We start from the raw sequence: 57,671 nt of genomic DNA, 5'->3' as shown, positions 1-57,671 counted from the left end.
CTTAGCCAACATGATGACACTTTGGGCAGAAGAATTTAAACAAATGTACCCTAACGTCAACATTCAGATCCAAGCGGCGGGTTCTTCTACTGCGCCACCAGCGTTGACTGAAGGTACTTCACAGTTCGGTCCTATGAGCCGTAAGATGAAGCCTAATGAAGTTGAAGCGTTCGAAAAGCATTTTGGTTATAAGCCAACTGCGATTCGTGTAGCTATCGATGCTTTAGCCGTATTCGTGCACAAAGATAACCCAATCAAAGGCTTAAGCGTTGAGCAAGTTGATGGCATTTTTTCTTCAACTCACAAATGTGGTAGCAGTGACATCCAACGTTGGGGCGATTTAGGCTTAGACGGTAACTGGTCTGCCAAAGACGTTCAACTTTACGGTCGCAACTCAGTATCGGGCACTTACGGTTACTTTAAAGAGCACGCGCTTTGTAAAGGTGACTTTAAAGCTAACGTAAACGAGCAACCTGGTTCAGCTTCTGTTGTGCAATCTGTTTCTCAATCTCTGAATGCGATTGGCTACTCAGGTATCGGTTACAAAACTGCAGGTGTTAAAGCTGTTGCCATCGCTAAGAAAGGCAATGAGTTTATCGAAGCTACAGCTGAAAACGCGGCTAATGGTACTTACCCACTATCACGTTACTTATACGTTTACGTGAACAAGCAACCAAACAAAGACTTAGCACCAATGGAAAAAGAATTCCTGCGTTATGTGTTGTCTAAGCAAGGTCAGCAAGTGGTAGAAAAAGACGGTTATGTACCTGTGCCTAATAGCGTAGTTGCTAAAGATTTAGAGCAAGTAGGTATTCGCTTGTAAGCCAAACGGCTTGTTAATCAAGGACCTCTCAGGAGGTCCTTTTTGTTTTTGTGGTTTTAAATGTGTGATGATGTCAGGTTTAGACCAAATTAAAGACATAAAAAAAGCAACCTAAGTAGGTTGCTGTAAATTCCAATTCGGAATCTTGGGACGGTCGCGCTAGAAACCATCTAAAGGAGAATGATGATGAACGAAGAAACTCATTACAAAGATTCGGTTCATAATATCTGACTCAGCATCATCAAATTAGTTCAGGGAAAGTGCGAAATATTTTAAATAATTTTGCATTTTGTTTTTATAAAAAGAGACTGACTCGATTTTTGCCAAGTTTGCACGTCTCAATTTTAGCTGCTTCTACTGTGACTACCGATAAATCCAGCAAGCTAGAGATAGCTTATTGCAAACTCGGTACCTACACCCAAAGATGAACTGTTACAAAAAACTTGTTCCTAAGGAGCTCTAGAGCTCAGTTACGATTTGCCTCTGAGTAAATTTGCAGTCGATAATACCTCCCAATGATTAGTGATAAGTTATCAAGCCCGTCACCACAGCAAGGTAACTCATAACTCACTATTTAGAACATACCGCTCAAAACTTGAATATCGAGGCGACAGTGTTGCAACCAACTAAGAGTACATTAGCTGATGTAGCCCCTTGGGATTTAACCCGAGATTACCATTCTTTTGCGAATACCGAACAAGTGCAAGTGACCCATGTCTCTTTGGATGTCATGGTGGATTTTGACGCGCAGCGTCTTTTCGCTAAAGCGACGCTGTCCTTGGATTTTCTTGAGTGTGATGTAACAGAGCTTTGGCTTGATAGTCGAGATCTAACCATACTCGCTGTGACTTGTTTTAATGCTACAGAGGGGGTGAATGCATTAACAGAAATGGATGAAGAACCGCTCGACTTTGTGTTTAATGAAGCTGACCCCATACTCGGGCAAAAATTGTGTATCACTTTACCTGCATTTCTTTGCAAGCTGGTTTGTATTCACTATCAAACCTCGCCGTCCGCCCAAGGATTACAGTGGCTAGCGCCTGAGCAAACCGCGGGTAAACAGTTACCTTACCTCTTTAGTCAATCGCAACCGATCAATGCCCGCAGTTGGATCCCATTACAAGATACGCCTAAGGCGCGGATCACTTTTGATGCTAAGGTGCAAGTGCCCAAAGGCATGCGCGCCGTTATGAGCGCGATGAATCATCCCGATACGCCACTTAATGGTGTGTTTCACTTTGAGATGGAACAGCCTATTCCGACCCATTTAATGGCCTTGGCTGTGGGTGATATTGCCTTTCAAGCGATAGGTCCAAGATGCGGCGTGTATACCGAGCCGAGCATGCTAGCGGCCGCCGCAAAAGAGTTTGAAGATACTGAACACATGCTCGATGTTGCCGAGTCATTGTTAGGTCCTTACGTATGGGGCCGCTATGACATGATTATCTTGCCGCCGAGTTTCCCATTCGGTGGAATGGAAAATCCGCGTTTAGCCTTTTTAACGCCCACACTCATTGCTGGTGATAAAAGCTTAGTGTCAACCGTTGCCCATGAGTTAGCGCATTCTTGGACGGGCAATTTGGTCAGTAATGCGACTTGGCGTGATCTCTGGTTAAACGAAGGTTTCACGACCTATTTTACTAACCGTATTGTCGAGGCTGTCTACGGCAAAGAACAGGCAGAATTAGAATGGGTAATAGAGTTTGGTCGCTTAAAAGAAGAAATAGCATCTTTGCCTAAGGATAAGCAAACTTTACCCGCTAATGTGCAGCAGGACGATCCTAATCTTGCCTTTAATCGTTTTACTTATGATAAGGCTTCGATGTTTGTCCATGATTTAGAGCGTAGGCTAGGGCGAGTAGAATTTGATAAATTTTTACTCACTTATGTGAATCATTTTGCGTTTAAAGCCATTACCACCGAAGTGTTTGTCGAGTACGCAAAACAAACTTTACTGCAATTACATGCAGATAAAATCACTGAAGCTGAACTATTAACGTGGATTTATGGTGAAGGCTTACCTGAGGGCTATTGCGGACCAACATCCATGAGTTTAGATAAAGTCGATGATGCGCTGGCGTGTTTTTTACAGGGAACAGCAGCGGGCCGATTAAGCGTTAAAGATTGGCGAGTGCACCATTGGCAATATTTTCTGACCCAATTACCTGAAGTCGTTAGTCAAGTTCAATTGATGGATCTGGATGAAACCTTCCAATTAACCCAATCGACTAATGCAGAAATTGCCTGTGATTGGTTTCGAGTCGCGATTCGTAATCATTATGATCCTGTGTTGCCGGCATTAAGTGCCTATTTAGTGCGTATTGGACGCGGTAAATTTGTGCGGCCACTCTATGCTGAGTTACAAATTGCGGGATATCACTCTGAATTAAAAGACATCTATACAAAGGCTCGTGCAGGCTATCATCCTTCGATTCAAGTTCAATTGGACAAATCACTCAGCTTATAGAAATTTAGGTAAAAAAAATGGCAACCTATTGGTTGCCACAAAGAAATCAGTGTGGGATACAAATAGAATTCAATGCGCTAGCGTGTTTTCTATTGTGTCCCAAAAGGGAGATGATGATGAACGACCAACCAATTCGACTCAATGCGATAAAACAGAAACTGTGTCATTTGAGGGTATGAAACTGCGACTTCACATATTTCATTCTCAAGGTGCATTTAATCTTATCTGTTAATCCTTACCTATACTCAGAGTCACCATTTTTAATTAAGTTCACTGATATCAGAAAAAAATCCCAAAAAGTTTAAAAAAGATTTTATGGGACATTTTTCTGGGGAATACTGAGTACTCACACTTAAGTGTTACATTTTTTCTACATTAAAATCATGGTGATAAAAAATTAAACGCGTGTCAGTTTATTAATCTATAAGCTAGCGTTAGCGCTTGTTGAAATTTGAGTAAAAAAAATGGCAACCTAAGGTTGCCACAAGGAAATCAGTGCGGGATACAAATAGAATTCAGTGCGCTAGCGTGTTTTCTATTGCGTCCCAAAAGGGAGATGATGATGAACGACCAACCAATTCGACTCAATGCGATAAAACAGAAACTGTGTCATTTGAGTGCATGAAACTGCGACTTCACATATTTCATTCTCAAGGTGCATTTAATCTTATCCGTTAATCCTTACCTATACTCAGAGTCGCCATTTTTAATTAAGTTCACCGATATCAGAAAAAAGACAAAAAAAGTTTTTGAGAGATATTGCGTGCTCAAACTTGGTTGTTACATTTGTTTTACATCTAAATTGAAGGGATAAAAAAAGGCAACCTAATGGTTGCCTAATGACCTATTCCTAGGTCAAGGGGACTGCGCTAGAAGCCCCTGGGAGATGATGAACATGAAAAAGACATTCACTGTTCAATACATTTGAGGGGCCTTGTACGGTTAAAGTTCCATAAAAAAATTAAAATAAATCTAAATTTTTATAAACTGCAAGATTTCAAATAGATAGTGATTAAATTATTTTAGCAAAGCAGCAATTTTACTTTCTAATGCTTCGGGTTTGGTCGTTGATGCAAATCTTTCGATTGCTTCGCCTTGGCGATTAACTAAAAATTTAGTGAAATTCCATTTGATACCTTGAGTGCCTAATACGCCGGGAGCGGCTTTCTTAAGGTATTGATAAAGTGGATGGGTATGTTCGCCATTCACTTCTATTTTAGAAAATAGCGGAAACGTCACGCCAAAATTCAATTCACAAAAGGCTTGAATGCCTTGTTCATCGGCTTTTTCTTGGGCGCCAAATTGATTGCAAGGAAAGCCCAAAATCACTAATCCTTTATCTTTGTATTCTTGATATAGCGTTTCTAATCCCTTGTATTGCGGTGTAAATCCACATTCACTGGCGGTGTTGACGATTAAGAGTACTTTGCCTCGATACTGCTCTAAACTTACCGCGTTGCCTTGAATGTCTGTTGCTGATTGGCTGTATATATTCGTAGTCATGTTCACCTCCGTAGGATCTTAGCCAAACAGCATAAACCTTAAAATAGTTTTCAGCAATATAATTGCGCGCAATTTATTTTGTGGGTTTGCTAATTTACTTAATTATCAATATAGTTACAGCAATTTTGTGGCTAAAGAAAAGGGCATCTGTGTGATAGAAAATGACGCAGAATACGAAACAAACATGCAAGCGGATGTGGGGCAAGTAGTTCAACAACTCACTGAAGTTGAAGGCGAAGAACAGGCTGAAGTGTTTAGTGAAATTCTGAATGACTCAGAACCTGGAACCATAGCCTTAGCGCTTGAGTCCTTGCCCTTGGATGAGCGTTATGAGCGTTGGCAGCAAGTTGAATTTGCTGACAGAGTGACTGTGCTGAGCCTAATGCGTGCCGATCCACGTATGGGGATCCTGAAGCGGATGCCTGACAATGAAGTGGATCTGTTATTTGCACAATTAAGCCCAGAAGATTTAATTGAGTGGAGTGATTATCTTCCTGAAAGTTTTACCGATCGTGCCTTGGCTCAGATGGGAGAGCGTCAGCGGCAACGATTCGAACTTTATGATCAGTACTCTGAGAATGAAATCGGCCGTTATACCGATCATCAAATGTTGGTGCTCAGTGATAAGGCGACAGTTGCTCAAGCGCAGCGCTTCTTTCGCCGTATAGAGCTCGATTGTAACGACAATTTGTTTATCGTTGATGATCTGGATAAGTATCAAGGTACTGTTCGTCGTTATGATATTTTTAAACATAATCCCGATGAGTTATTGATTTCACTTTTGTCTGAGGACTGCCGTGCGTTGTCCGCCGATACGAGTCTTTTGGAAGCGGCCGAAGCGATAGAGCACAGCCGCGAAATTGAATTGCCTGTGATTGATGAGTCCGGAGAGTTAATCGGCCGAGTGACGCTACGAACCGCAACGGCATTAGTGCGTGAGCATTATGAGGCGCAGTTGATGGCAACAGCGGGTATGGATGAATCCGACGACTTGTTCGCCCCGATTATGAAAGGTGCTCAGCGCCGTGCTGTATGGCTTGGGATCAATTTACTGACGGCTTTCCTTGCCTCAGCGACCATTGGTTTATTTGAAAATGTCCTATCGCAAGTGGTTGCATTAGCGGTGTTGATGCCGATTGTCGCTTCTATGGGCGGTATCGCGGGGAGCCAGTCTCTAACGCTAATGATCCGCGGCATGGCCATGGGACAGATTTCGGCGGGTAACTTGTTTTCGCTAATGAAGAACGAACTCGGCATTGGCATAGTTAACGGATTTTTGTGGGCGATAGTGATAGGTTTAGTCTCTGGCTGGTGGTTCGGTGAAGCGACGATAGGTATAGTGATTGGCTGTGCGATATTGATTAATATGGCCGTTGCTGCCATAGCTGGGGTGATAGTGCCTATGGTGTTACAGAAGTTTAATCAAGACGCGGCGTTATCGGGTTCAGTGATCTTAACGACTGTGACCGATGTGGTGGGTTTCTTTACTTTCTTAGGTATGGCGACGTTGTTATATCTGTAGCGTGGGCTCTTGGGTGAGTTTGGAAGATGAATGCACGGCAATTTGGTGTGCATTCACCGTATGTTGGGAACATTAACGGTTTAATCTGGATATGAATAACATTCAGTTTGTTATAGGTGAAAAGCCGGAAGAATTAGCACTGGCGGCACAATTAATTGATGGGCGTGATGATAATGCTCATCCGTTGGATCATCAGGTCTTTTTCCATTCACGTGCGGTGATCTTAGCGAAAACTATCGAGGGTGAGATTGTCGGTTGCGCCGCGATAAAAGCCGGTAAAGGCACTGTCGATAAAGGCACTGTCGGTGAATTGGGTTATCTGGTGGTGTCGCCCCATTATCGGCGTCAAGGCATAGCTCAAGGTTTAACGCAAAAACGTATCGAAGTGGCTAAGGCTTTAGGGATATTGATTTTATACGCCACAATTCGCGCCGAGAACACGTCGAGTCAAGCTAATTTATTGAAGGCAGGTTTTCAGTTTTGGCGTAATTATTTGAGTATCCGTGGCACAGGAAATACTGTGGGTTGGTATTACTTGGCTTTAAGCGTTAATGTCGATGCTGAAGCGATAATGCAGTCTTTAGTTGGCGATCGTACCCCAGCGTTCTAATTGTGTTGTAAGTGAAAAGACTTAGATCTTAATGTGTTTTCATCTTGTTTTACATTTGTATATTCCTCGCAAATAATCCCTCTTTATACGCAAATAGGCTGATTTTCTTTATTTATTCGGTATGATCCGCGGCTATTACCCACAGTCATTATTGAGGTGTTTTTTTATGGCTAAGTTCAGAGTAGCAAGTGTCTTATTATTGAGTGCAGCAGCGCTGCAAGTGAATGCGTCAGAATTTAATCTTGGGTTGAACAACGATGTGGTTTCAACTGAGTTAGAACTGCAATTGAACAAAGATACTAACGCGGTTTTGGGTTATATCTATGCGGATGAAGGCGGCCATATCGCTCAAGGTGCAATGCACATGACCCATGATGCGGGTGTGCATCACTTTGAGGTCGGTGCTCAGTTAAGCCAGCTTTGGTCTGACTATTCACCCAATGGCAGTGCCGTTTCTGTTGGTGGTCGTTATGCACTATCAATGGGACCCAATATTTCACTGCACGCCGCGGCTTACTATGCACCGTCTGTATTGTCATTTGGCAATGTTGATGGTCATTATGAATTAGACTCAAAAGTGCAATACCGTATAACGCCAAACATGGCACTTTATGTTGGTTATCGCAAGATTGCCTTCGAATACGATGATGCCCGCAATTTTACTTTCGAAGATGGTATGTATATTGGCGGTAAATTCCGTTTCTAAGCACAAGGCTTATTGATTTAGCTATATTGCGATCGTGATGTCGAATTAAAGAGCCGGCGAGGTTAACTTCGCCGGCTTTTCCATTTCGCCTTTAGCTCACTGTAGCTTGGTAATATGGATGAGAAAATGACCAATCCAATCCCGATTAAAATCACTAGGCTGAGTTCTTCATCGAGTATCCACCAGCCTAACAAGGCTGCAAAAATCAATCCTGTATATTCTACTGGTGCCATTTGGCTCGCATCGGCACGTCGATAGGCATGGATGATGAGATAGGTCATGGCAATGTAAAATAGTCCCAAAGTCAGCCCCACTTGCGCCACTGGTAAACTAAATTCGGCGCCTTCGTATAAGGTCGCAGGTATCAGAAATATCATCGCAAAGGCATTAGACCAAAAGAGCATGGAAAAAGGATGTTCATGGGTCGAATAGGCCTTTAAAATCAAACTATTCAACGCTGATGTCATGGCACCGAAAAAGGCTAAACCTATGTACAGGTTAAATTCTGTTGGTTGGCTGATAAGCAAAATGCCGCTAAAGCCGATAAGACCTGCGACCGTGCGTCGATAACCAATACGTTCATTTAAAAAAATGGCCGATAGTACTAGCAGTAACAAGGGTGAGGTATAAATCACTGCTGTTACTGTTGCGAGCGGAAGATGCAGAATAGCAAGCATAAAAATGGCGTTGCCCAGTCCAATCAATAGTGCGCGGGCGAGATGCACTTTGTAAAAAGGACTCAGTTTAAGATTACCCTGTAAGTGCCACACAAAAGGCAGTACAAGCAGGGTGGCAAATAATTGCCTGTAGAGTACCAGTTGAAAAACAGGCGCATTGGTTTCAAGCAACTTAACCAATAGGTTACCGCTGGCAATCAGTAGTTGTGCGGCTAAAATCATCAATAGAGGCTGCATAGGATCCCAGCAAAAATAAGTCAGTATTAAGGTGTATCTTGAATTTCATGCCGCAGCTTGGACTTTGAGACTAAAATAGCATCATAAGGCATGGTATATCCGACTAATTTAGCCTAACTGATTGTAAAAAACTAAATGTAGCCATAAAGTTAACCTACAAATCCAACTATCGACTAAGATTGACAGCATTAGCATTTTCTTCATAGCTGTAAAAATGATCTATGGCCCTTTAACTAAATAAGCCGATGAACAAACTTAAACAAACTCTATTTGGGTGTTTTTTACTTTTCTTGTGGACATTAAGTCCCTCTGTATTAAGCGCTGAAATTGCGTTGGACTCCCCGTATTTGTTCCATGCTAAAGCGGATCAACAGCCTCCTGAGCGGTTTGAAACCGTGCCCCATTGGATGGAGCAACTCGACGAAGCTAGTTCGGTCAGCTTAACCGGTGGCGATTATTGGATGATTACACCTGTGATGGTCAATCAACGTCAATCAAACTGGGTAGTGGATGCAAGTAATTCGATTATTGAATCCGTAGATTATTGGATACTCGGCAGTGATGGCAGCGTACAACATGCCCACAGTGGCTACAGTGCTCCATACCAGTTTTTATTCGATTATGGCCGTAAGGTCACCTTGAATATGGGCACGGATTATTGGCTGGTAGTGAAGCTGAGCAGCCGTTATTACTCATCTCCCCCTGAGATAGCATTGCAAAGTGTGGCGGATCATCAACTTATGTCTGATCGTCTCGCAATGGCAGTGCTGTTGTGTTTGGGCGGCTTATTGTTTATCGCCTTATATAATATTTTGATTTATATCTCTATTCTTGATAAAGCCTTTCTCTACTATGGCCTTTACGTATTTGCCTACTTTGGTGGCTGGGCACTGACTTTCCATTTGCCCGCACACTTATTTAATTTCCATTACCTCGAGTTGCATCATCTGTTTTTTATCAGTTTGCCCATTTTTAATATCATGTTTTACAAGCACTTCCTGCAGTTGCCTAGTTACTCACCGCGGCTGTGGCGTCTTAGTCAGTATTTAATGTTTGCCTGTATTGTGGCTCTGCCGACCAGTATTTGGCTGTTGTCCTATACGGCAATTATTGCCTCTGTACTGATCATGCTATGGATTGCTTTAGCAATTACCTGCGGTAATGTGTGTTTGATGAAAGGCTTTGCTCCTGCGCGTTATTTTATTCTTGCCTTTACTTGCTTGCTGTTGCCTGCGGTGATTATTTTACCCGGAAATATGGGGCTCACTCCCGATTTCATTGAACATGCAGAGCTTGCGACTCTGATGGGCGGTACGGCTGATGCGTTATTACTGTCCTTAGCGTTAGCGAATAAGCTGAAATTACTTGCTGAGGAACGTAAGGCGCATATTGAAGAGTTAGCGATTGCATGGGAAAAGGCACGTTTAGATGGATTAACGCGAGTCGGTAATCGTTATGCCTTTGACGAATATATGAACTCACAATTAGGATTTGCCGATAAAGTCGTGCAACCGATGGCGTTAGCACTATTGAATATCGATAGTCTGAAAAGTGTCAATGAAACACTCGGCCATCAAGAAGGCGATAGATTATTGCTGTTGATAGTGCAGTTATTGCAAGCAACAGACTTAGCGCACATGAAGGTTTATCGGATTAGTGGTGACGAGTTTGTGATTGTGACGCCTTCTGCTGGTATCCCGTTATTACAGAGTGCTTTGAGTGGCTTAGGTGAAGAATTAGCAAGCCATGGTTTTAAAGATTGCCAGTGTAGTTTTGGGATGTCGTTAAACACTGAGGTCGCAGATCCCCATGAGTGGTTGCGTTCTGCTGACACTCACTTATATCAATCGCGTATGGATAAGCGTCGTCAAGAGTATGCAGATACTCGCGGTGTCGATGTGAGGCTACATTTAAGCTAGTTATTGAAAAAGTTAAAATAATCGTTTTATACCAATCACATTAAATAGCTAATCAGTTCAGAGCCTCACAGGCATCTCAATCCAAGGCGCATTGACGCAGAAATGGTTATTCCCTTTTAAGTCAATACAACACGGGAGTGGGATACCTGTGAGGCTCCCCAAGGGCTGCTGATGTTTACTACATGGCAACGCCCTTTATACTGCGTTTAAGGCTTTCGACAGAGCACCACTATGCCTTCAAGCCTTCGCCTTGTCTAAAGCGCGTTGAACTCCCGCTGAATGAACTGATATTTAATACGATTGGTATTATTAGAACATTAGAAAACATAAATGGCGCAGAATTTATCTGCGCCGTTTATGTATTTATCTTAGATTTATTAGCTTCATCTTGCTTGGACTGAGCAGTGTCCAAGTTTGCGACTTAGCTAGATTTAAGGACGAGCTTAGAAGTCTTTTTCGCCCTTAATCACCGCAGGATGACCTGATATCGCTTTTGATGTGTGCATTCCCGCCATCGTCGCCGCTTCGACGCAGCCCGCATTAAGGCCTGTCTTTATCCAATCGCCCGTCATATACAGGTTATCTATCCCTGTGCCATCTGTCGTGATGCGATACTGCGAGCTGTCTTTAACCGATAAGACATAACGCTCGGATGGGTCTACATTTGCGCGCCAATATTGGCTATCGAAGCGGGCAACTCCTTGACGGCCTTGTTCATCGTGTAACCATTCCCAAGGGAAGCTATCACCGACATTTTGCCAAAGTTTATGGATTTCGGTATTGAGTTGATGGATAGCACCCGCTTTAGCTTCTAAGGTTTTCTGTTGTTGGAAATCTACATCCGAGCTTGGTGGATAGGCTTCGACAGGCAATGCCGAGCAAAAGTAACTGGCATTTTTAGGTTCTAAGCCGCGCCAATCTTCTTTGTCTAGCAGTTGGTTCATCGATGCCCAAGTATCGAAGGGTTCGGTGAAGCCCGATAATACGGGTTCCTCGCCATCTTCAGAGTAATTAGGCCAGCCTATTCCATTCAGATCTTGGTTCATCCACAGTTGATAGGCTTGAGTGGCGACAGTTTGCACCTTATCAACGCAAAGCTTGAGGGCTGGGCTTTGTGCCATGACTTCACTCGCCACATGGGGCACAGAACCTATGGATAGACCGAAGATCACTTTGTCGAAATCTACGCCTTTGACTAAGCGCTTTTTCGGCAGGGCTTTGCCAAAGTGAGTTTCATACACGCTGTCCCAATCGCTCCAGAAGTGTTCAAGATTGATATTATGGGCTTTAAGCAGTGCCGCTTGTTCAGGCTCAAGCTGCTCATAATTGGGCGTACTCGGCCAGCAAGCGAGACCTTTCACATCGACTAAAGGATCGTAGTTTGTGACAGTCGGCGCCATGGCTACTTGCTCAGTGATCTCAATCGCTTGAATACTTTGATTGTGACATTCGAGATTATCAACTCGATTGAAGTAGTGGAAATTGACTCCGCGGCGTTTGAGCACTTCGTAAAAAGGTGTAAACACAACATCACCCATGCCCGCCTGCATTTTCCACATCACGCCACCCTGATAGCACAGGGCAATACGCAGCATAGCGCGGATAATTGTGCCCGCTTCGACATTGGGTTTGTCGAAGTTCCCTTTCTCATAGGCAAACACTAAGTCGTAAAAACCACGCACTGGCGCACTGTCGACAGTGTACTTAAGGCTGGCGCCGTGTTTGGTTAACCATTCGCGATAATCATAGCCATTAATGGCGTCAAAGCCTTTTTCAAATACATCGTCGGCAAACATGCCCTTGAGGATCGTGAGGCCCAGATCGGCGGCTATATATAAGTGGCGCAGTTCGTCATTATTATCTAAATGTCCGCTAAAACGTTTCACGAGTCTTTGATGCAGGGCATCGACGGCCGATTCTACAAAACCATCGTCACTTTCACTGTGTACATGCTCATCGCACTCGCGGCCAATCATTTGATTAAAATGGCATTCAAGCTTGTCACCGAGCGCGTCGAGTGATTCTTTGGCATCTTCGACTGAATCCTCTAGCTTATCTTTTAAACGTTCAAACCAGCTGCTATCGAGCCAGTTTTTAGGTGTTCCCATGGCTTTTTCATCTGCATCGAGCAGGTCATCCATGTCTTTGAGCCATTCTTTGATCCACGCAAAGGCGACTTTAACAACTTTCCAGAAGGTGAGGGTTTCGGTGCCATCACCTGGGATGCCTGGTAGCATTGGGAAAGTGATTGGCCAACTTACAGAACGGCCATCAACTTCTTCCTGTAAGACGATGAAGTTATGGGGTTTAAAGGCATCAAAAAAAGTCGCAAGCGGCGCGTTTGCTGGCCTATCCAATTCCTCATACGCTTTGCGCATTAAGGCAAACGCGTTTTGATAGAAACCAAACCAGATGTGTAAACCATGTTCTTCTATGCGTTGCCCCATAGCGGCATTGCGGCCACTAGCCCCTTTACCACCGATACGCCAGCCGAGTTGATAGACATCAATCTCATATTGATTCTGCCAGCCGGGTTTATCGGTTAGATAACAGGCTGCTGTCATTGCCGCGACACCGCCACCGAGAATGGCTATTTTCTGTTTTTTGATTTCGGAGTTATCGACTAATACTTCGCCGGGCGGCACTTCAAAATCGAAGTTCACATGGTAAGGGAGTAAAACGTGCTGCTCACCAATCTCGACCCCAAGCGTATCTTTTAACGGGAAGCTGGCATTATCAAAAATGGTCGCGACAAAATCATTTTTTAGCAGGGCAACACTGTGCACTTTATTCACTTGGGCTGGCGCGGCAACGATGGCTTGATAAATGGCTTTTTGCCCTGACGAGTCGGGGAACTGTTTTAGAAATACTTGATCGATAGCGGGTTTAAATAACAGATGAAATAGCTGCTCTTCGCCAAGCTGGTCAAGTTCTGGAATAAAATCGGTTTGTTCTTTAAAGAGTTGCCAAGTTTGAGCTATCGCTTCAAGGGTTGAAAGCTGTGCCTCGGGTTTGGCATCGCAATTCACTTCAATTAATGGATGCAGGGCAAGTTCGGTTTCGGGTGAGAAATGTAAAAAACTTTTGGTCTCAAAGGATAATCGCGTCAGAGGCTCGCCAACCGCTGGCATAGTGTATTCACATAAATATTTAGGATAACCAAAGAGTTCTCTGCCATTAATTAAGGCCATGGCATCGTTCACCCAAATATGTAGTGGCTGAAAATACACTTGGCTGATTTGTTTACTGTTGCTGCTATCTTGGCGCCCGACCATGACCCAAGTGATGATGTCCGTTTCTTGGATCCAGCCCTTAGCTCTGTCCTTTGGATAAGCGGAGTAGGCTTTTTCAATTTGAGTGAAGGTTGTCAGTACGTAGGGAGACAGCACCTTAAAATACATTGCGCTGCCGGCAACTTGATTCAGAGTTTTATCAATAGATCGTTGCAGGTTTTCCTGTTTCCCCTTAAGAAAAAAACCGTACATATCGGCTTTATTTAGCACTAAGGGCGAGTGCATCAACATACTGCCTTGGGGATAAATAAAGTCGGGGCGCTGTTTTTCCATGGCGTTCATCCTTAAATTTCAGTGTAAGTCCAATGATTTGGGAGTTATAGCCCAAAAAGCATAGGGCAAATAAGCAATTAAGCCCATTGATTTTACACTGGAATGATTAAGTATTTGAGAGGGGATAAGGGGGTTGAGTAGCAAGTTGGATATTATCCAACTTGCTCAGATTTGGCAGGTTTAGCACAGAACGAATTTGTAAAACAAACCCGGAGAGCAAGGGTACTTAGATTTAGTTACTTCGATTTATTTTGGTAGAAATCCACCTCTGTATTATCGTCCGAGTAACGTCGCTTAGTATCTCTGCGGCGCTGTTTCACGCGTTTATTCTTTTGCTTACCTTTGACGTTATCGCCCCATGGCGCATCATCGTCGTCAAATTCATAGGAGTGTGACATGGTCAAAATTCCAAAAATACCTGTGCCATTCGCAGCACCCGATCTTTTTACCCAAAGGAGAGATGAAGCTAAAGCGAAATATTTCATCACTGATGGTGAAAAGTTTTGTCCAAAGGCTATATCTTGCCACTGAAATGGCCGTATCTGAGATTTTAATGGGGGATGCGTGGGTTATCTTTATGATAATTAAAGGATAAGTTTGATTATCATCGGAAATTATATTATATGATTGAAACTGGCACCCAGAATGAAAGGCGCCAAGTTTTGATACAAAATAATGAGTTAGTGTTACTTGACGCGCAGCATACGCGCGACAAACATACCATCACTATTCGCTTCAAAGGGCCATACGGTCAACATTTCTGTTTGTTCACCCGTAAAAGGATGGCGTATTGGCGTGAGCGTGAACTCTGGATGTTGCTGTAAAAACGCTGTCACCACGTCTTGGTTCTCGAGCGGCGACAAGGAACACGTGGCGTAAACGAGGATGCCGCCCGCTTTAACTGCGCTGCTACTACGGCTTAAAATATCGAGCTGTAACGCGGCTTTATCGGCCACGGCTTCAACACCATCCAACCAACGCATATCGGGATTACGTCGCCAAGTGCCAGTGCAACTGCACGGGGCATCGACTAACACACCGTCGAAATGATCCGCTGGTACCGGCAGGGCATCGCTCTTCCAACGGGCAACGCTAATGCCGTTAAAGTGGGCTCTTTGGGCACGTTTAGTCAGTTCTTCTAGGGCATTGGAGCGAATATCTGACGATATAATGCTGCCCGTAGAGGGTGTTTTATTATCAGCAGCCTTGGTCAACATCAAAGACCGCAGCTGCAGGGTTTTGCCGCCTGCACCACTGCAGGCATCCCACCAATGGGCATCGGGTTCTGGCGCGCAAATTTGCCCTATGACCTGTGAAGCCAAATCTTGGATCTCAATGTTACCGTCTTTATACAGGGCGATTTCATTAAGATTCATACTCTTGCTGCCAAGATTGATGGCATCGCTAAAGTAATGACCATAACTCGCTTCTATACCGAGCGCTTGCAGTTGTGTCGCCGCATCTTGGCTAGTGATCCCCTGTGCGCGTCCCCAAATCGGCGGGCGACTGGACATAGCAGCAATTAATTGGGTTTGCTGCGCCGCATCTACAGGGCACACTTGCCAGAACCACTCGGGTAATAAGTCCTGTGGTTTAAACTCAGCCGCGGGAAATAAATGCTGCATTAGCGTGAGTTTGTCGTCGAGGCTTTTAACGGCAAGTGCTTGAGCCTGCTGATAATCGATAGGTGACTGCGATAACTCATGCCAAGCAGTGGCGATATCTTGCCAAGCATGGGCTTCTAATAACGCACTGGCACTTAGGCTGGCAAAATAAGTCGCTGATTCTTGTTGATCGCCTAATCGCTGAAACCAACCCCACCAGCGAAACAGACCAAACAAAGATTCACGAATGACTTTACGATCCTTCGAGCCGTGTTTTTTATGTTCTCTAAAGTAGTTGGCCAGAATACGGTCGGCGGGCATTTTACTGCTTTGAATTTCATCGAATAATTGCTTAATTGTACTGGCGTAACTGAGTGCACGTTTTTGCGCTGGAGTGCTCGCCTCTGCATTTAACGCTGACGATGTGTTTGAGTTGGATGCTTTACCGGAAGAGAAGCTGCTTGGATTACCCATAAATTTAGCCTAGATCATGCTTCTGTGACTGCGCCTTATGTAAGAGGTGTAGCGAACAGAGGGGAAAAATAAGTGGCGCAGAGTGTAGCAGTTTTGCCCGATAACAGGCAGAAAAAAAGCCCCAAAGTAGTATCAACTTGCAGGGCTTTTTTTGTGGTTGAGTCACTGAGACTCATAGTGCATTCAGTACCAAAGAGTTATTTGCAGGCTATCGCTCAATTACCGCTTGGAAGGTGATTATTTCGTCACCATCTTTTGGATTTGCTTAGCCCGTTCTTCATCACTTATTTCTACCGGTGGTGGCGTGATTATGCCTTTTTGGCACGCGGGTCTGAGTGTTAACTCATCTAACCAACGTTGCAAATGTGTCAGACCTTCCATATTGATGCCGCTCCACTCGTGGATCCGCACCCAAGGCCAAGTTGCGATGTCGGCAATCGTGTATTCGTCACCAGCAAGGTATTGATTTGTAGCTAGTTGAGTATTCATAACCTCGAATAAACGTCGACCTTCTTTTTGATACCTGTCAATGGCTGCGGGGATTTTTTCAGGGAAGTACCTAAAGAATACGTTTGCTTGTCCCATCATGGGGCCGACGCCGCTCATTTGGAACATTAACCATTGGATGACCTGTGAGCGCTTTTTCGGATCGGCTGGCAGGAATTTACCTGTTTTTTCGGCGAGATACAGCAGAATCGCACCCGATTCGAATACCACAAAATCCTCGTTATCGCGGTCGATAATGGCGGGAATGCGACCATTGGGATTGATGGCGATAAACTCGGGCTGTTTTTGCTCACTGGTGCTGAAATCTAATTTATGGACGCGATATTCAAGTCCCATTTCTTCCAGTGCGATGGAAATTTTAAAACCGTTAGGGGTCGCGGCTGTGTATAAATCTATCATGATGATTCCTTTAGGTTATAACGCTTATAGCTACTCACTTTAGGGCCTATTCAGGCATTCGTGCCGCTATTTTGTAGGGGTTAACAATACTATGGCAGGACGCTGCGCCATAGTGATGAACCAAGCCTTGAGATGCGGCAAGCTGTCAGTGACTTCAATATCTAAATTCTTAATAAAGCTGATAAAAACGTAAGCCGAAATATCGGCAATGCTGAATGCATCGCCTGCCACAAAGGGTGACTTGCTCAATTGTTGGTCTAAGCTTGGTAGGAAGTCAATGACCCTTTGGCGTGATTCTGCGCCCCAAGACTCGACACAATTTTCCCTGTCTTTATAGACACCGCTTAAATTACGAAAGGCTTGAAACCCGACCATTAATCCTTGTAACTCTATGATGCGTTGCCACATTTCTACTTTGGCGCGCTCAAGCGGTGTATTACCAAACAGTGAACGTTCACTCGGGTGGATTTCGTCTAAATAGCGGCAAATGGCAACAGATTCACACAGGTAGCTGCCATCATCGAGTTCGAGCAGTGGAATGCGGCCATTTGCACTTTTGGCTTTAAACTCAGCGCTTAAATTTTCTCCTCCGCGGATATCGACGTTCACTCTTGGCACTTCTATGCCTTTTTCCGCAAGAAAAATACTGACGCGGCGTGCGCTGGGAGTCGGAGCTAATTCGTAGAGTTTCATCTAAAGTCCTGTAGTTTTTATCAGTGCTTTATGCTCGATTCGGGCATATAAGGCTTTAACGGAACGATCGGTTAGGATAGAATTTACGCCATATCTAAACGAACAGTCAAGAATGATTTACCCCTCAACTTTCTGTAGTAAAGAAGAGTGTGGTGAAGAGGAATGGTGAAGCTGATCGTGAACGCGTATTCAAGAGATTAGGTCGCAGGCTATGGCACGGAGTTGTAATTTTGATCGGCAAGAAAAACTCATATTGGCGATGGAGCTTTTTTGGCAAAAGGGCTTTGCCGAAACCTCGATTTCCGATCTTGTCGGCCATTTAGGCATTAATCGATTTAGTCTCTATAACAGTTTTGGCGACAAGCAGAATCTTTACCGCGAGTGCCTCAGTTTCTACCTTGATAACTACTCTTTTGGCGCTTCAGATACCCTGCTGCATGAAAAAGCGGGCTTAGCTGAAATAGAAGCTTATTTAGCGCGCTTTGTTGCTTTGCAGCGGGAGCAAAAGTATGGCTGTTTTATGCAAAATGCTGTGCTCGAAAAGAGCCTTAACGATGAAAGTGTGCTGCAGGAATGTCAGCGATTATTTTGTCGATTACAGACCTCATTCACCCAAGTGTTACAAGTTTGCCAAGCGCGTGGAGAGCTATTAGCCCATGTGCAACCACATCAAGTTGCTGCTTTTTTAGTGCTGCAATTACAAGGGATTAGAGTGTTAGGCAAGGCGGGCGAATATGAGTTGTTAGACAATGCGTTTGTTGTATTGCAAGACTATTTACGTAGTTTGAGTGCTAATCAGACGGCATAACTGCAAATGACATAGTTTGATTGGCCTAGGTTTTTGCCTAGGCCATGTTTTTTAGAAATCTATTTTTTAAAAGTTTATTTTTAAAAGTCTATTTCTAAAAGTCCAAGTCCAGCGCAAAACACAGATAGGCCATCAGTTGAGTACAGTGTGCAAATTGCTCGGCACAAAAACTGGCTGCATCTGGGCGGCAGAGTTCCTCAAAGGCGATATTTTTAACTGCGATAAAATCTTTTCGTTTTAGCTCTATCAGCATAGGGTGGTTTTTATCAAATCCCTTTGGTGGTCGAGTTAAGCTATCGCCATCCATATTAAATCCATGACTTTGTAAGGTTTGTAGCGCCTTTTTATAGCCGTTGGGATTCTCATCGATGCAAGTGCGAATGGCATTTAAGGCTTTCGATTCTGGGTGCCAAATCCCTGCGGCAATAAAACAGCCATCTTCGGCAATGTGTAAATATAGTCCCGGCGCATGCACGTCTTTGCCCTGAAAATGGCGAAATTGAATGCCAACATTGGTTTTATAGGGCGTTTTATCTTTGCTAAAACGGCTGTCTCGCTGGGGACGCATCAAGCTGCCGCCGACTTTTTTTGGTACTGCAGTCAGCCGAGGTGAGAGGGCGAGAATACTGGGCTGCATTTGTTCGATAAACTGCAGCGCAGGCGTTCGCACTGTTTCTTCGTATTCCGCCTGATGGGCTTTAAACCAGTCGCGGGAGTTGTTTTGTGCCAGTTGATTTAAAAATTGCAGGCTTGCCGTGCTGAATGTTGCACCAGTCGCGATGGGGATTTTAGTTGTTAGAGTGGCCATTATCAGGGAACCTTATTAATGCAGATAAACCGAGCATAAGCAGTATTAATGCCGATTGAGGAGCAAGGTGAGTTGCTGACATATCCTTCCATATCGCCCGCCCGTTCTTACTCACGATAGTTAAAACACGATAGTTAAGACTGCCAAGTTGGGTGCCAATACTGCCATCCTTCGGCAAGATCTTCACTTAAATTTTTGCATTGTGCCGTTTCTACCTTGTTTTCAATAAGTCGGTTATTTACACGTAAAGCTAAGTGAGAACTATTCTTATCTTGTTCGTTAGTGCCTATAATGCCGCCCTATTTTTAGATTGGTTTGTTAATAGGATGACGTTGAATGGGTTGCCTGCCTAAGTGTGAGAAGTGGAAAGCGAATAGAAATCTGTCGCTCATGGGATTATGTATATTGCCCTCAATGCCGTTGTACGCCGCTGAGGTATTGGGCGAGCCTAAGGTTGAGCCGATTGAGATCCTGCAGGTTCATGGGCAGCAATATCGCAGGGCCATCACAGTCGCTAAACCAGGTGAAGCGATTATTTCCATGGATCAAATCGAGGAGATGCAGGCGACAACTTTCGCCGAAGTGATCGATGATATGGCTGGGGCGCATATCGATGGCGGTACCCGCAGTGGCGGTGAGCGGATTAATATTTGGGGCTTTGGCGAGACTGAAGATTTTAACGTTTATGTGGATAATGCTCCGGTAGGATTTGAGCAGTATCGCTACGGCTCATTTTTCCTCGATCCTGACCTCATCAAGCGAGTGGAAGTGATTAAGGGTGCCCATGATGTGCGCTCGGGCAATGGGGGTTTTGGTGGGGCCATGTATGTGGTCACTAAATCGGCCGATGATTTTCTTAAACATAATCAATCACTTGGCGCGAGAGCCAAAACCAGCTACGCCAGCAATAATGACGCTATGGGTTATACGGGGACAGTTTATGGCCGCGTGAATTCACATCTATCTGGCTTGCTGCATCTTACGCGTCGCGATGCTGGGGATGTCACTTTAGCCAATGGTGAAGAGTTTGAATATTCAGGTTATGAGCAAAATAACTACCTAGGTAAGATGGATTACGCGCAGGGCGATCACCAATTAGCCTTGAGCGTGACCCATTATCTTGATGAGGGCCGCAAACCTTGGGCTAACCGCCGTGGCCCTATGCCTGCAATTTCGGACTACAACATTAAAAAGTACGGTTCCTACGAGCAGGCTCTGTATGCCACAACCGCCTACAACACCTATGAAGACAACACTTGGTCGGCAAATTATCGCTATTCGCCGAGTAATCCCCTGATCGATACCCAAGTGGTGATTTCCCATTCGGCGAATGCACGCCACTGGGTAAGACCCGATATCGCGTGGGAGAAAATGACGGTTTCCGTAGGCAACTTCGGTCACGAATCTTGGCTAGACTATAAACGTGACTACATTGATATTAACAACTTGAGCTTGATTGGTGACCATGAGATCACCACAGGATTACAGTACCGTAGTCTCGACCGCACTTCGCTCGTGTTTAACAAAAGTTATGAAACAAATCCCGAGAAAAACTTTGGCTGGTACACACCTTACTACCAACCTGAAGGCCGTCAAGATACCTATGCTGCCTATATTCGCGATGCAATTCATCTTACTAATGACTTAACTGTGACTCCCTCGCTGCGATATGACTTTATCTACAGCATAGGTCGACCAAATATTGCACCAGATTACAATGATATTGCTGCGGGCCATGACTATAGCTCAACCCATCATTCGGGGTTCTCACCCAGATTAGGCATAGATTATCAACTGACAAATCACGCTCGGTTAAACTTTGATTACGCCTATAGTCTGCAAGCCCCTGTGGTGGATGAGATTTATGCCGTGCAATACGCCAAAGCCAGCATTACCGGCACGAGTCGCGACATTGATGTCGAACGCTTACATGCCTTCAAATTAGGCCTAATGACGCAGCATCAGCATGTACTTGCCAATGAGGATGCCTTGTCGACGCAAATCACCCTGTTTGCCAATTTAGGTCGTGATGATATTGCCCAGCGCCGCGGAGCTAAGTCTGATAAAACCCATTTAATTCAAAGTGGTTACACAAATCTTGATGGTTACCATATTTACGGCGCCGATTTTGAAGCCCAATATCGCTATCAAGATGTGTTCAGTGATCTTGCGGTTTCATGGCTGCAAGGACAGCACAATGGGTCACTCAGAGATAGCCAAGATGACGATGAATATTTAGCTAACATAGCCCCGCTCGATATTCGTCTGCGTTTAGGCATGTATATCACAGATGACATTTCTATCGCTTGGCAGGGCGCTTGGTATGATGCGCAAACCAATGTTCCCCACGGTGATATCTTTAATGCCGAGTCTCCCAGCGAGAATTATTTCCTACAGAATGTGTATCTCGCCTATGAACCTCAAGCCATCTTAAAGGGATTAAGTGTGCGTTTGATGGTAAAAAATCTTACGGATCTGCAAGTGGTGCCGTTTCTCTCCGATGGGATACCCGCCGCTGGGCGTGATGTCCGTTTGAGTTTAGCCTATGAATTTTAAAGACTAATCACCAAGGCTGTGTGGACTAGGTATATATAGCTCATAAAAAATAGGGTTATATTGCCTCAGCCCCCTGCCGAAAAATGCCAGTTTATGGCATAATCCGCGTTTTACTAGGCATATAGAACAGAAAAATGACTGAAAATGAATTGCTAAGTCGCTGTGGCGGCAAGTGTGAACTGTGTGGCAGCGAGCTTGAACTCTCTATTTATGATCTGCCAGCCTCCGATGGCCGTGACAATGAGATCATGATTTGTGAAACCTGCAGTGGCCAAATTGCGGCACCAGATACCATGGACATGAACCACTGGCGTTGTCTGAATGACAGCATGTGGAGTCCTGTACCGGCAGTTCAAGTGATGTCATATCGTATGCTTAAGCGCTTAAATGGCGAAAGCTGGGCGCAAGATTTGCTGGATATGCTTTATCTTGAAGACGATTTAAAAGCGTGGGGTGATGCCGAAGTTGCCGCAGCAGGTGACGATGCTATGCCAACGTTAGACAGTAATGGTGCAGTGCTCAATGCTGGCGATACTGTGGTCATCATCAAAGACTTAAACGTGAAAGGCACTAGCTTTGTGGCTAAGCGTGGCACAGCTGTGCGTAACATTGCTTTGACCAACAACCCAGAGCATATCGAAGGCCGCGTTAACGGTACTCGTATTGTGATTCTGACGTGCTTCGTTAAAAAGTCTTAAGTTTCGCTTAGTGTGAGCGCGATTTATTTAGCTCAACACAAAAAAAACCGCCATGATCGTTAGCCGACATGGCGGTTTTTTTATGTTGAGTTAGGTAGTTAAGATACGCAGCGGGTGGTTTGATATTGGCGTGCATAGCCCTGCGGATTAAATTGCCAAGATAATATCCACGCGATCACACTTAAGCCACCGAGTAATAACCAAGCACTGTTAAAGCTGTTGAAATTATCGCGAATTAATCCGGCAATCCAAGGCGAGATAGCCGCTATGGTATATCCCACACCCTGCACGAAGGCAGTTAATTTACCTGCTAACATAGGATTTTGTTGATGATCCATAGTGACAATCAGCCCGAGTGGAAAAATCCCGCCAATACCTAATCCTGCAAGTCCCGCCCATAAAAATAGTGATACTTGAGGGGCGAGTGCCAGTCCCATAAAGCCAATGAGTTGTAGTAAGCAGAGTAGGGCTATGATGGCGCGTCTGTCCGTCGACTTGCTGGCAAGCCAAGGAAACACTAAGCCCGCGATCACTTCCATGCTGGTTAAGAAACCTAACACTAATCCAGATTGAGTTTGGCTATAACCTAGCTCGACTGCGTAGGGGGCTAACCATGCAAGTACGCAGACATAACAACTTGTGCCTAATGCAAAAAATATCGCCAATAGCCAACTGCGACGAAAACGCCAAAAGTTAAGTTGCAAAGCTTGCTCTTTTGCTTGGCTCGGTAATGCGGCTTTATGTTTAATCAGGAGCCACAGCACGAGTGCGAATATGCCTAGCCAAGTCCAATGGCCTAGACCCGCGCGCCAACCTAAGTTCATCCCGATAAAAGGCGCGCTACTCGCCGCTAATGCGGCGCCACCCATAATGGCGGTGACGTAAAGCCCCATCATTAAGGGGACCCGTTCACCGAAATTAAGCTTAATCATGGCGGGCATTATGGTTTGAATGAGGGCGATTGCGACCCCTGCCAGTAATGCCGAGCAGATAAGCCAATTGGCATCTATCGCCCAAAAGCGCATTGCAGTTGCGCCGATCAGCAGTAGCAATGATCCTGTCATTACGGTATTGAATCCTAAACGTTTGGCGATACTAAAGCCTGCAAAACAGCCCAGTCCCATTGCGAGCACGGGCAGCAATGTCAGCATAGACGCTAAGGTAAAACTTAAACTGATATCCTTTTGTATGCTGGGCAGTAAAGGCCCAACCGAGGCGAGAATGGGCCGTAGATTTAGACCAATAAGGATGAACGCGAGTCCGAGCAGCAATAAATTCGCTTTCTCTGTCTGGGGGGATCGCATGGATTGTCTCCAAAAATAAGCTGAGTTTGATTTGCTGAAAAAGTGATTTGTAGCAGCATTTAGCATACTCATGATGATTTCCTTTCAACAACAGTAGGTTGAAACTACATCACTACAATTCAAAAAGAATCTCTTTCAGATGTATCTTGATATAAAGATATTTTAATTCTGCGAGAAAATGACTAAGATGTAAAGAATGATGTAAAGAATCTTTATATTGAGATAAACCTATGACAGCTAAAATGACGCTAACTAATGCCAGTCCTGCGGATACTAACGCGAGTTCTACGGATAAAAAGAAAGCGGATTCGAATACCAAAGAAGATGGCCTCGATAGAATTGTTGAACAGTGGCAACAGCAAGGGGTGAGTGAGGATTTGATCCCTATGGCTGTGCTCGGGCGAATCGCTCGTTTAACGAAATATATCGAAGTGGTACTGCTGCAATGCCACGCCGAATTTGGCTTAGGTCAGGGGGAGTTCGATGTGCTCGCGACGTTAAGGCGCTCGGGAGAGCCGTTCACACTCTCGCCTTCGCAACTTTATCAGAGCATGATGCTAAGTTCTGGCGCTATGACCAGTCGTTTAGACAGACTCGAAAATAAGGGGCTGATTGAGCGGGAGCACAGTAAGGAAGATCGCCGCGCCGTCCATGTTTCGTTAACTGCTGAGGGTAAGGCGCTCATTGATAAGGCATTACCTCAGCATATTCAATGTCAAAGTGCGTTGTTCGCGGGCGTGAGCGTTGAAGATAGGCCTGTATTACTGCAGATTTTAAAATCTTGGCTGAACCAATTTGAGCCGCAATAATTCGTTTAAAATCCCACTTTAGTCTTTAAAGTAGGCTGATATGTAATAGCGGATCACTTTGGCAAAATGCGGTAAACATGAGCCAACCGCGCGGGATAACATTTTATAGAACAAGGGAGTTGCCATGGTAAAAAGACGTGAAGCATTTGAATTAGCGGGAAAACGAGTCACAGCTGGGACGCAATTAGGGATCAAGCTGCCAGCCGCTAAGTTGTATACCGATACGCAACTCGATATTCATGTGGAAGTGTTTCACGGAGCCAAACCTGGCCCGACTTTATTGGTTTGTGCCGCCATTCATGGGGATGAACTCAATGGTATCGAAATTTGTCGGCGTTTATTAGCCAGAGTGAATCCAAAGAATCTGACGGGCACATTAATTGTGGTGCCAATAGTGAATGTGTTTGGTTTTATTCAGCAATCCCGTTATTTACCCGATCGGCGCGATTTAAATCGTTGCTTTCCAGGTTCTAGCAAAGGGGCGCTCGCAAGCCGTTTAGCTAATCTGTTTGCCACTCAGTTATTAGTTCATGCAACCCATGTGATTGATTTACATACTGGGGCCGTCCATAGGGATAATTTGCCGCAAATTCGCTGTGATACTAATGATGAGACTATGCTGGCCATGGCGAATGCCTTTGGTGCACCGCTGATCATGCATTCTAAAGCGCGCAGTGTTTCTATGCGAGGTTATGCTAATCAACAGGGCATTCCTTGCATTTTATATGAGGCTGGAGAGGCGTTACGTTTTAGCGAGTTGTCGATAAAATCTGGCCTCAAAGGTGTGCTCAATGTGATGCGCAGTTTAGATATGCTTAAAGGGCGAGTGAGTAACAAAGGCGCGAGTGTCAGTGCTATTCGCAGTTATTGGGTTCGCAGTGAATCCGATGGTTTAGTGAATATGAAGCTTAAACTCGGCCAGCGGGTGACTAAGGGTTATATCATTGCCCATATCGTTAGTCCCCACGGCGGTGACAGTGTGGCCATTCGCGCGCCAACCGACGGTATTATCATAGGAATAAGTAATATCCCTGTGACTAACGAAGGTGAGGGTATGTTTCATATCGCCCAGTTCGAAGGTGACGAGATTGAAATTGCCAACGAACAGCTCGATGAATTCCTGATGGAATATGCCTAGATTCTAGGTCCCATCACCTCTACAGTTTAAACCGCTCCACTGAGCTGGTGAGTGAATGGGCAAGCAGAGTGACTTCGTTACTGCGTTTGGCCATGTCCATAGCTTCATTGGCATTTTGGTCTGCAGATTGTGCCGCCTCACTCATGCTCGACTCAATCCGCTGGCTGTAATTTAACTGCTCGTGGGCGGCGTGGGTGATCTCTAGACTCATTTTATTGAGGGTATGTAAGGTGCTTTCTATGTGAGCGATAGCATCCTGCAGGGTTTGGCTTTGTCCGACACACTCATTTGCTTGATTTTGCCCCGTAGTAATTGCATCGGCTGCCGTGGACGTTTCTTTTTGCAGGGCCGTGATCATGGTTTGAATTTCGGCGGTGGCGGCTTGGGTGCGTGAGGCAAGTGATCGCACTTCATCGGCCACGACGGCAAAACCACGTCCATGTTCCCCCGCTCTGGCGGCTTCAATGGCGGCGTTCAGTGCCAGCAAATTGGTTTGTTCGGCAATGCTGCTAATGGTGGTTAAAATGCTGCCAATATTATCGCTTTGAATGCTCAAGCGAGACATGACTTCAACTGAGCTACTTAAACGGGCGCTCAGTTCGGCAATTTTATTGCGATTATCATCGGCAATTTGCTTCACTTGATTACCGTATTTCGAGGCTTGACTGATTTGTCTCGCCGACTCACTGGCCTGTTCTGTCACTAGATTTGAGCTAGTAAACATCTGTTCTGCCAAGGCTTTAGTTTCATCGACTCGACTGATTTGCGCCGTTGCGGCATTGGCGATGCGCTGGCCTTGCTCATTGGTTTGGGTGGCAGAGCTGTCCAATGAATGGGCATTTTGGCTGATATTGGTTAACAGCTTGGCAAGATCGTCACTCAAGGTATTCATGTTATCGATTAGGGCACCAAATTCATCGTTATGACGTTTATGAATGCGTTTAGATAAATCCCCTCGGGCGATACTGGCGAGTGCGCCGTTCACTAAGGCCAAGGGATTGAGCATGGCCTTGGAGGTGAAGAAGGAGATAAAACTCACCATGATGATAAATACCAGTGCTAGTACAATCGCTAAGGTTTGACCCTGTTGAATATCATTACTGGCGATGGTTTGCAGGCTGGTAAATCGGCGGTCGGCTAAGTTGATTAACTTATCTAAGGCGAGATTATTCGCATTAAACTCTTTATCGGCATCGAGGTAATGTTGCTCTGCTTGTCGTTGTGCCTCAACTACGGCTTCCTGCACTTTATAAAGTTCGGCAGGCGCTGCGAGTAAGGTATTGATAATCGCATATTCTTGCTCGAATGTTTGCAGTAGGCCTAAGGTATCAAGCCCATCAGTTTGTTGTTTTAAAAAGGTAAAGTTAGTGGTGAGATTTCCCAGTAAAATACCGACATCCTGTTGGTGCGATTGAATAACATCCAAACTTTGAGTGCGGATCAGTTCCCCCATAGTGTTGGCTAGCGTATAGAGCATGTCGTCAATGCGAGTACCTGTGCCGACAATTTCTTCGAGTAAAGTGGGATTATCGGGGATGGAAAGAGTTTCGAGATCAATCATCGCATTACTGGCGTTGGTCTTGGCATGGTTAAAGCGCTCAAAGAGTTGCAGGTACTGCCGTTTTGCTTGTTCATTGGCGAGTTTAGCGCTAAACATGGCTTGGCTTTGCTGCAAATAGGCTTGATATCTTGCCTGCGCTTCGTTTAGGGATGTTTGCATCTTAGGTTGATCTGCAACTCGCTCAATTAACTCATTTTCGATACTTTGATATTTCTTCTGCAGCGCGGTAAATGCTTGCTGACTTTTGGTTAAGGCGGCAGTGTCTTGCTGACTATGGGCCAAGGTGGCAAGGCGTGACATTTTTAATAGCACTAGTTGTAAGCTATTACTCTGCTTTTGCACGGGTACGGCTAAGGTTTCAATATTTTGATAGGCGGTTTGTACTTGGGAGAGTGAATAGTAGAAAAAGCTACTGCCAGCGATGAGCAGCGCGCCAATTGCACTAAAACTAAAGATGATTTTTTGTTTTATGGTAAGCGTTAACATAGTGCGAAAACCTCTTCTATGACTGTCCCTGTAAAATGGGTTTATTAATGGTTAGATCGCTGTTTTCGTTGAAATATTGATTTAAGTGTAGCAGAGTTCGTCATAAGTACAGTGATTAGTTCAATTGAACGTTTAGATTTAATTTAGGTTAAATAGTTGGTTTTATTATTTAAAATAATTTCAACCCTATCTTGAAAAGGATTAAAGATGAAATCAGTCGTGTTAGGTGAAAACCTTATCGTACCGACAAAAATTCTCTGCATTGGGCGTAACTATGTTGAGCATATCCATGAATTAGGTAACGAAATTCCCGAGGATATGGTGGTATTTTTAAAGCCCAATTCGGCCATTTCGACTGTGCTTCATTCTGAGCATCAAGGGGAAACCTTGCATTATGAAACCGAGCTGTGTTTTATGTTTCAAAATGGCCGTTTCAGTAGCGTCGCCGTCGGTTTAGATCTCACAAAACGTGATTTGCAAACTAAGTTAAAAGCTAAGGGATTGCCTTGGGAGCGAGCAAAAGCCTTTGATGGTGCAGCGTTATTCAGTCCGTTTGTGGCGATTGATGATGCAGAGGCACAGCTGCATTTCACCTTGAGTATCAATGACAAGCTAGTCCAAGAGGGACATATCGATTTAATGATTTACAAACCTCAGACCATATTGTCCGAGCTACAGGCATTTATCAGTCTCGATGAGGGCGATATTGTAATGACAGGCACGCCTAAGGGCGTGGGAAGCATTCCCGCTAAAAGTGTATTTAACGTCACGCTGAGCCGTGGCTTGCAAGCGAGTGCTGAACCCTTACTCGAATGGCAGTGGTTAAGTGTTTAGTGATAAATCGCTGAGTTGCTCGCATGATTGAACCTGATGACGTAAAAAAGACTGCTGTATTGCAGGTGCCAACTTGCCAGCCACTGCAACAATATTTGATTGCGTTAGGGGCGAGTCAAGCTGCTGTTGAACGTTACTTACCACAGTTTAAAGCGTTGAACGTGCCGGCGGGAGAGGTGCTTCTTGGCCAAGGAAATGAGCAGTCACAGGCATATTTTGTTGTGGATGGTATCGTGCGCGCTTGCCATTATACACAGGAGGGCACAGAGCGCTGTAAGGAGTTTTATTTCGAGGGTGAACTGTGTTTTTTGTATGTCAGTTGGCTTAAGCAAATTCCCGCTCGTTACCAATTAGAAGCTTTAAGCACCTGTAAACTTATCCAAATGCCGTTATCTGTGTTGGATGATACTTCGCTGCAGTCAGTGCAACTTGGGTTACTTAAACAGCAATTATTGTATAAAGAACAAAAGGAAGCCTTTTTACTGCTGCACACACCTGAGCAACGTTATCTGTATTTACGCGAACATTCACCACTTTGGCTTGAGCGGTTAAGCCAAGGTCAGCTAGCTAATTATATTGGCATTACGGCAATCAGTTTGTCGCGTATGCGTCGACGACTTCAAGACTCTCTTTAATGGTTTTTGCTCCCAGTTAACTTAAGTTAATGCGCTAAAGCGCGATTCCCATGATGCTGCGCCTTAAGTTGCGCTCTCAAGTCTATAAGGCTTTCAATCTGAGTGCGCATTATTGCTTAAAGCGAAGGAGCTTAATAAGTTGACTGCGTTTACTTTGTCTCAAATTTTGGTGGCGATAGCCATTATCTTCGATCTGATTTCGTTTCAATTTAAAGCGCGGGAGCGGATAGTCGCCTGCCTTTTTGTGTCTGGCATCTTGATTTCAATTCATTTTTGTTTGCTGGAGCAATGGACTGCCGCAGGCTTAATGGGCATAGCCACAGTGCGTTATCTCACCAGTATTTTTACCACCTCAAAAGTAGCCCTATGGTGTTTCTCTATTGCTGCACTTGTGATGAGCATTGTGACCTTTAATGGGGTAACGACTGTGATCAGTTGTATAGGCACCTTGTTTCAAACCCGCGCCGCATTCTGTCAAAGGGATAAAGATCTCAGACTGCTTATGATAGTCGGAACCAGTTTTTGGCTCGTTCACAATGCCTTAGTGGGATCGCCTGTGGCAGTGTTAATGGAGGTACTCTTTATTGGCAGTAATTTGGTGGGCTATTATCGACACTATTTTCGTGGGCAGCTTAAGCAACTGCCGTGATCAGTTTAAATAATCTCATTGATAATTAGAAAGATATTTACTTTATAACGGCGAATTACAGTGACTGTTGTAATCGTCGCTTGGCCGTCGATGTGAAGCTAATGCCAGTGTGGGTTGGATCTGGAATGATTAGAGTCCCGCGACGGCTTCCATATCGAGTTCGATATCTGTGCAGCCTTTAGCACAGTAAATTCCTGCGGCTTGTTCTGCCTTTGCCTGCTCAGGCAATATGACTTTAAGTGTCTGTTTACAGCTAGGACATTGCACTGGCTTACCTTTAAATACCCGTTTAATCAGATTTTTCTGTTCATTAAACGAGGTCGCTGTGGTTTGGTTTAACACGGCAAAGGGGCTAGTAGAAGCAGTTGTCATCGGTTGGCGGATCCTTAGGCTTGATAAAGTATTATCACGAGAGTGTCATCGCGAATAGCGAGATTATAGCCTGAGTTGCGCTGTTATTGAAAAGCCTCAATGTAAGCTCATGCTTAACCCATCGACCAGTGGTATTAATAGTCAATTAACGCATCGACCATCACATATGATGGCCGACATTGTGCGAGAAACGACTAGAGGGTGTTTTGCCAAGTCGATGGGCGAGAGTAACGTGCGCCATCTTTGACTCTAGCGCGGATGTGTTTGACATCATTAAGCTTGAACGCTTGGCGGTAGCTTAGCCAAGGTCCTGAGTCGAGTTGGTATTCCAACTCGGCATTGGGATATAAGCTATTGAGCACTAACTGCTGATGTTCAACACGTATCCCAGGCGGTGATATGCGATAGAAAATTCCCGCTTTTGCTAACTTAGGTTGTACTTTATTGGCGTAAACCGCAGCGAATATTTGCCAATCCTGTTTGAGCACTTGCTCGACTTGGCCATTGAGTTGGCGGGCAAAATGTTGAGTTTGCTGGCTATAGATTTTACCTTGATAATCATAGGCTAATTCCCATGGAGCCTTATGCCATGCCCGTTCGGCAAGGGCGACCATGCGCGGGAATAACATGTATTCTGCTTGCTCGTCCGATTGCACCATTTCGCTCCAAAGATGTCCCTGCAAGCCGTAAAAACGGTGTCCCGGTTTGAGCTGGCTGCGGCTATCGTCCGACACAAATGGCTGATTTAAGCTATTGTGCCAGCGCTCGGCATGTGCGGGCAGATTATCGGGCATAAAGCTAAACACCTTAAAACTGTCTATTGCCCTCGAGGCCCAATGATTGCCGCGCTCATCTGGATGGCTAGCGTAGGGGAAATCGAAATAGGTGACTTCTGGCGTTGAGATAACGACCTTCCATCTAAGATTTGCTTGCTTATGGGCGATTTGATGGCCGTTGTTTGAAATCTGCGACCAAGCGTTAGATTGCACTTGGGCGGGCATGTTTTCGGGGCGCACTTCACCCATGCCATCATTCCAACCAGCGGCAATAATTCCTTTCTCTGCCAACATGTTCGCAACTCGCTCGATAAAGTAACCATTGAGCGAATGCAGTCCGGCAAACTCATCGGCTTTTTGTTTTTTCATTGCGATACACGCGGGGGATTCTACCCAAGCGCCCGCGGTTTCATCGGCGCCTATGTGGTAATGCACTAAAGGAATGCCTACGGCTTGGTGCATCTTTTTAACTTCATCAATCACAGTATCGATAAAGTGATAGGTGCTCGGCAGACACACATTGAGTGTGTTGTCGTGGTAATACTGAATCGACGAATATTGGGTTTTATCTGTAAATTCAGTCAGTAAAAACTCCTCCGCCTTAGCTTTGTCTCCCTTGGCGAGGTAATGGTGATAACGCGCCTCCATGGATTTTATTGCGGCGCGTGAATGCCCCGGCATGTCCAGTGAAGGGATCACTTCGATATGGTGAGCATCAGCCAGTTGTAATATTGCTTGGTATTGCGCCACGGTTAAGTAGCCATCGACGGGGTTTACGTCCGCTATGCCGCTGCCCAGTTGTGGCAATAAACAGGTTTGCTCGGTTAAATCGAAACAGCGTTTTGCGCCCACATCGGTCAGTTCAGGTAAGCCGGGGATGGCTAAACGCCAGCCTTCATCGTCGGCTAAGTGCAAATGCAGCTTATTGATTTTATAGGCGGCGAGCTGTGGGATAATGCGTTTAATAAAATCGAGCGAGTGAAAGTTACGGGCTAAATCGATATGCAGGCCGCGAAAGGCGTAGCGAGGTTGGTCTTGGATCTCGATGGCGACGAGTTGATCGTCACTTAAACTGATCAGCCCAGCTAGGCTCTGTAGGCCATAAAAGAGTCCCGCTTCACTGCTCGCTCGAATACTGATTTGCTCAGCCGTTATGGTTAACCGATAGGCTTCGCTGTTTTTAATTTCACTATCATAGGCTTCAGTGCTTGCGACTTTAGGAGCTTGAGTATCGAGTTGCAATAATAGCGGCGTGCCTTTGTCCTTGGCCGAAAAGCCTAAAGAATCGAGGTAATCAAATGCCGCTTGCCGTCCTTTAAAATCGACAGTCGCAGCCGTGAGTCGATAACCTTTGGCAAGGGATAAAGGCGCCGAGTTTAGGCTTTGGCTATGAAGTGGCGTGGGGATGAGTTTGCCGCTAATGTCAGGTGCTTTGTCTGCGGCTAAAGCTTGATATTGCTCTGCTAAATACTTGCCATCGGCAAAGGGGGTTGCATCGTTTTTTGCCAGTAAGAATTGTTTCTCTGCATTAAAAGGCGCCAGGTAGTCTTGCTCGGCTAAACCTGTTTCTTTATCGCGCCTTGTTTGAGTGCTCTTTATGACCTGCGCCTTATCGCCCATAGCGACAAAGAAGTTTGACATAAACTCGGAACGGGTGATTTGGCTACCTTGGCTATAAAACTCAATACGATAAACCTGATCGGCGACGAAGCCCTTAAAGCTGGCTTTAGGAGTGATTTTGTGTAAATCGCCATTGATATGCTCAATGCTAAAGTCACCCGCATCGACGAAATAAACGGGCGATAACTGGCTGAAATAAATTTGCCAATCGCCATGATTTAACTCTTCATTAGATAACTTGTCGTTGGATAACTGAGCGGGCAAGGTCAGCTCAATGGCGGAGTGATAGCACTGGGTTTCTTTAGCGGGACAGGTTTCAAGATAACTGGCGGTTAACTGATAATTTAATTGGAGCTTATCGGCCAATTGATTCAGCGCGACATGATTTGCCTCCTGCACGGCATTGGCGGCCTGTACTGATGGCATAACAAGTATTGAAAGCACAGGCATCGCGGGAAGCACGGCCATTACGCCGCTGATTAAGGCCGTCTTAATCCTCTGCCACTTTATTTTCCCTTTCGTTAGTCCTTTCACTTAGCTAAGTCCTTTTGTTGTAAAAACCATTGCGCGGCACCTATGAGGGCTGCATTGTGATGTTGGCTGGCTGAAATCGTCAAGTCTGTCAGTTGCGGGCCATAGACTAAACTTTGCAATTTCTGTTTAAGCGCTTCAATAAAAAAGGGAAAGCTTTGGCTGACTGAGCCGCCAAGGATGATATCTTTGGGATCGTATACTAGTAAGGTTTGGGCGATCATGTGCGCCAAGTGTTCGCCAAAATGGGCGAAGGCTTGTAGCGCTTGGCTGTCACCTTCACAGGCTTTTTGGTACAAATGCTCACCACTAATCTGGTGATGAGTGGTGAAGTATTGCCCCGAGCAGTAGTGCTCAATAATGCCATCGCGATAGCTCAAACTGCCGATTTCTCCTGCGGCGCAATGTTTACCCGAATACAACTGACCATTAAAAATCACCCCAGCGCCTACGCCTGTGCCTAAGGTAATCCCGAGCATGTCTTGATTGCTGTTGAGCACAGCTTCGCCAAGGGCAAAGAGGTTAGCGTCGTTATTCACAACAACATCCATTTCAAAGGTATTTTGCAGTTGCTGGGCTAACTGCGTTGCTGTCAGCGCAGGGATGTTGAGCACTTCGAGTAAAGTGCCGCTCTGCATATCCACCATGCCGGGTATCCCGATGGAAATACCACAGGTTTCAGATGTGAGGTGGCTGTGGATACAGGTCACGAGGAAATCTAATAATTGTTCAAAATTGCCATCGGCGGGAACAGGATACCGCCAAGTGTCGAGTAAGGTTTTACCTTCCACCTGTGCCAACATCAGTTTAGTTCCCCCAAGATCTAAACATAGGACGCTCATAATAGCTTGTTGCCTCTCGTGTTGTTTGTTGCCATCGACTCGTTATTCTTTGAGGCCGCTTTTGTTGAAAATAATGTGGTGTTTTTAATCAAGGGACGAGCCGTTAGGGCCACATAACCTATGTAAGCCATAGGGATTAACAGCACTAACATCCCGAGCCGTAACTCGCCGGATAGCTCACTGATAACACCAATGATCGGCGAGATAAACGCACCGCCGATAATGCCAGTACAGAGAATGCCGGCGAATGAGCCATGATCTTGAGTGCGCGAATTGAGCGCCAACGAGAAGATCACCGACCACATGATAGAAATGAAAAAGCCAACCAATGGGAAACAAATTAATGCTAGTTGGCTCGGTCCCCAAATCGCCACCAGAAAACAAACCAGTGAACTAAGGGAAAAACTGAGCAGCAAGATCTGACTGTCGATAAGTTTAAGTAGCAGTAAACCGAGTAGGCAGCCGAGCGTCATGTAAAACCAAAAATCGCTAACCACATTGGCGCCGACACTTAAGGTATCAAGATCATGATATTGCAGCAAAAAGACTGAGATACTGTTAGCAAGCCCTTGCTCAAGCGCAACGTAGGCGGCGATAGCGAAGAAGAATTTCAAAACGGTTTTATCTTTGAAAAGGCGTAAATGGGTCTCGAGGGCACCTGCCGACTCATCTGCCAGTTTATTCACTTTGGGCATCTTCACTAGGCTGGCAAAGAGCACCATGGCGAGCGCGACCACGGCGAATAACCAATACATGGCGAGCCAACTCATGTTCTCTGGCAATAGCTGTTGCACATAGTTGGCTGATGCAACACTGGCTTGATCTAAGGCGACAAAATGCTGATACACCAGCGGCGCTAAGGTCGCGGCGCCGCCAAAGGCAAGTTGGGCCAGTACGGAGAAAAAGGCAAAATGCTCTGCCCCCGCAGCTTGTCGCAATAAGGGATTCACTGCTACCTGCAATAAACTCATGCCAGTGCCAATACAAAACAGGCTAAACATGGCGATGCTAAAGGTTGGCAGACACACAAAAGTCACGGCGCCGATAAACGCTAGGCTAAAGGCTAAGATGATCACCCGCTTTTCACCGTACTTGTCCACCAAAATCCCCGCAGGAATCGATGTCACGCCGTAGGCGATAAAAAACGCAAAGGGAAATAACCCCGCCAACGTCAGGCCGATAGCATAACTGTCAATTAACGCAGGGAAAATCGGCCCCATGCTGTTGGTCATCAAAGAAATCACAAAGAAAGTGCAGAGAACAAACAGAATGATGAGTTTGTGTTTCATGTGCTTAGCCAATTGAATTAAGTGAAATTCATTGTGGCTTGACGCTCGCCTTGGTGGTGATACGAATGGTGCCTCTGTCGATACTTTTCTCACATAGTCAAATCGTGTTCGCGCTGATTGGGCTGATTTACATCAGGTGCTGTAAATACTTGCTGTAGATAGTGGGCAGCAGATAGCTGCTGCGGATGAGCATAGAGAAAACCATGTTTTAGCCTCTGCTGATAAAGTGTTTACTTGTAAAATAGTTACCTTTAATTAACATTGGGTAGAATAGTATCGGAGTGGCGGATTTTAGTATCACTGCAAGGCTGACTTGCTATAGACAATAGTGCGCGTGGCACTGCTATTTCTCGGCTCAAATAGGTCACAGCTGGCATTTAAAAATAAGGACTAAGTGGTTGAATAATTAAACAGGGTGGAATAACCGCTAGCTTGAGTGAATGCGTTGTTGTGTAAGGGCTGATTGAAGCTAAGGAAAAGGAATGAGCAACTGGAGTTTAATGGATGAAACCTCTGTGTGAAAAAGTGATCCCCGATGAAAATAGCTCTTGGCGTTACTTTCGTTATGAATGGGACCACATGGATCTCAATTGGCATTATCACCCCGAGTACGAAATCTGCTTAACCCTCAACAGTTATGGTATGCGTTATGTGGGCGACCATATTGCCCGCTATGGCGATTATGATTTAGTGATCATAGGTCCCGACATGCCCCACGGCTGGCAATCCGAGGCGAACCTTGGTGTTTCAACTGACGAGATATCAAATGGCAACGCGCTAAAAGACGGCACTTCGAATGCGAGGGTGCAGGAAGTCGTTTATGTGGCACAAATTCCAGCGGTCTGGCTACACCAAATTGTGAATGAGCAACGTGAGTTAGCGTCTTTGCATTCACTTTTGACCCATGCCAAACGAGGTGTGTTGTTTAGTGAGGAAACGGCGCGTAAGGCCCATAGTGTGTTTATCGCGATGGAGACGGCCAATCCTTTTAGACGCTATATTTTGTTATTGGAATTATTAGCGTTATTACAACAGGATAGTCAGCAAGAACTCTTGTCGAGCACCTTGTTTACCCACGGTAGTAAACTCGACTTTACCGTGAAAAAACTCGATAAAGTGATCGAGCATATCTATGACAATTACACTCAGGCCTTGTCGGCACAGGATTTGGCAAAGTTGGCGCATATGAGCACCAATCACTTCCATCGCTTCTTTAAAAAACGCACCGAGAAAACCTTAACTGAGTTTATCAATCAACTCAGGATCGCTAAGGCGTGCAAGTTACTGCTGTCAAATCAAAGTCCGATATCAACCATCAGCGATCAGTGTGGTTTCAATAACTTATCCAATTTTAATCGGCGCTTTATTCAATTTAAAGGTGTCACGCCGAGTCGTTTTCGTCAGTGCTTTAGCAGTAAACAAAGGGCAATTTAACCATTCTTATCATGGATGCTTAGGCTGAAAATACTGCTCCACTAAGGTTTGGCTGTAGTGTATCGCTTGCGCCGTGATCTCCGCTGAAATCGGCTCAAATGGGCGCTTCAGTTTTGGGTCGTGGTAATCCATTCCCGCTAACAGCGCATACCAAGAAGGGCGAAAGTAGGCGAGTTGCTGATCGTATTGGTAAAGCAGTAAATCAAAGTCTTCCCCTTGATACCAAGCTTGCAATAGTTGCGTCAGCCTTTGGGAAATGGTGACTTTTCTCGCCGCCAACCAATAGGGTTCGCTGCGCTGGCTGGTGACATAATGGGCCTGAATATAATCCTTTATGCCGAGCACTAACTGCATGACCGCCTGATTGAGTGTTTGTCGACTTAAGGTCTCTGCCTGCTTATTCAATTGATAGCGCTCGAATAACGACATAAATTTTTCAAGGGTGAATTGGGTCATCATGATCGACGTGGCTTCGAGCGGTTCGATAAAACTTTGCGCGAGTCCTATCGCCAGTACATTGTTGTGCCAAGCCTTGTCACTGACACCGACCCGCATCTTGAGAAACCGTACTTGGGTTGATTCAGGCAGATCAACACTGTGCAATAATTCTTTGGCCGCGGCATTGGCACTGAGGTGGCGACTGCTATAAACATAGCCATTGCCAAGCCTGTGGGTGAGGGGGATTTGCCATAGCCAGCCCGCACTGAGCGCCGTTGCGCGGGTATGGTACTTGGCTTGCTGTGCTTGGGTTTGCAGTGCATGGTTTTGTAGATCATGGGTTTGCTGTGTTTGAGTGGTGTCCATTAATGCTGGTACAGGAACAGTGACGGCGCTGTCGTTGAGCAGTTCATTGGCGAAGGATTGAAAGGGTACGCCTAGGGTTTTATGAATTAACTTAGCGCTAAAGCCGCTGGCATCGATAAAAAAGTCGGCGTTAAGTCGTTCGCCATTCGCCAGCATCAAGGCGTCTATATGTTGATTTTGGGTTGTTGAAACTTCAATGACATCGCCGATGAGGTGTTTTACGCCGCGTTGGCAAGCGTATTCTTTTAAGTAGTTGGCAAGTTCAGTAGCATCGAAATGATAGCCGTATTCGTTAGCGTAGGGTAATGCTTTATTCGGCCTTGGGCTGAGATTGCGTTTCGCCAATACACCACTCGAGAAAAACGCATCGGGTTTTACTGCATGACCATGCCCTCGGCGTCTTGCATTGGCGTTGATAAAGAAAACTTCAGCGGGTTTCACATCCATTTGACAATAGAAGGGGTGAAAGTATTGCTGCTCGTCGCCATTCCAGTTGATGAAATCGATGCCGGTTTTATAGCTGGCGTGGCATTGTTCCATCCAATCTTTTTCGCTAATGCCTAAGTTGTCCATAAAGCGTTTTAAGTGTGGCGTTGAACCTTCGCCAACGCCAATGGTGCCTATGTTGTCCGATTCCACTAAACAGAGTTCAATGGCGGCAAATACGGGGTTATTCGCGAGGGCGGCCGCGGCCATCCAACCTGCGGTGCCGCCACCTAAGATAATGATTTTTCTGATTGCTTGCTTTACTTTCATGGCTTATCCCCGCTGCATTATCAACGCAAAAAGCCGACCCTAAGGTCGGCTATGGTGTGACTTATAGTTTAAAATTTGTAGCTGGCACCGACGAAATAGCGTGAACCAAATTCGATGGTGTTTTGGGTTAATCCGTATTTAACATCATAGGATTGCACCACTTCATTGGTTAAGTTAACCCCTTCGAGTGAGATATCTAAGTTCTCCATTGCATGCCAAATAATCGAGGCATCGACTTGTTGATAGCTGTCGTTTAACACGTTTTGAATATTACCCACGCCTAAGTATTCTGAACGCCAGTTATAGGCGATACGGGCGCTGAACAGATCATCTTCGTAGAAGAGTGAACCGTTGAAGGAGTTTTCTGACACACCTTCAATCATCTGCTCTGTGCCATCGGGGCGCGTGCTCTTACTGTCAACATAGGTGTAGTTAGTTAAGAAGCCAAAACCGCTTTCAAAGTTATGCTGTAGCTGGATTTCAAGCCCAGTCACTGAGCCGCTGCCGCCGTTGGCAGGAGCTGTGACGCGGCATTTATCCCACTCAGATTCTGACGCGCCGCAACCTTCAATATACTGAGTCGACTCAGTGACAAACACTACGTTATCAATATCTTTGTAGAACAAGGCCGCCGACAGCATAGAAGATTCAGTGAAGTACCATTCGATGCCAAGGTCGGCTTGGTTCGCCTTATAGGGTTTCAAATTCGGATTACCGCCGGTCGCAGTACCAAAGTTTTTCGCTATGGCTAAGCCAGGTTTAAGATCGCTGTAGTTGTTACGCGCCATCACAGCAGAGGCCGAGGCACGTAGGATTAGATCTTCTTGTAGATCAAAGGCGACGTTGATACTCGGTAACCAATTATCGTAATTAACGGATTCATTGTAGGGCTTGCCATCGGCAAAACCGGTTGAGGTTTGGTCTGTGTTAACGTAACGCAAACCAAAGTTGCCACGATAGAATTCGCCGCTAAAATCCGCTTGGGCGTACAGGGCCAACATATCCTCTTCGACAGAGAAGGTGTTACCGAGATCGGCGACTTCCACTAACTCGCCATTGGCGTATTTCTCGCTGATAAACGCCCACCATTTGTCTTCATCTAACTTGGCATAGGAGTCGAGTACATTGCCGCCACTCTGGGAATGCAGGCCAGACAGTACGCCATCGCTCCAGTTGGCTAGGTTGCCATTGGGCACGAAACCTAGGATTTCTGCGGGGTTACGATTGAAGGCATTACGCTCGAAATCACTGGTGTTGTACTTAATCCCGACCGCAATTTTATTAATAAAATCATGATCGAGTTGATATTCGAAGTCAGACTGTGCGTAGGTGACTTTATGATCTTGCACTGTGGTTTCGTAGTTGGCTTCCTGCGCATGCTTGAACTGGCTAGCATCGTTGGCATCTAGGCTCGTGAGCACCACTTGATAGGGACCTGTGGCATCGTAACTAAAGCCACCATCGACACTGCCTTGACCATTAGGGAAGGCGGGATCGCCAATTTTGCCGCCTTGGTCCGTCGCAGGGATCCACCAAGAAGATGAGCCACCTTGGGTGCCGCCATCTGAGGTCGATTGGCCAATGACGCCGCTAAGGGTGAAACTGTCCCCGACGTATTTTCCGGTTAAGTTGAGTACGTCAGACTTCATATTGACCGCGTGGCGTACCACAGGGTTATAAATAATCGACGCATACGCTGGCAGAATCGTTGCCGATGCTGTGCCGCCTTGGGCGTTATTTACTACGTTGGTGGAGCCCGAACCGCGGGCGCCAACGGTTAAGAAGTTATGGTTTACGTGGGGGATATCGAGTTCAAAATTAAAGTAATCTAAGGTGAACTCTGTTTTTTCAGTCGGTACAAATTGCAGTGTAACTTGGGCACTGGTCCTTTCACGTTCGGCCCTAAATGCTTGTGAGCCAATCCCCCACGCCCCTACAGTTGATTCTTGGTTTTGTGCAGGATCAGCGGAAAAGTACTCATAGTAACCGCTGAGCGATTCTAATACATGCCGACCACTGGTGAGTTTTTCTACTGAGTAAGCGCCTAAAATACCAAATTTTTCATCGTCATTTTTCCAGCTTCCGACGAAAGATCCACTCGGATCTGTTTCATCGTACAGGCTGCTTTGGCTCAACTCACCCGCCACTTGATAAGTGTGAGCATCGAGATCTAAGGGCTTACGGGTTTTGAGATCGACAGTGCCGCCCAGCGCACCTTCTTCAAGGCTAGCGGTTGGCGTTTTGTGGACTTCAACCGCACTGACTTGCTCGGCTGACAATAATTCCATGTTGAAGGTACGAGTGGCAGGACCAAGATCATACCAAGAGGTGCTCGCAACGGTTTGACCGTTCAGCAAAATACGACTCTGTTCTGGCGCGGTACCGCGAATGGTGACCCCGCTCACTTCACCGTATTGCCTATCGACCGTTACCCCAGAAATTCGTTGCAGTGCATCACCAATGTTTTTATCGGGAAACTTACCGATATCTTCCGAGGTGATGGCATCGACCGTGGAGTCGGCGAAGCGTTTGGTATTCATTGAGGCTTCAATCGAGCGACGTATGCCGCGTACTTGGATCACCTCAATATTTTCTGCGGTTGCCTCTTGTTGCTCCGCCGCGACTGCGGTTGAGCTCATCCCGAACAAGGCGTTAGCGATACATAATGCGAGCAAAGAGCTCTTAAATAGTTGACCTTCTGACATGTTATTGCATCCCTGTAGTGCTTTTATGTTGTTTTTTTCTCCAGTTAACTTACCTGTTATCGAATTGTTGATGCGGTACTTTTCACACTAGGATTGGTATTTTTCTATTGTCTTTGAAGCCTTGGGTAAGGGGATGGTTAATACCAATCGTATTAAATATCTGTTCATTCAGCGGGAATTCAACGCGCTTTAGACAAGGCGAAGGCTTGAAGGCATAGTGGTGCTCTGTCGAAAGCCTTAAACGCAGTATAAAGCGCGTTGAAACCCGCCCTTTGGGAGCCACACAGGCATTCCACTCCGGTGTTGCATTGACTTAAAAGGGAATGACCATTTCTGCGTCAATGCGCCTTGGATTGAAATGCCTGTGAGGCTCTGAACTGATTAGATATTTAATGTGATTGGTATAACTGGGGCAAAGGCAGGATTTATCGACTTAGCGTAGAAAAGTATGGCTTGTTGCTAGGATGGTATAACTAATGCCGGCGGGATTACTCACTATAGATAAGCTAAACGGATGAGTGAACTCGCTGTCTACAGGTTATGAATTAACCAGTGCGTAAAGAGAACTAACTTATTCATCTTTAAACATTATTTATAGGATGAAATCATGAAACTGAAATCGATAGCCGTTGCAGTTGGGCTTTGTGTTGCGAGCTTGAGTACTGGCTTAAGTGCGGCCTACGCCAGCGATAAAACCATTTACCTTACCTTTGATGATGGTCCAATTGACGCGACCTTAGGGCTGTTAGATGCGTTAAAGGATGCCAATATTAAGGCGACGTTCTTTATTAATGCGTTTCATATGTATGGCGAAGGAGATGAAAACGAGGCATTAGCGGCTGTCGCCCTACAACGTTTGCTAGACGATGGTCATATTCTGGCAAACCACAGTTACGATCATATGCTGCATAACTGCACTGATGGCGTGCAATCTGGGGCGGCATATTGTAATCAAGTTGGACTCTGGCCTGTAAAATCCTATCAAGATGCGGCCACCGATTTCACCTATTTTGTGACGAACACGGCCAAAGTGGTTGAACTTATTCCTAATGCCTCCAGTTATCCCAATAACAAGATGACTAAGTTGGCACGTTTGCCTTACACCAATGGTTGGCGAGTGACCAGTAAACTCAAAGGCGACGGCTTGTGTGCGACATCCGATACAGTGCCGCCTTGGGACCCCGCTTTTGCTTGTACCGCAGAAACCTCGACCAACAGTTCGCAAGTTGCGGTGCAAATTCAAAACATGCTCGCCGAGAGTGACTATAAAATATTTGGCTGGGATCTAGACTGGGGACCAGAGGATTGGGGGGTTGCCTTTCCTGCTGAATCTATGGCCGATGGGGTTGAGCTGGTGGCAAAAGTCAATCAAGTGATTAACACCTGCGCAGGAACGACGATGAATCCGCTTAACAGTCGTACGCAGAACTTAGATTGTAGTGATGGTTTACATAACGGGAAAGTGGTTATCTTGACCCACGACTTCCTGTTTGAGAATGCGCACCGCGGACAAGGTGCAACCATCAACTTGCCTAAAATTAAGCGTTTTGTTGAAGAAGCTCAGCGTCAAGGGTATCGTTTTGATACGCTAGATAATTATGCCCCTGCTTGGCAGGATCAGCATAATTATCAACTACCTGAGTTTGTGTCCTATCAAGATAAAATCTATTCCTTAGTGCAAGCGCATTTCTCCCAAAGCAATTGGCAACCAAGCCAGACCCCTGCCTTGTGGAAAAACGAAAAGTAGTGATGTATTGGGCTGAGTATTTACTCGGCCCATCATATTGGTCGAGTAAAAGGCATGTTGCTGAACTTAGCCTGACAAAATTCAAAATAGCGGCATTTTTTACACTTTACCCACTTCGCTTTAACTCAGTATCTGTAATACTGCTCCGACATTGATTTGAAGTTTATCGGTGTTAGAAAAGTAGCGCATAACGAGCGCGATTGGGGAGAGAAGATGAGTACGTTTGTAAAATTAACCATAGCGGCAACCTTAGTGGTATTAGCCTTACTTGCTGCGGGTATTTACCGTTTCAACATGACCAATGATGATATTTATATGGTGATGGAAGATGGACAGGTGATGCAATACGATGAAGCCATGGCGCATGAAAAAACTCAGGCTCAGGTGAATGAGATCGAAACTGTGACACCTTTTGAGGTAAAGCCTGTGGCGAATGCATCGGAAGTGATGCTCAAACTCTTTAGCTTAAATACCGCCAATCCTGTTGAAATAACGCTGCCTGAGGGCGGCAAGTCCGTTGCACTGACACATTTTATTAAGATCAAGCAAACAGAGTTTGCTATGGGCGACTACCAAGATGGTGAGGTAAAAGGTCGAGCATTACTCGATTACTTGCGCATTACACCGTTAAATTTCGATCCCGCTCTAGAGCCGGACACCCAAAGTGACGCACCGATTCAAGATGATCCTAAAATGCAAACTATGCCCTTTGTGGCGCCCTTTATTGTGACGACTCAAGGTTCAGGCGTATTTTGGTATCTTGGATTGTTTAATCTGGATTTTAAACACAATAGCTTGAAACACTTAGGCAGTGTCATGCTTGGCGATCGAATCGAAGTGGATAGTATTGAACCTGTTTATCCTTTTGAAGCCCCATTCAAAATTGCTGTGACTTATCGCGATAGAGCGTCTGACCAACCTATGTCTGAAAGCCCTGAAATAGTCAAAACCATAGAGATGGTAGTGAGTGAGACCAGCATACATAAGTAGCGTGTAAATGCCATTATGGATCTACGCAGGCTTATGCTAAGTTGTTTTTCGGTAAGTGGGTGATGTTTGCTTCAATAGCAAGCGTTAGCAGGTAATAGGTCAGCATAAGATTTCGACAAGGAGAGTGTCATGCAAGTTAGCAAAATCACTGGGAAATTTGATGTTAAGCTCACTCCTGATAGCCCCTATGCTACTGGCATTGGTGGTGTGACGTTAGGACGTATGGGCTTAGATAAAACCTTTTATGGTGAGCTTGAGGGGCGCAGCAAAGGGGAAATGCTCAGTGCTATGACGTCAGTCAAGGGCTCAGCTGGCTATGTGGCCATTGAACAAGTGGTTGGTAACTTGTGTGGTAAGCAGGGCAGTTTTGTATTACAACATTTTGGAATTATGACCGATGGACAAAATCGTCTGATCTTAGAAGTGGTACCCCATTCTGGGGCGGGGGAGTTGCAGGGGTTAACTGGCACTATGACCATCAATATTGAGAATGGCCAACATTTTTATGCATTCCAGTTTGGCTTTGAAGCTTAGTTTGACTTTGAAGCTTAGTTTGGCTTTGAAGCTTGAATAACGCCTGTGTTTTAGCTCAGTTTTCTGTAACTCTTCTCCTTTATGATCATTCGAGTCATCTGAATTCACCCTTTTTAATTTAAGCGAGTAGGTCTTTTCGATTGGGTCTGAAAATGGGCATAAAAAAACCAGCTGAGGCTGGTTTTTTTGATTCTTTTTTCATAAAGCACTATCGAACCTTGAGTCTAGATCGGCGTGCTGTTACTTAAAATACGTTTAATTTAAAAAATGCCGTTGTCACGAGAGTTAAGACACTTTTTTAACAACTTTAATTTTATCAACGACCTTTTTCACATCGTCGGTATTTTCGGCAATTTTCAGTGCTAGTTGACGTTCGGCATCGCTGGCAACTTCACCTTTCAATGTCACTATGCCATTGGCAACATCCACATTAATTTGGGTGCCGGATACGTCAGTTGAAAACAGTAAACGCGTTTTGATGACTGTTGCAACTTTAGAGTCAGTTAAGGTGGCAACAACTTCACTGGTGCCTTCTTTTTCATTCATCACAGTGAGTTGGTTATCGACATCTTTCACCCCATCTAAGCTCTTGATGAGCTCTGTGGCGAGGGCTTTATCCACACTGCTTTCCACTTTACCTGTTAACGTCACTTTACCATCTTTGACATCTGTAATGATGTCGAAGGAATTGAGATTCGTGTTGAGCAGTAAAGTGGTTTCTGCTTTACCATCGATCCACGCATCCTTGGTTCCGCCTTTCCAATCTTGGGCGGCAGCCACATTTAAACTGATTGAACCGACAAGTAAAGCCACTAGTACTGATGCTGTTGTAGTTTTCATAATCATATCCTCCGTTGTTTTCTCGAAGCTAGATAATGCGCCAATCGTGCCAATGTTTTTAAGGTAATGATTTTTAACGTTTAAATTGTTTTATCTGGCGTTTTTATACCTTGGCATTTTCCTTTAGGTCGGTCTTTTTTACCGACAAAATGTAATTTTTTCTGGCATGCTGAGCCATCATTCGAGCATAAAAAACCGCACTCATCAGTGCGGTATTATGTCTGTATTAAAAGTGGAGGGGAGTCGGTTAAATATGGCTCACTTAGCGACAGGGAATTAATGGTGATTGAGCGATCCCGTACCGTCGTAACTCATTTGCAGCCAAGCGGCGCCTTCTGCAAGTTGGTTTGCAAGTTGTGGCTGATGCGCTTGCCTTACTGCTTGTTTTATTTGGATTAGCACTTGCTGTTCTATGTCGACAAGGGCGGTCATAGCCTGCGAAATTTGGCACTGTTGCAACAATTCTGTTGCTTGAGTATAAGTGACGGGCACGGTGTGACTTAGGCCATTAATTGGCTCGTCAGCCAAACTTCTCAGCTGTTCAAACCGAGTTAACATTCGTTGGTGGATGTTAGCTTTGGCGGAAAAAACACGCTTAAGATTATAGTCTTCGACATACCTCCTCGCTTGGTTGTAAAATGTGAGTCCTTCCTGATTCAGCTTGATGATTTCATCGATCAACATGATATCGGCGCGGATATCAGTCTGATGTTGCACAACATTAGACTTCATTATGGGCCTCCTAATGCCAGTGTTCGACATAGATTGTTTAACTGCTTGGGTAAACTGATTTTGTTTCGTTCAGCTACCATGCATATTCTGTTCTCGTTTTTAATGATATTTTAACAGGCTGATTTTTAGACTGATATTCTCAGTTCATCGAGATATCATCTTAGAACATCGGCAACTATTACCGTTGCTGTTGTTAAAATTTCATGGCTGACATACAGTAGTTTTTCATACAGGGAGTAGATACGCATGGCTCGACTGACACTTTTTTATCACTTGCAGGATGTTGGCGCCGAGCAAGCAATCATCGAACTTGCTGGCGCTGCAGACTTTAATAAGCTACGCAGTGTTGATGACTTGCCTTGGATAGAGCAGCTAGGGGCAAATCACGTCGATGTTGCCATTATTGAGTTATCCAGTCTTAGTCGTGAAGATTACCTTGTGCTGCTAGATAATGCGGCCATGTCAAATATTGAGTTTATTTTTCTCTCCGACGGTCAGCCAAACCCCAATCTTGATCAGTTAATGTCTCATTTTGCGGGTTACCACTTTCGCAAACCTTACGATATGCCGCTAATCAGCGAAATTTTTGCTGATTTTGCACAGTATTTAGCATCATCGCCTAATCGACTGCATCCTTTTGCTAGCGAGCTAGACCAATACGGTTTGCTTGTTGGTTCATCAGCTCCTATGCACAAGCTATATCGTACAATTCGTCGCGTCTCTGCGACAGGCAGTAATGTGCTGATTATTGGGGAAAGTGGGGTCGGGAAAGAACTGGTTGCTAATACCATACATCTTGCCAGCCCTAGGGTGAACGAGCCTTTTATTGCGATTAACTGTGGTGCATTAAGCCCAGAATTGGTCGACAGTGAGCTGTTTGGTCATGTCAAAGGTGCATTTACGGGGGCGAATCGCGACCACAAAGGCGTATTTGAACAGGCTGAAGGCGGGACCTTGTTTCTCGATGAAGTCACCGAAATGCCGATTGATCATCAAGTGAAGTTACTCAGAGTGTTGGAAAATAGCGAGTATCGTCCTGTGGGTGGCGACAAAGTGCAACGTGCAAACGTACGTATTGTGGCAGCGACTAACCGTGATCCCATAGTGGCGATAGAGGCAGGGCTATTTCGAGAAGATTTGTACTTTCGTTTGGCTCAGTTTCCCATTCGCGTTCCGCCCTTACGGGAACGTGGCGAGGATATTATTGGGCTTGCGCAGCATTTTCTTGCCTATCGTAACGTGGCCGAAAAGCAGAATAAGAGCTTAGCTGAAGACTGTATTCAGATGATTGCTAAGTACCCTTGGTCTGGTAATGTGCGCGAATTAAAACATGCAATTGAGCGAGCCTATATTCTGGCCGATCAGGATATTTTACCCAGCCATTTACAGTTACCTCAGACGAATGAAGTGGGTTTATGTGGTGGTGAACAAGTTGTTATCCCCCAAGGCATGCGCTTAGATGATTTAGAGAGAATCGCTATTTATCAAGCACTAGAAACCACTCAGGGTAATAAAACGGATACCGCCGAACAACTGGGGATCAGCGTTAAAACCCTCTACAACAAGCTCAGCAAGTACGAGCAGCAAGTCGAGACCGGTGAAACGACTGCTGAATAAATATTAATTATCAAATTAATATTGAAACAGAGCTAAACTTTATACTCTTTTTTTTGTAAATAATAACTCCTATTCTACAGCCCTTAAACAGAAAAAGCGGAGATAGAATATGAAACACTTATTAACAACAGCATTATGGCTTTCTTTGACAGCCAGTAGTTTTGTGAACGCCACCCCTGCAGTAGGAAGTCTTGAAACAGTCGCTGAATTGCCAATACGACCTGGCAATGTCAGCGTCACTGCACAAGGTCGGATTTTTGCCACAGTACATCCATTTGATACACCATCAGGTTTGCAATTGATTGAAGTTAATCGTGAGACCAATGCTTATAAAGCTTGGCCTTCAATGGATTTGCAAAAAATATCGGCAGCCAATACTGCTCAATTTGATACCTTATTAGGAATTGCTCAGGACAAGGCTGGACACCTCTGGACCGCAGATATGGGGTTAGAATTAGGCCAGACAAGGATTTGGGGATTCAACATTAAAGACGGCAGTCTATATAAACAAATCGTCCTACCACAAGCTCTCGCGCCTAAAGGCAGCTTTATGCAGGATCTGGTTGTCGACTCTCAAAAAGGCTGGATTTATTTAGCCGATATCGCCAACCCTGGCCTCTTAGCGGTGCGTATCGACGATGGTCATACAATACGTTTTTCAGGTCATAGCTCGCTGCAGGCCGAAACGGATGCAGTAATGAACATAGATAACAAAACAACATTGTTTAATGGCAAAGTCGCCAGTGTAGCGGTCAATCCAATTAGTTTATCTGCCGATGGAAGTACACTCTATTATGGTGCAATGAATGGCACTCACTGGTATCAGTTATCGACTGCAGCTTTACAAACAGGCAATAATGATAAAATTATCGCCACGGTAAAATTAGTCGGAGCCAAGCCTGTATCAGATGGCGCAGCAACGTCCAAAGAAGGTAATCATTACTTTACCAATTTGAACCACAATGCCATTTCCATGCTAGATAACAAAGGCACACTAACAACAGCGGTCAGTTCTCCACTACTGGATTTTCCAGATAGTGTGCAATTTGGTGAAACAGGCTGGTTATATATTTCAGTGAACCAATTGCATAAAGCAAAAGCCTTTAATGGAAAAGCCGAAACAGCCAAACCGCCTTATCGTATCATGCGACTCTGGACCGGTGAGGATACTGCAGCGGGTCAATAACACCTTAGCTGCAACTGCAAAGTTGCAGCTTATATTTGCAGTATGAGTTATATCGCAACTGTTTATTTACGTTGATGTGAGTCTTTGGTTTAACTCGAAAGCGTCTAGAAATGAGTTAGGTGTTGATTGTGCAAACTATCAATGCCTCTTATTGTTACTGGCACAGGTCAATATTGAATGGTGAGATAATTTTTGGAACAAGGAACAAGTTCAGTGAAACTCAATCAACCTTCTAAAAATGCATTTTATATTCAAACTCTGAGTACTCAGTACCGACCTCTATTATGGCTGTTTGCTGCTGGGTTATTACTGCTTGGTTTACTCTGCGCCAGAGCAACCTATTTACAACCCGATCCGATACTACAGCTCGTTCTCGGCTGGGTAACACTGTTTCTATTGTTACCCGTGTTACCGACTGCGTTTGTTCAGCAACAGTGTTGGTTAGATGCTGAGCAACAGCAATTGTGGCTCGGTAAAGGTTTCTTCAATGGTAGGTATGTGGGATTGTGGCGGTGGCGTTCCTATGCCTTTTCGGACATCAAAGCAGTGCAACTTTATCAGCTGCAAATCACCCGCTGGCATCAGATCAGCCGCAATCGCCAAGCGGAAGATACTGTCCAACATTATCTGGCTTATTTAGAATTGCACCAGCCCAACGGTGCTCAATTGATATTGGGTGACAGTACTGATAGAAAGGAATTACAACAAGTTCTACAGCAATGCGCGCAGGCGATAGACTGTAAATTTCAGGATTTTAGTAACACCACTCAAAAATCACTTCCCAAAGGTAGTGAATTTAATTTCATGCGGGTACTGGTTTTGCTGGTTATATTTATTTTGTTGAATATTTTATATTTTTTGTTCGTTCTATAAATGCTCAGTCATCCAGCCTAAAAAGTTAGGCTGGATGTCCTCCACAACAATCACTCATCTTGCTCAGTGGTTTCCTGATAAGGAACAAACACTTTAAGAGATGCTGGCTGGACTTCAATAGTGAGATCCGCTGGCTCAAATACTTCACCATCAATCACATATTTACACTTAGGCTGGCTGCTGATAGTGACCTTTTTAGCATGGGCATGATGGACTTTACTTGCACTCGCTTGTTGATCTCGCATACTCTTATTGCCCTCTTTTACCCATCCCGCAATCGCTAATTCAGCGAGGCTAAGCAACTGCTCTTTGGGTTCATCGCCAGCATCCAGCCAAGTAATGTCGAGCAACCCGTCGGTCATGTTTGGCTCGCCATCGCCCTGCGCCAACACGCTGGTAAATGGTGCGGCATTGGCAACGATTAGGCTATGGGTCGTTAATGTTGTGGGTTTTGCATCATCTAAGCTGAGCTGGATGGTTAAAGTGATATCGGCATTCACTGCGCGCCATAAGCCATCGAGGTAGGCAAACTGGCCGAGAGCATTTTTACGCTCACGGTTTGCGGATTCAATCATTTGTTGCTCAAACCCTATGCCCACAAGCAACAACACTAACGCCTCATTACAACGCGCGGTATCAATGGCTTGGCAATGCCCTTGAATAATATTATCCAGCGCCTGAGAGATAGGAATAAGCTTACTGCCTAAACCAAAGAGGGCATGGCTGAGGGCATTAGTTGTGCCAAGAGGAATGATGCCTAAGACGATATCTGTATCGACGATTTGAGAGGCCACTTCAGTCACTGTACCATCGCCACCACAGGCGATAATGATATCAGCGCCTGCATTACGGGCTTGCTCGGCGAAGACATTTGCGGTTTCGTCTGCTGTTGTGAGTTTTAAAGTCAGGTCAAAATAGGCTTTGAGTTCATCTTGGATTTGCTCGCTGTATTCTTGCCATTTCCCGCCACCAGAAACTGGGTTGGCGATAATCCACGCCACTTTGTGGATGTTAACTTTCCCTTGACTAAGCATGCGATCGAGCGCGCGTAATTGCCATTTGTTTAAGCCAGCGGTTTTGCGGATTTGCTTTATCTGTTGCAGTACTTCGGCGAAGTGCTGTTGTTTATCTTTACAAACCAAATAAGCGGCGAGTACCAGCACTGAGCGGCCACGACCCATTGCACAGTGGATGAGTACCTGTTTATTGGCGCGCACTTGGCGGTGCAGCCAGTTAACGGCTTGATTGAGTTGGGCACTGGTCGGTACGCTATGGTCGAGGATGGGAATATTTAAATACTCGATATGATCTTCAAATTGCGACCAATCTAAGCCATCAAATTCAGCGGTGACATCCAGAATGGCAGTGATCTTATTGGCTTTAATCGTTTCCAGATCTGCGGAAAAGAGTCTACAGCCGAGATACAGATGTTCATCAATCCTCTGCATGGGTGGTACTGAATCGTATTTTCTGGCCCAGTGGTTATAGAGTCGACTGCCTAATAAAAAGGGAATAAAACCCCAACGAATATACCAAGGAATAGTGCCATCTTGGCGTTTTCTAAAAATACTGGCGAGATTAAACCAATAGGCTGAACCGACTAAAAACAGTGACAGACTTGTCCATGCACAAATGAAAGTGAGCAGGGGAGAAGTGTCTGTTACTGCAAAATAGGCTAACAATACTGCACCTGCAGTGTACAAATATTTGATGTGGATCTTCGTTAGCATGCAAGTCCTCCAATGCCATTGTTCTTGGTTAAAATCGTTGCACTTGAATGGATAGATGTCGAGATGAGAGATGCAGAAATGAGCGAGTCTAAACCAAAAGGGTGGCAATAGACGAGTCTATTGCCACCCTAAAGTCAGGTTTGTTTAGCACTTAGTATCTTTAGCTTTAACACCTTCTTTGACTTCTTCACAGGCATCTTCGATGGCGTTACCTGTATCAGTCATTACTTCATCGATTTTTTCGCCCGCGTCTTCGGCTTTGTTATCACTACAGGCCGTTAAACCTAGGGCGAGTAATAATGCGAATGCTGCACTTGTCATCAGGGTAAATGGTTTCATATCTATCTCCTTTTCTAAAAAAATTATAGTCGCGGTGATTTACCCTTAAGGGCATTGATCAGCAGAGAAATCACTAATAACACAATAAATATGAAGAAAATGATTTTCGCTATTCCCGCCGCTGCGCCAGCAATCCCAGCAAATCCTAACAACCCGGCAATCACGGCAACAACTAGAAATACTAATGTCCAACCTAGCATAATAACCTCCTGCCCTTGTATTAATCCTTCTCATGACCGTTTGTGTCACTTGTAAGGTAACGGCTAATGGCTCTTACTTGATTGCGATCTTAATGCCAACTTTAAAAATTTTAAGTAGTTAATTGATTTTAAATATAATTTAAATCATTTTATTTAAAATGGCGTGAGTGAATTAAAAGAGGGGTAGGCAATTTTTACCTAAGCTTCGGTAAGAGTTTCAGCCTAATACGTTGAATCAAAGACTGTGAGCTGATGTCGTTCATAAGTAAAGACAAATAAAAGCCGACACTGTGAGTTTGTGTCGGCTTGAAGATATTATGATCTTATAATACAAGATGATAGGAGCTAAATACGTTTAAAAACGATTTAATGGTTTCCAGCGCTGCAGGCTAACTGGAATACTCGTACCTTGGGATAACAGCAGGTTAATGCGGGATTGATATGCTGCGCCCACCATTAAATGTTTGGCTAAATCCACCGCATTACGGGCCTTATAGTCATCTAAATAACTGCCTTTTGCCCAAGCGTTAAATGCACCCAGTGCTGGGCCTGCCCAAATTTGGTAATCCATTTCGCGGCCGACTTCACCTGTGTTCGACCAGCGGCTCGAAAGACCCAAATACCAGCGGAAAATCAGCGCCATCTTACGTTTGGGGTTATCCAATGCGCGCTCGATTTGCTTAGGATCGCGCTCGTTAAAGTGGGCGACTGTGCCCGCCCAAATATCATCGAGTGATGAGCGGAACACTTGCTCTTCGAGCTTTTTACGCTCGTCCGCAGGGATGGCATCAATCGAATCGTAACGGGTATAGATTTCATACAGCTTATTGGCGCGCATCGGGAACAGGGTTCCGCGCTTAACCACTTGTAATTTAACGCCCATTTCGAACATATCGGCGGCAGGCGCCATAGTTACATCGGCCATTTCTGTGGTGGCGAGTAACTTACGTGTGTGTTCACTCGCGCCCGCTTCGACGCAAGCTTGGTTGATAGAACCTGTGACGATAAACGCCGCGCCCATGTTGAAGGTGGCTAATGCTGCATCGGGAGTACCTACGCCGCCGCCTGCGCCCACGCGGATAGGCGTTTTGTATTGATACTTAGCTTGGATTTCATCTTTAAGCGCCAAAATCGTCGGCAATAGCGTCACTAGCGGGCGATTGTCGGTATGGCCGCCTGAGTCGGCTTCGGCCGTGATGTCGTCCGCCATAGGCACCAGCAATGCCATCGCCATTTGGTCTTGGCTGATAAGGCCATCACTCACTAATTGCTGGAGGATTTTGGCTGGCGCTGGCTCCATAAACTTAGTCGCGACTTCGGTACGGCTGATTTTGGCTATGACTTTGTTGCCAATGACGATGTCGCCATGTTCGTCGCGGCTCAAACCCGCCGCGCGGTAATAGACGATTTGCGGCGTTAAACCTAAAAATGCCGAGGCTTCGACCGTGCGCACTTTATGTTTTAAGAACAGCTCAACACTGCCGCGCTCTAATGCGGGCTCGCTTGGGCTGTGAATTAAGTTAAAAGCATAAGGACCATTAGGCAGCGCCGCCTGAATGCGAGTAATGGCCGCTTCAACGCGGGATGGAATTAACCCCGCCGCGCCAAACGAGCACAAAATGCCCGCTTGACCTAGCGCGATAACCAGTTCTTCCGAGGCAATACCGTTGGCCATAGCGCCAGCGTAGTAAGCGTATTTAACCCCGTGTACGCGGCGAAAATTACTGTCGCCTAAACTTTGGGTGCCAAGGGCGGGCGCAAAGGCGCTGACGGGGTGTGAGCCTAGTGGCGCTTGGCTGTCGCTTGTTGTTACTTCGGCCGTTTGCGCTATGCCTAAGCCTTTTTCACTGTGATTCACTAAGTAACAGGCTTGGCTTAAATCTTTGAGTTTTTTGCCTAATGCGTCGATATCAAAGCTCAGCGCGGCATCGTTGACTTGCCACGGCCAAGGGCTGAGTTTTTCGTTATTGCTATTGTATTGATCTAGAGTATGGCTAGTCATAGGTGTTCTCATGTTATCAGTGCCGCCCTGCGCGATGTGGATAGTCAAGGCGGCGCAACTATTTGTTATTCGTTATTCGTTATTTGTTATTCGAGATTAGCGTCTTTCTAATAGCGTAAACTCATTAGGCTTCTTCAATACAGATGGCGATATCTTTAACTTCATAAATCCGCAGGCCATCTTTACTCAAGTTGGCATCGCCCATAATGATGCGTTTGCCATTGTCGTCTGTCACGCTGGTAATGTGTACATCTAGCGACATCTGCTTGTTTAATGGGTTAATTTGACCGCGATATTTCCATTTGATATCCGATAAAATCTGCCCAAATTTAGGACTCTTAAAACCCGCACCAAGGTCTTGGTTAATCGCATAGGTTTGCATCAGCTCGATAATGGCTTCAACCCCTAATGAGCCTGGCATCACAGGATCTTGATGGAAATGGAATTGGAAGAACCAATCACTCGGGTCAATCGTGCGCTCGGCGTATAAATAGCCAAGGCCCGCCTTACCGCCGGCTTTCACGATTTCAGCCTTGTCGATAAAGTTAAGTTGACCGCCCGCTAAACGGTAATGTGGTTGACCTTTTGGTGCGTTAAAGCTGCGATGTTGTTTATCTAACAGATTGATTTGGCTATCGGCTGCTATGCCATTTTGCACATGCCAAGGCTGAGTGGTCTTGCCGTTGTCTATGCCTAACTGGTTTTTCAGCGCATCGCCCTTGAAGTAACCAAATACCGCTTTACCTTGGTAGAAAGGCTCGCCATCGCAGCTTAATTCAAAACTGAAATTCTGAATGATGTTGCTGCCAGCAATCACAGTCGATAACAAACGTGAGTCGTTCACTATGGTTTTGCCACGTAAATCCACATGGCGCAGTAGCTTACCGTTGCCGTCTAAGTTACGGAAAAACAGCTCTTGGCCGGGGAAGCCCAAGGTAGTGCCCATATAGCCCGAGATAAAGCCGTTTGGCTGCAGTGATATTTCCATCAGCACAGAATAGGGCATAACGGCGTGATGGCTGTTTTTATCATAATACCAAGCGTTTGCTGGCACTTCGTATTCAGCGATACACGAAGAGGGCTTTTTCAGCTCGCCGCGTTTGCCGTCAATCGCAATGACGCGAGTCGTGAGCTGCAAATCACCGCAAGGCGTGCGCGGTGGAATTAGGCCGCGATAGATACTGAAATCAGGGCCGAAGCAGTTTTCGATGTCGCCAGTGGCAAATTCGAACATGTGGTACGGCGTGAACGGTAGGGTATCGGGCACGCGGTTAGCATACTTTGAATCCGCAGGCGCGACTGGTGCGCTCACATGCTTAAGCGGCACTACGCCTTTATTGGTTGGCGCAGTTAAATCAGGCAGCTGCGCCATTAGCGGCGCCGCTAAGGATGTTGGTGTTGTCGAAACAAGCGGCGCAGCCGAAACAGCATTTTTAGCTACATTTCTAGTCGTATTGTTAGCTGTGCTGTTGGCATTATCCGCGAGGTAGCGGGTGCATTCGGCTTCTTCTTTGATCATCACCCCAAGGTTTTGGAAATCCACGACCACTTTGCCATTGAGCAAAATATCGATATTCGCCTTAGCATACGGGCGCGGGCTCATACCGATTTCGGTGATTTCCATGCGATAGGTGAGCAGGCCTGATTGTGGCAAGACTTGACCGCGACAGCGCACTTTTTGTGACGCGTTTTCGAGCGGTTGGAAACGACCATCTTTAACGCCGAGGTGCATACCAATATGCAGCATAAAGAATTGCAGTAATTGACCACAGCCTTCGGCCATTAACGACCCCGCCATCACTTGGTCGCCCTTGAAATGACACGGGAAATACCAATGATCAGCTTCGAGCTGCTTATGGCCTTGAACTGAGCCTAAGCCCCACGCGCCGCCATGCACCTCAAGATTGCTGACTTGTTCAATCATCAGGAATTTTTCGGATGCAAAACATAAAGAGGGCTGCAAACCATATTGGGCTTGATGCGCCGCATGGGCGCCGCCAAAACAGCCACCGATATCGGCGCCGAGCAATTTATGGATTTGACTGTAATCAAATTGGTTTTGTGCGCAGTTAAGCAGCGGATTAAAGCGCGGCTTATTGGGATTATTGAGCGCGAGGTTGCGCGCTTTGATTTCGGCTTCGGTGTGAATAACGCCTTTGCCGTCGGCCAGTTCTTTGTCGGTGAAGAAACCGGCACAGCCGCCATCCATTTTAAGGATCAGCTTGTCGCCCACGAAACATTCGTAGGAGAAGAAGAACAACAAGGTATCGCCATTGCGGGCAAAGTGATTGATGGAAATATCGTAGCGCAGGGTGTCGCCACCGCGCGGTAAGTCGCCAAGGAAGGTCAGGGTGCAATCGAGCAGGCGATAAACGCGCTCGCCCTTGTTTTCAAAGTCGATACCTAAGTAGCTGATCAGCATCAAGTCGCATTGACCCGATTCGACCGCCACGGCCCAAGGGATTTGGCCATCGACCAAATACGGTGCGTCCACAGGAATGTCGTATTCCGTGGTCATAGTGCAAGGCTGATATTGGTTCATCTGGGCGTTTAATTTCGTTACCCGAGATACCAGCAAATAGTCTGTGGTTGGCAGACGTACACGGCGCGAATAGCTGTCGATAATGGCGTAATCTGGGCCAAATACTTTAGCAATATCCCCTTCGGCGTACTCGACTAAATCCGCATAATCCCAAATGCAAGGCTTGCTTATCGGTGTTGGCGGCGTGTACTCAGGCACTTTTGCATGATTGGGATAAAGCACTGGATGTGGAAGAACCGCTGTCGCAGATGCCTGAACAATGGCTTGCTGTTGTACTGGCGCAGCTCGGCCATTGACGGCTAACTCGCTGGCAAGCTGGGCTTTCATCAAGGCATCGGCCAGTTTCAAGCCTTCAGCACGGCTTTGTAAAAAGGCTAAATGGGCTTCACGGGCGAGTTGCTGATTGCTTAAAAATGCCGCGTCTTTTAGCTCTGCTTGAGTGGCGTTTTTATTGGTGCTTAGGGCATTAATTGGCATGCTGCTTAATGTCTCTTTTTGTTGAGCCGTGGTTGGGCTGCTTGTTGCAAAGCGACTCGTGTCTTTGCTCGCTATTTGGGCCAAATGTTTGCGTTGGCTGCGCGCTGGCAGTGCTGTCATGGCTTGGGCTTTTTGTTGTATAGCATCAAGACCTGCGAGCGGCGTATCCAGGATATGCTGATAGATATCGCGGCCACCAAGCGTTACTTGTTTTATTAAGTGTTTTTGCTCTGAAAGCGTTAAGTCTTGTTCAAGCCTTTGCTGCAAATTGTATGCTTGCGTGGCACTTTGGCTGAGCAGTAACTGCGAGCATTTACCTTGGCTAAACGTGGCAACGAGCGCGTGCTGTACTTGATTAGCTTGTTGCTGTGCTTGGTTTTTAAGTTGCGCTTGATTTTTAAGCTGCACCTGATTTTTAAGCTGAAGCAGCGCGCTCAAAATACTCGCCATACCCGCAGCGGCAAAGTTGTGGCCAAGGGTATCAGCGGCTTGGCTGCGCTCACTCACACTCGGCAGCAGGGTATTGAGTACCTGCTCTGAATCGGCAAGTTGCTCAACCGCAATACTGGTTTCAATCAAGTTAATCTGGCTGCTATTCACCTTGGCTTGGGTTAGCAAGTCATCGCAAATACGCGCAGTGTTGCTATTACCTTGTATGTCACAAATCGCGCCAAATACTTGGCCGCTGATGTGACCATAACTGTCGCCATAGCTGCTATTGGCATTAGCATTGTCAGCGG

Annotated in this window: 47 protein-coding genes (2 of these 47 running past the window's edge); 23 read left to right on the top strand and 24 right to left on the bottom strand. The window is 45.5% G+C overall.

The features are described from left to right. Positions 1-823, top strand: the 3' portion of a protein-coding gene (locus KO533_RS08080; RefSeq protein ID WP_113941039.1) for a phosphate ABC transporter substrate-binding protein PstS family protein. Its footprint begins 149 nt before the window's first position; the window shows 823 of its 972 coding nt (coding positions 150-972); the start codon falls outside the window, past its left edge; the stop codon is at positions 821-823. Positions 824-1,436: 613 nt separating this feature from the next. Further along, positions 1,437-3,290 carry a M1 family metallopeptidase gene (locus KO533_RS08075; protein ID WP_219253602.1) on the top strand — a complete coding sequence of 618 codons (1,854 nt, stop codon included), beginning with the start codon at positions 1,437-1,439 and terminating at the stop codon, positions 3,288-3,290. 1,017 nt (positions 3,291-4,307) lie between these two features. On the opposite strand, the gene KO533_RS08070 is transcribed toward KO533_RS08075, so the two are convergent. Continuing rightward, positions 4,308-4,793 (bottom strand): glutathione peroxidase, encoded by a 486-nt coding sequence (locus KO533_RS08070; RefSeq protein WP_028760673.1) that lies wholly within the window; start codon positions 4,791-4,793, stop codon positions 4,308-4,310. A gap of 151 nt (positions 4,794-4,944) precedes the next feature. Between KO533_RS08070 and KO533_RS08065 the strand changes: the two genes are divergently transcribed. The 3 genes from KO533_RS08065 (at position 4,945) to KO533_RS08055 (ending at position 7,631) form a co-directional block, all read left to right on the top strand. Then, complete coding sequence (locus tag KO533_RS08065) at positions 4,945-6,315, top strand: magnesium transporter (RefSeq protein WP_028760672.1); 1,371 nt, start codon at positions 4,945-4,947, stop codon at positions 6,313-6,315. A gap of 91 nt (positions 6,316-6,406) precedes the next feature. Beyond that, entirely contained in the window at positions 6,407-6,925 is a 519-nt protein-coding gene (locus KO533_RS08060; RefSeq protein ID WP_219253600.1) for a GNAT family N-acetyltransferase, read from the top strand. 166 nt (positions 6,926-7,091) lie between these two features. Further along, a complete protein-coding gene (locus KO533_RS08055; protein ID WP_219253598.1) occupies positions 7,092-7,631 on the top strand; it encodes a YfaZ family outer membrane protein in 540 nt (179 codons plus the stop codon). Between the two features lie 62 nt (positions 7,632-7,693). Here KO533_RS08055 and KO533_RS08050 read toward each other — a convergent pair whose 3' ends face one another. Further along, positions 7,694-8,545: a DMT family transporter gene (locus KO533_RS08050; RefSeq protein WP_105249758.1), complete on the bottom strand. Its 852-nt coding sequence runs from the start codon at positions 8,543-8,545 to the stop codon at positions 7,694-7,696. Positions 8,546-8,790: 245 nt separating this feature from the next. On the opposite strand from KO533_RS08050, the gene KO533_RS08045 reads away from it, so the two are divergent. Both KO533_RS08045 and KO533_RS22625 read left to right on the top strand, forming a co-directional pair. Then, on the top strand, positions 8,791-10,464 hold the full coding sequence (locus KO533_RS08045; protein WP_173497072.1) for a diguanylate cyclase: 1,674 nt from the start codon (positions 8,791-8,793) through the stop codon (positions 10,462-10,464). A 182-nt stretch (positions 10,465-10,646) separates the two neighbouring features. Beyond that, positions 10,647-10,865, top strand: a complete 219-nt coding sequence (locus KO533_RS22625; RefSeq protein WP_251073381.1) for a hypothetical protein — start codon at positions 10,647-10,649, stop codon at positions 10,863-10,865. 42 nt (positions 10,866-10,907) lie between these two features. On the opposite strand, the gene KO533_RS08040 is transcribed toward KO533_RS22625, so the two are convergent. Together KO533_RS08040 and KO533_RS08035 are read right to left on the bottom strand one after the other, a co-directional pair. Then, positions 10,908-14,030, bottom strand: a complete 3,123-nt coding sequence (locus KO533_RS08040; protein WP_219253596.1) for an NAD(P)-binding protein — start codon at positions 14,028-14,030, stop codon at positions 10,908-10,910. A gap of 236 nt (positions 14,031-14,266) precedes the next feature. Beyond that, the gene (locus KO533_RS08035) at positions 14,267-14,428 is read right to left on the bottom strand and encodes a hypothetical protein (RefSeq protein WP_006080915.1); all 162 of its coding nucleotides are present in this window, start codon (positions 14,426-14,428) and stop codon (positions 14,267-14,269) included. On the opposite strand from KO533_RS08035, the gene KO533_RS22760 reads away from it, so the two are divergent. Continuing rightward, the gene (locus KO533_RS22760) at positions 14,427-14,561 is read left to right on the top strand and encodes a hypothetical protein (RefSeq protein WP_263180925.1); all 135 of its coding nucleotides are present in this window, start codon (positions 14,427-14,429) and stop codon (positions 14,559-14,561) included. The two genes, KO533_RS08035 and KO533_RS22760, sit on opposite strands and share 2 nt — an antisense overlap. Before the next feature lie 155 nt (positions 14,562-14,716). On the opposite strand, the gene KO533_RS08030 is transcribed toward KO533_RS22760, so the two are convergent. The 3 genes from KO533_RS08030 to KO533_RS08020 form a co-directional block, all read right to left on the bottom strand. Continuing rightward, positions 14,717-16,108, bottom strand: coding sequence for an RsmB/NOP family class I SAM-dependent RNA methyltransferase (locus tag KO533_RS08030; protein WP_219253594.1), 1,392 nt, complete (start codon positions 16,106-16,108; stop codon positions 14,717-14,719). 237 nt (positions 16,109-16,345) lie between these two features. Continuing rightward, positions 16,346-17,014, bottom strand: a complete 669-nt coding sequence (locus KO533_RS08025; RefSeq protein ID WP_219253592.1) for a glutathione binding-like protein — start codon at positions 17,012-17,014, stop codon at positions 16,346-16,348. A gap of 66 nt (positions 17,015-17,080) precedes the next feature. Then, on the bottom strand, positions 17,081-17,707 hold the full coding sequence (locus KO533_RS08020) for a glutathione S-transferase (protein ID WP_219253590.1): 627 nt from the start codon (positions 17,705-17,707) through the stop codon (positions 17,081-17,083). A gap of 211 nt (positions 17,708-17,918) precedes the next feature. Between KO533_RS08020 and KO533_RS08015 the strand changes: the two genes are divergently transcribed. Continuing rightward, entirely contained in the window at positions 17,919-18,515 is a 597-nt protein-coding gene (locus tag KO533_RS08015; RefSeq protein WP_131525344.1) for a TetR/AcrR family transcriptional regulator, read from the top strand. A 94-nt stretch (positions 18,516-18,609) separates the two neighbouring features. On the opposite strand, the gene KO533_RS08010 is transcribed toward KO533_RS08015, so the two are convergent. Next, on the bottom strand, positions 18,610-19,323 hold the full coding sequence (locus tag KO533_RS08010) for a DUF2461 domain-containing protein (RefSeq protein ID WP_028760663.1): 714 nt from the start codon (positions 19,321-19,323) through the stop codon (positions 18,610-18,612). Between the two features lie 336 nt (positions 19,324-19,659). Between KO533_RS08010 and KO533_RS08005 the strand changes: the two genes are divergently transcribed. Then, complete coding sequence (locus KO533_RS08005) at positions 19,660-21,879, top strand: TonB-dependent receptor (RefSeq protein WP_219253588.1); 2,220 nt, start codon at positions 19,660-19,662, stop codon at positions 21,877-21,879. Between the two features lie 134 nt (positions 21,880-22,013). Continuing rightward, entirely contained in the window at positions 22,014-22,577 is a 564-nt protein-coding gene (locus KO533_RS08000) for an alkylphosphonate utilization protein (RefSeq protein WP_219253586.1), read from the top strand. A 98-nt stretch (positions 22,578-22,675) separates the two neighbouring features. On the opposite strand, the gene KO533_RS07995 is transcribed toward KO533_RS08000, so the two are convergent. After that, positions 22,676-23,881 carry an MFS transporter gene (locus tag KO533_RS07995; protein WP_219253585.1) on the bottom strand — a complete coding sequence of 402 codons (1,206 nt, stop codon included), beginning with the start codon at positions 23,879-23,881 and terminating at the stop codon, positions 22,676-22,678. Between the two features lie 230 nt (positions 23,882-24,111). Between KO533_RS07995 and KO533_RS07990 the strand changes: the two genes are divergently transcribed. Both KO533_RS07990 and KO533_RS07985 read left to right on the top strand, forming a co-directional pair. Then, the gene (locus KO533_RS07990; protein ID WP_173245937.1) at positions 24,112-24,690 is read left to right on the top strand and encodes a MarR family transcriptional regulator; all 579 of its coding nucleotides are present in this window, start codon (positions 24,112-24,114) and stop codon (positions 24,688-24,690) included. 124 nt (positions 24,691-24,814) lie between these two features. Next, positions 24,815-25,828 carry a succinylglutamate desuccinylase/aspartoacylase family protein gene (locus KO533_RS07985; RefSeq protein ID WP_028760658.1) on the top strand — a complete coding sequence of 338 codons (1,014 nt, stop codon included), beginning with the start codon at positions 24,815-24,817 and terminating at the stop codon, positions 25,826-25,828. 19 nt (positions 25,829-25,847) lie between these two features. On the opposite strand, the gene KO533_RS07980 is transcribed toward KO533_RS07985, so the two are convergent. Further along, the gene (locus KO533_RS07980) at positions 25,848-27,875 is read right to left on the bottom strand and encodes a methyl-accepting chemotaxis protein (RefSeq protein ID WP_219253584.1); all 2,028 of its coding nucleotides are present in this window, start codon (positions 27,873-27,875) and stop codon (positions 25,848-25,850) included. Between the two features lie 207 nt (positions 27,876-28,082). Here KO533_RS07980 and KO533_RS07975 point away from each other — a divergent pair, with 207 nt between their 5' ends. From KO533_RS07975 to KO533_RS07965, 3 genes are all read left to right on the top strand, one after another. Continuing rightward, positions 28,083-28,709: a fumarylacetoacetate hydrolase family protein gene (locus KO533_RS07975; protein WP_219253583.1), complete on the top strand. Its 627-nt coding sequence runs from the start codon at positions 28,083-28,085 to the stop codon at positions 28,707-28,709. Positions 28,710-28,732: 23 nt separating this feature from the next. Then, positions 28,733-29,344, top strand: coding sequence for a Crp/Fnr family transcriptional regulator (locus KO533_RS07970; protein WP_219253582.1), 612 nt, complete (start codon positions 28,733-28,735; stop codon positions 29,342-29,344). Between the two features lie 139 nt (positions 29,345-29,483). Further along, positions 29,484-29,993, top strand: coding sequence for a YgjV family protein (locus KO533_RS07965; protein WP_028760654.1), 510 nt, complete (start codon positions 29,484-29,486; stop codon positions 29,991-29,993). Positions 29,994-30,122: 129 nt separating this feature from the next. On the opposite strand, the gene KO533_RS07960 is transcribed toward KO533_RS07965, so the two are convergent. From KO533_RS07960 to KO533_RS07945, 4 genes are all read right to left on the bottom strand, one after another. Further along, entirely contained in the window at positions 30,123-30,365 is a 243-nt protein-coding gene (locus KO533_RS07960) for a hypothetical protein (RefSeq protein WP_006080930.1), read from the bottom strand. 194 nt (positions 30,366-30,559) lie between these two features. Next, positions 30,560-33,295 (bottom strand): family 20 glycosylhydrolase, encoded by a 2,736-nt coding sequence (locus tag KO533_RS07955; RefSeq protein WP_219253581.1) that lies wholly within the window; start codon positions 33,293-33,295, stop codon positions 30,560-30,562. Next, the gene (locus KO533_RS07950; RefSeq protein WP_219253580.1) at positions 33,292-34,134 is read right to left on the bottom strand and encodes an ROK family protein; all 843 of its coding nucleotides are present in this window, start codon (positions 34,132-34,134) and stop codon (positions 33,292-33,294) included. The genes KO533_RS07955 and KO533_RS07950 overlap by 4 nt, the downstream gene beginning before the upstream one ends. Further along, on the bottom strand, positions 34,131-35,423 hold the full coding sequence (locus KO533_RS07945) for an MFS transporter (protein ID WP_219253579.1): 1,293 nt from the start codon (positions 35,421-35,423) through the stop codon (positions 34,131-34,133). The genes KO533_RS07950 and KO533_RS07945 overlap by 4 nt, the downstream gene beginning before the upstream one ends. A gap of 504 nt (positions 35,424-35,927) precedes the next feature. Between KO533_RS07945 and KO533_RS07940 the strand changes: the two genes are divergently transcribed. Beyond that, positions 35,928-36,857 carry an AraC family transcriptional regulator gene (locus KO533_RS07940; RefSeq protein WP_106649980.1) on the top strand — a complete coding sequence of 310 codons (930 nt, stop codon included), beginning with the start codon at positions 35,928-35,930 and terminating at the stop codon, positions 36,855-36,857. Between the two features lie 9 nt (positions 36,858-36,866). Here KO533_RS07940 and KO533_RS07935 read toward each other — a convergent pair whose 3' ends face one another. The 3 genes from KO533_RS07935 to KO533_RS22840 all read right to left on the bottom strand — a co-directional run bounded on the left by KO533_RS07935 (position 36,867) and on the right by KO533_RS22840 (position 41,405). Beyond that, entirely contained in the window at positions 36,867-38,417 is a 1,551-nt protein-coding gene (locus KO533_RS07935) for a tryptophan halogenase family protein (protein ID WP_219253576.1), read from the bottom strand. 68 nt (positions 38,418-38,485) lie between these two features. Further along, on the bottom strand, positions 38,486-41,122 hold the full coding sequence (locus KO533_RS07930) for a TonB-dependent receptor (RefSeq protein ID WP_219253574.1): 2,637 nt from the start codon (positions 41,120-41,122) through the stop codon (positions 38,486-38,488). Between the two features lie 82 nt (positions 41,123-41,204). Beyond that, positions 41,205-41,405: a hypothetical protein gene (locus KO533_RS22840; protein WP_346014697.1), complete on the bottom strand. Its 201-nt coding sequence runs from the start codon at positions 41,403-41,405 to the stop codon at positions 41,205-41,207. Positions 41,406-41,729: 324 nt separating this feature from the next. On the opposite strand from KO533_RS22840, the gene KO533_RS07925 reads away from it, so the two are divergent. The 3 genes from KO533_RS07925 (at position 41,730) to KO533_RS07915 (ending at position 44,393) form a co-directional block, all read left to right on the top strand. Continuing rightward, positions 41,730-42,869, top strand: coding sequence for a polysaccharide deacetylase family protein (locus KO533_RS07925; RefSeq protein WP_219253572.1), 1,140 nt, complete (start codon positions 41,730-41,732; stop codon positions 42,867-42,869). Positions 42,870-43,082: 213 nt separating this feature from the next. After that, positions 43,083-43,859 carry a hypothetical protein gene (locus KO533_RS07920; RefSeq protein WP_219253570.1) on the top strand — a complete coding sequence of 259 codons (777 nt, stop codon included), beginning with the start codon at positions 43,083-43,085 and terminating at the stop codon, positions 43,857-43,859. 129 nt (positions 43,860-43,988) lie between these two features. Continuing rightward, positions 43,989-44,393, top strand: a complete 405-nt coding sequence (locus tag KO533_RS07915; RefSeq protein WP_131525327.1) for a DUF3224 domain-containing protein — start codon at positions 43,989-43,991, stop codon at positions 44,391-44,393. A gap of 285 nt (positions 44,394-44,678) precedes the next feature. Here the strand turns inward: KO533_RS07915 and KO533_RS07910 are convergent, their stop codons facing one another. Beyond that, the gene (locus KO533_RS07910; protein WP_105249747.1) at positions 44,679-45,233 is read right to left on the bottom strand and encodes a BON domain-containing protein; all 555 of its coding nucleotides are present in this window, start codon (positions 45,231-45,233) and stop codon (positions 44,679-44,681) included. 276 nt (positions 45,234-45,509) lie between these two features. After that, positions 45,510-45,965: a glutamyl-tRNA reductase gene (locus tag KO533_RS07905; protein WP_219253568.1), complete on the bottom strand. Its 456-nt coding sequence runs from the start codon at positions 45,963-45,965 to the stop codon at positions 45,510-45,512. 246 nt (positions 45,966-46,211) lie between these two features. On the opposite strand from KO533_RS07905, the gene KO533_RS07900 reads away from it, so the two are divergent. The 3 genes from KO533_RS07900 to KO533_RS07890 all read left to right on the top strand — a co-directional run bounded on the left by KO533_RS07900 (position 46,212) and on the right by KO533_RS07890 (position 49,641). Continuing rightward, complete coding sequence (locus KO533_RS07900) at positions 46,212-47,582, top strand: sigma-54 dependent transcriptional regulator (RefSeq protein WP_028760641.1); 1,371 nt, start codon at positions 46,212-46,214, stop codon at positions 47,580-47,582. 109 nt (positions 47,583-47,691) lie between these two features. Then, on the top strand, positions 47,692-48,768 hold the full coding sequence (locus KO533_RS07895) for an L-dopachrome tautomerase-related protein (RefSeq protein ID WP_219253567.1): 1,077 nt from the start codon (positions 47,692-47,694) through the stop codon (positions 48,766-48,768). 213 nt (positions 48,769-48,981) lie between these two features. Continuing rightward, positions 48,982-49,641, top strand: coding sequence for a hypothetical protein (locus tag KO533_RS07890; protein ID WP_219253566.1), 660 nt, complete (start codon positions 48,982-48,984; stop codon positions 49,639-49,641). A gap of 50 nt (positions 49,642-49,691) precedes the next feature. Here KO533_RS07890 and KO533_RS07885 read toward each other — a convergent pair whose 3' ends face one another. From KO533_RS07885 to KO533_RS07865, 5 genes are all read right to left on the bottom strand, one after another. Beyond that, positions 49,692-51,371, bottom strand: coding sequence for a diacylglycerol kinase family protein (locus KO533_RS07885; RefSeq protein ID WP_219253565.1), 1,680 nt, complete (start codon positions 51,369-51,371; stop codon positions 49,692-49,694). 144 nt (positions 51,372-51,515) lie between these two features. Next, on the bottom strand, positions 51,516-51,710 hold the full coding sequence (locus tag KO533_RS07880) for a hypothetical protein (RefSeq protein WP_028760637.1): 195 nt from the start codon (positions 51,708-51,710) through the stop codon (positions 51,516-51,518). 23 nt (positions 51,711-51,733) lie between these two features. Further along, on the bottom strand, positions 51,734-51,910 hold the full coding sequence (locus KO533_RS07875) for a DUF1328 family protein (protein ID WP_028760636.1): 177 nt from the start codon (positions 51,908-51,910) through the stop codon (positions 51,734-51,736). 355 nt (positions 51,911-52,265) lie between these two features. Next, a complete protein-coding gene (gene pfaD, locus KO533_RS07870; RefSeq protein ID WP_219253622.1) occupies positions 52,266-53,912 on the bottom strand; it encodes an eicosapentaenoate synthase subunit PfaD in 1,647 nt (548 codons plus the stop codon). A 124-nt stretch (positions 53,913-54,036) separates the two neighbouring features. Then, positions 54,037-57,671, bottom strand: partial view of a beta-ketoacyl synthase N-terminal-like domain-containing protein gene (locus KO533_RS07865; protein ID WP_219253564.1) — the 3' portion only. Its footprint extends 2,350 nt past the window's final position; the window shows 3,635 of its 5,985 coding nt (coding positions 2,351-5,985); its start codon lies beyond the right edge, outside the window; it ends in the stop codon at positions 54,037-54,039.

This window comes from Shewanella sp. NKUCC05_KAH (genome assembly GCF_019345585.1).
Classification (GTDB): Bacteria; Pseudomonadota; Gammaproteobacteria; order Enterobacterales; family Shewanellaceae; genus Shewanella; species Shewanella oncorhynchi.
The sequence above is the reverse complement of the archived record's forward strand: the minus strand, read 5'-3'. Positions and strand labels throughout refer to the sequence as shown.

Coding starts and splice junctions, on each gene's coding strand:
- KO533_RS08050 (WP_105249758.1), bottom strand. CDS start 8,545: ATGCAGCCTCTATTGATGATTTTAGCCGCACAACTACTGATTGCCAGC.
- KO533_RS07940 (WP_106649980.1), top strand. CDS start 35,928: ATGAAACCTCTGTGTGAAAAAGTGATCCCCGATGAAAATAGCTCTTGG.
- KO533_RS07945 (WP_219253579.1), bottom strand. CDS start 35,423: ATGAAACACAAACTCATCATTCTGTTTGTTCTCTGCACTTTCTTTGTG.
- KO533_RS07990 (WP_173245937.1), top strand. CDS start 24,112: ATGACAGCTAAAATGACGCTAACTAATGCCAGTCCTGCGGATACTAAC.
- KO533_RS08070 (WP_028760673.1), bottom strand. CDS start 4,793: ATGACTACGAATATATACAGCCAATCAGCAACAGACATTCAAGGCAAC.
- KO533_RS07905 (WP_219253568.1), bottom strand. CDS start 45,965: ATGAAGTCTAATGTTGTGCAACATCAGACTGATATCCGCGCCGATATC.
- KO533_RS07970 (WP_219253582.1), top strand. CDS start 28,733: ATGATTGAACCTGATGACGTAAAAAAGACTGCTGTATTGCAGGTGCCA.
- KO533_RS08045 (WP_173497072.1), top strand. CDS start 8,791: ATGAACAAACTTAAACAAACTCTATTTGGGTGTTTTTTACTTTTCTTG.
- KO533_RS07975 (WP_219253583.1), top strand. CDS start 28,083: ATGAAATCAGTCGTGTTAGGTGAAAACCTTATCGTACCGACAAAAATT.
- KO533_RS07980 (WP_219253584.1), bottom strand. CDS start 27,875: ATGTTAACGCTTACCATAAAACAAAAAATCATCTTTAGTTTTAGTGCA.
- KO533_RS08020 (WP_219253590.1), bottom strand. CDS start 17,707: ATGAAACTCTACGAATTAGCTCCGACTCCCAGCGCACGCCGCGTCAGT.
- KO533_RS07985 (WP_028760658.1), top strand. CDS start 24,815: ATGGTAAAAAGACGTGAAGCATTTGAATTAGCGGGAAAACGAGTCACA.
- pfaD (WP_219253622.1), bottom strand. CDS start 53,912: ATGACTAGCCATACTCTAGATCAATACAATAGCAATAACGAAAAACTC.
- KO533_RS07950 (WP_219253580.1), bottom strand. CDS start 34,134: ATGAGCGTCCTATGTTTAGATCTTGGGGGAACTAAACTGATGTTGGCA.
- KO533_RS22760 (WP_263180925.1), top strand. CDS start 14,427: ATGGTCAAAATTCCAAAAATACCTGTGCCATTCGCAGCACCCGATCTT.
- KO533_RS07935 (WP_219253576.1), bottom strand. CDS start 38,417: ATGAAAGTAAAGCAAGCAATCAGAAAAATCATTATCTTAGGTGGCGGC.
- KO533_RS08035 (WP_006080915.1), bottom strand. CDS start 14,428: ATGTCACACTCCTATGAATTTGACGACGATGATGCGCCATGGGGCGAT.
- KO533_RS08055 (WP_219253598.1), top strand. CDS start 7,092: ATGGCTAAGTTCAGAGTAGCAAGTGTCTTATTATTGAGTGCAGCAGCG.
- KO533_RS08000 (WP_219253586.1), top strand. CDS start 22,014: ATGACTGAAAATGAATTGCTAAGTCGCTGTGGCGGCAAGTGTGAACTG.
- KO533_RS07895 (WP_219253567.1), top strand. CDS start 47,692: ATGAAACACTTATTAACAACAGCATTATGGCTTTCTTTGACAGCCAGT.
- KO533_RS07995 (WP_219253585.1), bottom strand. CDS start 23,881: ATGCGATCCCCCCAGACAGAGAAAGCGAATTTATTGCTGCTCGGACTC.
- KO533_RS07875 (WP_028760636.1), bottom strand. CDS start 51,910: ATGCTAGGTTGGACATTAGTATTTCTAGTTGTTGCCGTGATTGCCGGG.
- KO533_RS08025 (WP_219253592.1), bottom strand. CDS start 17,014: ATGATAGATTTATACACAGCCGCGACCCCTAACGGTTTTAAAATTTCC.
- KO533_RS07920 (WP_219253570.1), top strand. CDS start 43,083: ATGAGTACGTTTGTAAAATTAACCATAGCGGCAACCTTAGTGGTATTA.
- KO533_RS08015 (WP_131525344.1), top strand. CDS start 17,919: ATGGCACGGAGTTGTAATTTTGATCGGCAAGAAAAACTCATATTGGCG.
- KO533_RS07930 (WP_219253574.1), bottom strand. CDS start 41,122: ATGTCAGAAGGTCAACTATTTAAGAGCTCTTTGCTCGCATTATGTATC.
- KO533_RS07915 (WP_131525327.1), top strand. CDS start 43,989: ATGCAAGTTAGCAAAATCACTGGGAAATTTGATGTTAAGCTCACTCCT.
- KO533_RS22625 (WP_251073381.1), top strand. CDS start 10,647: ATGGCAACGCCCTTTATACTGCGTTTAAGGCTTTCGACAGAGCACCAC.
- KO533_RS07925 (WP_219253572.1), top strand. CDS start 41,730: ATGAAACTGAAATCGATAGCCGTTGCAGTTGGGCTTTGTGTTGCGAGC.
- KO533_RS07885 (WP_219253565.1), bottom strand. CDS start 51,371: ATGCTAACGAAGATCCACATCAAATATTTGTACACTGCAGGTGCAGTA.
- KO533_RS08040 (WP_219253596.1), bottom strand. CDS start 14,030: ATGGAAAAACAGCGCCCCGACTTTATTTATCCCCAAGGCAGTATGTTG.
- KO533_RS08005 (WP_219253588.1), top strand. CDS start 19,660: ATGGGTTGCCTGCCTAAGTGTGAGAAGTGGAAAGCGAATAGAAATCTG.
- KO533_RS07900 (WP_028760641.1), top strand. CDS start 46,212: ATGGCTCGACTGACACTTTTTTATCACTTGCAGGATGTTGGCGCCGAG.
- KO533_RS08060 (WP_219253600.1), top strand. CDS start 6,407: ATGAATAACATTCAGTTTGTTATAGGTGAAAAGCCGGAAGAATTAGCA.
- KO533_RS08030 (WP_219253594.1), bottom strand. CDS start 16,108: ATGGGTAATCCAAGCAGCTTCTCTTCCGGTAAAGCATCCAACTCAAAC.
- KO533_RS07910 (WP_105249747.1), bottom strand. CDS start 45,233: ATGAAAACTACAACAGCATCAGTACTAGTGGCTTTACTTGTCGGTTCA.
- KO533_RS07960 (WP_006080930.1), bottom strand. CDS start 30,365: ATGACAACTGCTTCTACTAGCCCCTTTGCCGTGTTAAACCAAACCACA.
- KO533_RS07880 (WP_028760637.1), bottom strand. CDS start 51,710: ATGAAACCATTTACCCTGATGACAAGTGCAGCATTCGCATTATTACTC.
- KO533_RS08010 (WP_028760663.1), bottom strand. CDS start 19,323: ATGGCCACTCTAACAACTAAAATCCCCATCGCGACTGGTGCAACATTC.